This is a genomic window from Pseudomonas lurida (genome assembly GCF_002563895.1).
In the GTDB taxonomy this organism is placed as follows: Bacteria; Pseudomonadota; Gammaproteobacteria; order Pseudomonadales; family Pseudomonadaceae; genus Aquipseudomonas; species Aquipseudomonas lurida.
On the sequence record NZ_PDJB01000001.1, the window covers coordinates 3,594,034 to 3,650,722 of the forward strand.

Annotated in this window: 52 protein-coding genes (2 of these 52 running past the window's edge); 25 read left to right on the forward strand and 27 right to left on the reverse strand. The window is 62.6% G+C overall.

Translation table 11 applies throughout. The annotated features are described in order from the left end of the window. Both ATH90_RS16115 and ATH90_RS16120 read right to left on the reverse strand, forming a co-directional pair. Positions 1-1,633: the 5' portion of a polysaccharide biosynthesis tyrosine autokinase gene (locus ATH90_RS16115; RefSeq protein WP_098466769.1), read on the reverse strand. Its footprint begins 587 nt before the window's first position; 1,633 of the gene's 2,220 nt are visible here — the first part of the coding sequence; the start codon lies at positions 1,631-1,633; its stop codon lies beyond the left edge, outside the window. Positions 1,634-1,673: 40 nt separating this feature from the next. After that, the gene (locus tag ATH90_RS16120) at positions 1,674-2,114 is read right to left on the reverse strand and encodes a low molecular weight protein-tyrosine-phosphatase (protein WP_098466770.1); all 441 of its coding nucleotides are present in this window, start codon (positions 2,112-2,114) and stop codon (positions 1,674-1,676) included. Between the two features lie 229 nt (positions 2,115-2,343). On the opposite strand from ATH90_RS16120, the gene ATH90_RS16125 reads away from it, so the two are divergent. Together ATH90_RS16125 and ATH90_RS16130 are read left to right on the forward strand one after the other, a co-directional pair. Next, complete coding sequence (locus ATH90_RS16125; RefSeq protein WP_240036032.1) at positions 2,344-2,652, forward strand: phosphohexomutase domain-containing protein; 309 nt, start codon at positions 2,344-2,346, stop codon at positions 2,650-2,652. Continuing rightward, positions 2,649-2,981 carry a hypothetical protein gene (locus ATH90_RS16130; RefSeq protein ID WP_098466771.1) on the forward strand — a complete coding sequence of 111 codons (333 nt, stop codon included), beginning with the start codon at positions 2,649-2,651 and terminating at the stop codon, positions 2,979-2,981. Before ATH90_RS16125 ends, ATH90_RS16130 begins: the two co-directional genes overlap by 4 nt. On the opposite strand, the gene ATH90_RS16135 is transcribed toward ATH90_RS16130, so the two are convergent. Continuing rightward, positions 2,933-3,553: a hypothetical protein gene (locus tag ATH90_RS16135; RefSeq protein ID WP_244905986.1), complete on the reverse strand. Its 621-nt coding sequence runs from the start codon at positions 3,551-3,553 to the stop codon at positions 2,933-2,935. The two genes, ATH90_RS16130 and ATH90_RS16135, sit on opposite strands and share 49 nt — an antisense overlap. A 323-nt stretch (positions 3,554-3,876) precedes the next feature. Here ATH90_RS16135 and ATH90_RS16140 point away from each other — a divergent pair, with 323 nt between their 5' ends. Further along, on the forward strand, positions 3,877-4,959 hold the full coding sequence (locus ATH90_RS16140) for an LLM class flavin-dependent oxidoreductase (RefSeq protein WP_098466773.1): 1,083 nt from the start codon (positions 3,877-3,879) through the stop codon (positions 4,957-4,959). Positions 4,960-5,229: 270 nt separating this feature from the next. Here the strand turns inward: ATH90_RS16140 and ATH90_RS16145 are convergent, their stop codons facing one another. Beyond that, positions 5,230-6,024, reverse strand: a complete 795-nt coding sequence (locus ATH90_RS16145) for a class II aldolase/adducin family protein (RefSeq protein WP_098466774.1) — start codon at positions 6,022-6,024, stop codon at positions 5,230-5,232. A gap of 134 nt (positions 6,025-6,158) precedes the next feature. Further along, positions 6,159-7,064 (reverse strand): LysR family transcriptional regulator, encoded by a 906-nt coding sequence (locus tag ATH90_RS16150; RefSeq protein WP_069077580.1) that lies wholly within the window; start codon positions 7,062-7,064, stop codon positions 6,159-6,161. Positions 7,065-7,281: 217 nt separating this feature from the next. Here ATH90_RS16150 and ATH90_RS16155 point away from each other — a divergent pair, with 217 nt between their 5' ends. From ATH90_RS16155 to ATH90_RS16185, 7 genes are all read left to right on the forward strand, one after another. After that, a complete protein-coding gene (locus ATH90_RS16155) occupies positions 7,282-7,893 on the forward strand; it encodes a cysteine dioxygenase family protein (RefSeq protein WP_098466775.1) in 612 nt (203 codons plus the stop codon). Next, complete coding sequence (locus tag ATH90_RS16160; RefSeq protein WP_098466776.1) at positions 7,890-9,473, forward strand: rhodanese-related sulfurtransferase; 1,584 nt, start codon at positions 7,890-7,892, stop codon at positions 9,471-9,473. Before ATH90_RS16155 ends, ATH90_RS16160 begins: the two co-directional genes overlap by 4 nt. Before the next feature lie 421 nt (positions 9,474-9,894). Further along, a complete protein-coding gene (locus ATH90_RS16165; RefSeq protein ID WP_098466777.1) occupies positions 9,895-10,872 on the forward strand; it encodes an ABC transporter substrate-binding protein in 978 nt (325 codons plus the stop codon). Between the two features lie 12 nt (positions 10,873-10,884). Continuing rightward, a complete protein-coding gene (locus tag ATH90_RS16170) occupies positions 10,885-12,249 on the forward strand; it encodes an LLM class flavin-dependent oxidoreductase (protein ID WP_098466778.1) in 1,365 nt (454 codons plus the stop codon). Beyond that, on the forward strand, positions 12,246-12,929 hold the full coding sequence (locus tag ATH90_RS16175; protein WP_069077577.1) for a peroxiredoxin-like family protein: 684 nt from the start codon (positions 12,246-12,248) through the stop codon (positions 12,927-12,929). Before ATH90_RS16170 ends, ATH90_RS16175 begins: the two co-directional genes overlap by 4 nt. Positions 12,930-12,967: 38 nt before the next feature. Next, positions 12,968-14,137, forward strand: a complete 1,170-nt coding sequence (locus ATH90_RS16180; RefSeq protein WP_098466779.1) for an acyl-CoA dehydrogenase family protein — start codon at positions 12,968-12,970, stop codon at positions 14,135-14,137. Then, positions 14,134-15,078 (forward strand): D-isomer specific 2-hydroxyacid dehydrogenase family protein, encoded by a 945-nt coding sequence (locus ATH90_RS16185; RefSeq protein WP_098466780.1) that lies wholly within the window; start codon positions 14,134-14,136, stop codon positions 15,076-15,078. The genes ATH90_RS16180 and ATH90_RS16185 overlap by 4 nt, the downstream gene beginning before the upstream one ends. Before the next feature lie 45 nt (positions 15,079-15,123). On the opposite strand, the gene ATH90_RS16190 is transcribed toward ATH90_RS16185, so the two are convergent. From ATH90_RS16190 to ATH90_RS16210, 5 genes are all read right to left on the reverse strand, one after another. Then, the gene (locus tag ATH90_RS16190) at positions 15,124-15,909 is read right to left on the reverse strand and encodes an energy transducer TonB (protein ID WP_098466781.1); all 786 of its coding nucleotides are present in this window, start codon (positions 15,907-15,909) and stop codon (positions 15,124-15,126) included. Next, entirely contained in the window at positions 15,906-16,352 is a 447-nt protein-coding gene (gene tolR / locus ATH90_RS16195; RefSeq protein WP_034106461.1) for a protein TolR, read from the reverse strand. Before tolR ends, ATH90_RS16190 begins: the two co-directional genes overlap by 4 nt. 15 nt (positions 16,353-16,367) lie before the next feature. After that, positions 16,368-17,060 (reverse strand): protein TolQ, encoded by a 693-nt coding sequence (gene tolQ, locus ATH90_RS16200; protein ID WP_098466782.1) that lies wholly within the window; start codon positions 17,058-17,060, stop codon positions 16,368-16,370. Between the two features lie 47 nt (positions 17,061-17,107). Continuing rightward, positions 17,108-18,973: a phytase gene (locus ATH90_RS16205; protein WP_098466783.1), complete on the reverse strand. Its 1,866-nt coding sequence runs from the start codon at positions 18,971-18,973 to the stop codon at positions 17,108-17,110. Between the two features lie 82 nt (positions 18,974-19,055). Next, the gene (locus ATH90_RS16210) at positions 19,056-21,569 is read right to left on the reverse strand and encodes a TonB-dependent receptor (RefSeq protein WP_098466784.1); all 2,514 of its coding nucleotides are present in this window, start codon (positions 21,567-21,569) and stop codon (positions 19,056-19,058) included. 388 nt (positions 21,570-21,957) lie between these two features. On the opposite strand from ATH90_RS16210, the gene ATH90_RS16215 reads away from it, so the two are divergent. Then, a complete protein-coding gene (locus tag ATH90_RS16215) occupies positions 21,958-22,872 on the forward strand; it encodes a GGDEF domain-containing protein (protein ID WP_098466785.1) in 915 nt (304 codons plus the stop codon). 1 nt (position 22,873) lies between these two features. Beyond that, positions 22,874-23,911 carry an AraC family transcriptional regulator gene (locus ATH90_RS16220; RefSeq protein ID WP_034106472.1) on the forward strand — a complete coding sequence of 346 codons (1,038 nt, stop codon included), beginning with the start codon at positions 22,874-22,876 and terminating at the stop codon, positions 23,909-23,911. Here ATH90_RS16220 and ATH90_RS16225 read toward each other — a convergent pair. The 5 genes from ATH90_RS16225 to ATH90_RS16245 all read right to left on the reverse strand — a co-directional run bounded on the left by ATH90_RS16225 (position 23,898) and on the right by ATH90_RS16245 (position 29,754). Beyond that, positions 23,898-24,779 carry a LysR family transcriptional regulator gene (locus ATH90_RS16225; RefSeq protein WP_034106473.1) on the reverse strand — a complete coding sequence of 294 codons (882 nt, stop codon included), beginning with the start codon at positions 24,777-24,779 and terminating at the stop codon, positions 23,898-23,900. The two genes, ATH90_RS16220 and ATH90_RS16225, sit on opposite strands and share 14 nt — an antisense overlap. Positions 24,780-24,961: 182 nt before the next feature. Further along, positions 24,962-25,579 carry an isochorismate family cysteine hydrolase YcaC gene (ycaC, locus tag ATH90_RS16230; RefSeq protein ID WP_034106475.1) on the reverse strand — a complete coding sequence of 206 codons (618 nt, stop codon included), beginning with the start codon at positions 25,577-25,579 and terminating at the stop codon, positions 24,962-24,964. Between the two features lie 24 nt (positions 25,580-25,603). Further along, positions 25,604-27,442 (reverse strand): amidohydrolase, encoded by a 1,839-nt coding sequence (locus ATH90_RS16235; RefSeq protein ID WP_098466786.1) that lies wholly within the window; start codon positions 27,440-27,442, stop codon positions 25,604-25,606. Beyond that, positions 27,439-28,029, reverse strand: coding sequence for an antibiotic biosynthesis monooxygenase (locus ATH90_RS16240; protein ID WP_098466787.1), 591 nt, complete (start codon positions 28,027-28,029; stop codon positions 27,439-27,441). The genes ATH90_RS16235 and ATH90_RS16240 overlap by 4 nt, the downstream gene beginning before the upstream one ends. An 816-nt stretch (positions 28,030-28,845) precedes the next feature. Beyond that, positions 28,846-29,754 carry a LysR family transcriptional regulator gene (locus ATH90_RS16245; protein WP_034106552.1) on the reverse strand — a complete coding sequence of 303 codons (909 nt, stop codon included), beginning with the start codon at positions 29,752-29,754 and terminating at the stop codon, positions 28,846-28,848. A 204-nt stretch (positions 29,755-29,958) separates the two neighbouring features. On the opposite strand from ATH90_RS16245, the gene ATH90_RS16250 reads away from it, so the two are divergent. Both ATH90_RS16250 and ATH90_RS16255 read left to right on the forward strand, forming a co-directional pair. Beyond that, positions 29,959-30,357, forward strand: coding sequence for a helix-turn-helix domain-containing protein (locus ATH90_RS16250; RefSeq protein ID WP_034106482.1), 399 nt, complete (start codon positions 29,959-29,961; stop codon positions 30,355-30,357). A gap of 57 nt (positions 30,358-30,414) precedes the next feature. Further along, on the forward strand, positions 30,415-33,177 hold the full coding sequence (locus tag ATH90_RS16255; protein ID WP_098467689.1) for an ATP-binding protein: 2,763 nt from the start codon (positions 30,415-30,417) through the stop codon (positions 33,175-33,177). Here ATH90_RS16255 and ATH90_RS16260 read toward each other — a convergent pair. Both ATH90_RS16260 and ATH90_RS16265 read right to left on the reverse strand, forming a co-directional pair. Next, positions 33,124-34,647 (reverse strand): ATP-binding protein, encoded by a 1,524-nt coding sequence (locus tag ATH90_RS16260; protein WP_098466788.1) that lies wholly within the window; start codon positions 34,645-34,647, stop codon positions 33,124-33,126. The two genes, ATH90_RS16255 and ATH90_RS16260, sit on opposite strands and share 54 nt — an antisense overlap. A 95-nt stretch (positions 34,648-34,742) precedes the next feature. Further along, positions 34,743-35,693 (reverse strand): GlxA family transcriptional regulator, encoded by a 951-nt coding sequence (locus ATH90_RS16265; RefSeq protein ID WP_098466789.1) that lies wholly within the window; start codon positions 35,691-35,693, stop codon positions 34,743-34,745. Between the two features lie 180 nt (positions 35,694-35,873). Between ATH90_RS16265 and ATH90_RS16270 the strand changes: the two genes are divergently transcribed. After that, entirely contained in the window at positions 35,874-36,596 is a 723-nt protein-coding gene (locus ATH90_RS16270) for a pirin family protein (protein WP_098466790.1), read from the forward strand. Positions 36,597-36,717: 121 nt separating this feature from the next. On the opposite strand, the gene ATH90_RS29735 is transcribed toward ATH90_RS16270, so the two are convergent. After that, positions 36,718-36,957 (reverse strand): hypothetical protein, encoded by a 240-nt coding sequence (locus tag ATH90_RS29735; RefSeq protein ID WP_211290117.1) that lies wholly within the window; start codon positions 36,955-36,957, stop codon positions 36,718-36,720. Positions 36,958-36,961: 4 nt separating this feature from the next. On the opposite strand from ATH90_RS29735, the gene ATH90_RS29740 reads away from it, so the two are divergent. Continuing rightward, the gene (locus tag ATH90_RS29740) at positions 36,962-37,432 is read left to right on the forward strand and encodes a hypothetical protein (RefSeq protein WP_211290118.1); all 471 of its coding nucleotides are present in this window, start codon (positions 36,962-36,964) and stop codon (positions 37,430-37,432) included. A gap of 24 nt (positions 37,433-37,456) precedes the next feature. Here ATH90_RS29740 and ATH90_RS16280 read toward each other — a convergent pair whose 3' ends face one another. Further along, positions 37,457-38,416: a GlxA family transcriptional regulator gene (locus tag ATH90_RS16280; RefSeq protein ID WP_098466792.1), complete on the reverse strand. Its 960-nt coding sequence runs from the start codon at positions 38,414-38,416 to the stop codon at positions 37,457-37,459. Positions 38,417-38,524: 108 nt separating this feature from the next. Here ATH90_RS16280 and ATH90_RS16285 point away from each other — a divergent pair, with 108 nt between their 5' ends. Then, complete coding sequence (locus tag ATH90_RS16285; RefSeq protein ID WP_098466793.1) at positions 38,525-39,067, forward strand: thioesterase family protein; 543 nt, start codon at positions 38,525-38,527, stop codon at positions 39,065-39,067. 50 nt (positions 39,068-39,117) lie between these two features. On the opposite strand, the gene ATH90_RS16290 is transcribed toward ATH90_RS16285, so the two are convergent. Together ATH90_RS16290 and ATH90_RS16295 are read right to left on the reverse strand one after the other, a co-directional pair. Beyond that, on the reverse strand, positions 39,118-40,443 hold the full coding sequence (locus ATH90_RS16290) for an LLM class flavin-dependent oxidoreductase (RefSeq protein WP_098467690.1): 1,326 nt from the start codon (positions 40,441-40,443) through the stop codon (positions 39,118-39,120). Beyond that, on the reverse strand, positions 40,440-41,378 hold the full coding sequence (locus ATH90_RS16295) for an aliphatic sulfonate ABC transporter substrate-binding protein (protein ID WP_098466794.1): 939 nt from the start codon (positions 41,376-41,378) through the stop codon (positions 40,440-40,442). The genes ATH90_RS16290 and ATH90_RS16295 overlap by 4 nt, the downstream gene beginning before the upstream one ends. A 245-nt stretch (positions 41,379-41,623) precedes the next feature. Between ATH90_RS16295 and ATH90_RS16300 the strand changes: the two genes are divergently transcribed. Then, positions 41,624-42,568: an aliphatic sulfonate ABC transporter substrate-binding protein gene (locus tag ATH90_RS16300; protein WP_034106499.1), complete on the forward strand. Its 945-nt coding sequence runs from the start codon at positions 41,624-41,626 to the stop codon at positions 42,566-42,568. 648 nt (positions 42,569-43,216) lie between these two features. On the opposite strand, the gene ATH90_RS16305 is transcribed toward ATH90_RS16300, so the two are convergent. The 3 genes from ATH90_RS16305 to ATH90_RS16315 are packed head-to-tail and all read right to left on the reverse strand — an operon-like array spanning position 43,217 to position 46,456. Then, complete coding sequence (locus tag ATH90_RS16305; protein WP_098466795.1) at positions 43,217-44,692, reverse strand: FGGY family carbohydrate kinase; 1,476 nt, start codon at positions 44,690-44,692, stop codon at positions 43,217-43,219. Positions 44,693-44,697: 5 nt separating this feature from the next. Then, on the reverse strand, positions 44,698-45,630 hold the full coding sequence (locus ATH90_RS16310; RefSeq protein WP_034106567.1) for a transketolase family protein: 933 nt from the start codon (positions 45,628-45,630) through the stop codon (positions 44,698-44,700). After that, on the reverse strand, positions 45,620-46,456 hold the full coding sequence (locus ATH90_RS16315; protein WP_098466796.1) for a transketolase: 837 nt from the start codon (positions 46,454-46,456) through the stop codon (positions 45,620-45,622). The genes ATH90_RS16310 and ATH90_RS16315 overlap by 11 nt, the downstream gene beginning before the upstream one ends. Before the next feature lie 362 nt (positions 46,457-46,818). Between ATH90_RS16315 and ATH90_RS16320 the strand changes: the two genes are divergently transcribed. From ATH90_RS16320 to tal, 7 genes are all read left to right on the forward strand, one after another. Next, complete coding sequence (locus ATH90_RS16320; protein ID WP_052211122.1) at positions 46,819-47,826, forward strand: ABC transporter permease; 1,008 nt, start codon at positions 46,819-46,821, stop codon at positions 47,824-47,826. A gap of 50 nt (positions 47,827-47,876) precedes the next feature. Next, entirely contained in the window at positions 47,877-48,809 is a 933-nt protein-coding gene (locus ATH90_RS16325) for a sugar ABC transporter substrate-binding protein (RefSeq protein WP_034106571.1), read from the forward strand. A gap of 15 nt (positions 48,810-48,824) precedes the next feature. Then, positions 48,825-50,336: a sugar ABC transporter ATP-binding protein gene (locus ATH90_RS16330; protein WP_098466797.1), complete on the forward strand. Its 1,512-nt coding sequence runs from the start codon at positions 48,825-48,827 to the stop codon at positions 50,334-50,336. 85 nt (positions 50,337-50,421) lie between these two features. Next, positions 50,422-51,186: an SDR family oxidoreductase gene (locus tag ATH90_RS16335; RefSeq protein ID WP_034106575.1), complete on the forward strand. Its 765-nt coding sequence runs from the start codon at positions 50,422-50,424 to the stop codon at positions 51,184-51,186. A gap of 17 nt (positions 51,187-51,203) precedes the next feature. After that, positions 51,204-52,004: a glucose 1-dehydrogenase gene (locus ATH90_RS16340; protein ID WP_098466798.1), complete on the forward strand. Its 801-nt coding sequence runs from the start codon at positions 51,204-51,206 to the stop codon at positions 52,002-52,004. A gap of 45 nt (positions 52,005-52,049) precedes the next feature. After that, entirely contained in the window at positions 52,050-53,003 is a 954-nt protein-coding gene (locus ATH90_RS16345; RefSeq protein ID WP_034106579.1) for a sugar-binding transcriptional regulator, read from the forward strand. Between the two features lie 23 nt (positions 53,004-53,026). Next, complete coding sequence (gene tal / locus ATH90_RS16350; RefSeq protein ID WP_034106581.1) at positions 53,027-53,950, forward strand: transaldolase; 924 nt, start codon at positions 53,027-53,029, stop codon at positions 53,948-53,950. A 155-nt stretch (positions 53,951-54,105) separates the two neighbouring features. On the opposite strand, the gene ATH90_RS16355 is transcribed toward tal, so the two are convergent. From ATH90_RS16355 to ATH90_RS16365, 3 genes are all read right to left on the reverse strand, one after another. Further along, positions 54,106-55,290, reverse strand: a complete 1,185-nt coding sequence (locus ATH90_RS16355) for a sugar transporter (protein ID WP_034106583.1) — start codon at positions 55,288-55,290, stop codon at positions 54,106-54,108. A 112-nt stretch (positions 55,291-55,402) separates the two neighbouring features. Beyond that, positions 55,403-55,765 (reverse strand): type 1 fimbrial protein, encoded by a 363-nt coding sequence (locus ATH90_RS16360; protein WP_034106585.1) that lies wholly within the window; start codon positions 55,763-55,765, stop codon positions 55,403-55,405. An 86-nt stretch (positions 55,766-55,851) separates the two neighbouring features. Further along, on the reverse strand, positions 55,852-56,689 hold the 3' portion of the coding sequence (locus ATH90_RS16365; RefSeq protein ID WP_098466799.1) for a bile acid:sodium symporter family protein. 161 nt of this gene lie beyond the right edge of the window; the window shows 838 of its 999 coding nt (coding positions 162-999); its start codon lies beyond the right edge, outside the window — the gene reads right to left on this strand; it ends in the stop codon at positions 55,852-55,854.

Genomic DNA, 56,689 nt, shown 5'->3' on the forward strand with positions numbered 1-56,689 from the left:
ACCGATTGTTCTTGGCCTCAAGCATGGCGAAGTGCAGGCTGGTGCGCAGGCTGCGCATGGCCTCCATGACCAGGTCATGGGGGTGATTGAGAGCCAGTAACGACGGCGCAGCCGTGCGGCCCTTGGCGGCGTTGGTTTCTTCGGCCTTCTGCAACAGGCTGAAGGGAATCGACGCATACACCGGCAGGCCGAGTTTTTCGATGCCATCCGGGCTTTCCAGGCCACGGTTGAGCAGGCTGCGCACCAGCACCAGGCCCACCGACAGCATGCCGCCGAGCAGCATTGCCAGCAGCACCACGATGACCTTGCGCGGCGCCACAGGCTTGGCCAGGTTGACGTCGGCGCTGTCGATCAGCCGCACGTTGCCCACGGTGCCGGCACGCATCACGTCAAGTTCTTGGGAGCGGTTGAGCAATTGGGTGTAGATCTCGGTCCCCACCTGCACATCACGGGTCAGGCTGAGCAATTCCTGTTGGGTGCTGGGCAAGCCTTCGACACGCTTGGTCATCTGCGCCTGCTTGGCGTTGAGCTCGGCCAGTTTGGCGATCAATGCACGGTAGGCCGGGTGCTGGGGGGTGAACTTGCGGTCCATCTCCGCCTGTTGCAGCTTGAGTTCGGAGATGCCCGTGTCCAGCGCCACCACCTGGTCGAGCACCGCCTTGGCTTCGAGACTGATATCGATGGATTTGCTGCGCGTCTGGAAGCGGTTCAAGGCGTTTTCAGCCTTCTCCAGGTCACGACGCACCTGGGGCAACTGGTCATTGAGGAACGACAGGCTTTGTGCCGCTTCGGCCGAGGTACGGTCGACGTTCTGCTTCACATAGAGGTTGGAGATTTCATTCAGCGTCCGCACCGCCAGGGCCGGGCGCGTGCTTTCCAGGGACAGGCTGATGATGCCCGACTCCTTGCCGCGCTCGATGACCGTCAGCAGGTCCTGGTAGTCGGCCACTGCGTCCAGGCGTGGCTTGCGCACGATCTTGAAATGCGCACCGGAATTGGCGCGCAATACCTTGACCAACACCTCGACGCCGTCGCAAGCAAACGCCTCGCCGACGCGGCCCGAAGCGATCTGCCCCCCCTCTTCATCAAACAGGCTATACGTCTGGGCCTCGCCGGCTACCAGTACCAGCGTAGTGCCGAGCAACGCGGTGGGCAGCGTCAAGGTGTCCAGGACCAACTGCTCCCCCCCCGTCGAGTAACGACTGAACCCAAACAGCGGCGGCGCGATATCGCCTTTGTGCTCCGGCGCATAACGCCGCGCCAGGAAGCCCCCGACTAACGGAAAATGCAGGGGGGTGATGGTGATATCGAGCCCCAGGGTGTCGACGGTCTTGCCGATGATGGTGCGCGACTTGATCAGTTCGATCTCGGTCACCGCTGGCGACTCCTTGCCCAGCAGGCTGCTGACATCGGAGAAACCGAGCATGTCGTTCTTCTTCGGCTCCACCTGGATCAACGCATTCGCCTGATACACCGGGGCCGCCAGAATGGCGTAGGCCGCGCCGATCAGCATGCAGGAGCCGGTGATGCCCGCAATCAGCCATTTGTGATCGATGAGGGTGCCGAGCATGCCGAGCACATCGATCTCGTCGCGGTGGGGGCTATCCGGGGAAGCGTTCTGGGGTGAATACATAAATCGTGTCTTCGTCCTTGCAATCATTTAAAGAGGACCATCAGCGCGCCAGGTGCTGGGCCCAGGCCTGGGCGGCTTGTTCGATCAATGCATAGGCCTGCACGAAGGCAGGCTTGCCCTGGCGATAGGGGTCGGTGATCTCGCGGTCGTGCTGCCACTTGCCGAGCAGGAACACCTTGCCCCGCGCCTCGGGGGCCAGGTTGAGTACACCGTCGATGTGCCGCTGCTCCATCACCAGGATCAGGTCGGCCTCGCTCACCGCTTGTGCGCTGAGTTGCCGCGCCTTGTGCGCCAGGGGCACATGCCCGTGTTCCTGCAACACTTGCCCCGCCAGGGGCTCAAGTGGATGGTCACGCAATGCCGCCAGGCCGGCGGAACTCACCGTGATCCCGGCGGGAGCCAGCGCGACACCCAGTAACTGTTGCGCCGTGGGGCTGCGGCAGATATTGCCGATGCACACAATCAATATGTTTTTGAACAAGGCAACCTCCCACGCACCGCACACTTATTCTTCGGCAAAAGGGACGACCTTATTAAATAACAAGCAACTAACGACCGAGTAATTATGACCACAGCTGACAAACTTAGACCATCTATCGCGCAAGACAAAAAATAACAACTACGGCATTAACTGACTAAAAATAACATTCCAGTACTTTTCCACTTCCGCATAATAAAGTCCCGCCTGACAGGAACAATGAGGGACGATCATGAACACATCAAAGTTATTGGTAGAGCGTATTGGCCTATTTCCTTCTTCGGGCAATATTCATGTTGAAGTGAATAACTCGACCCGCGTCGTCGAGCGCATGCAGGTGTTGTATGGCGATAACTCCCTGGACAGCGACGAGTCCTGCTCCGGGTTGTCGATGGTGTTTGCCGATTGGCGCTTCAAGTTGCAGGTCAGTGATGCACTGTCGGTGTGCCTGTGCGTGGAAAGTCGCGGTGACCGCCAGTTCATGCAGGTCAAGACCGCCGAACTGCTGGCGAATATCTCCAGCACCGAGGAACGGCCATGAGCCTGTTGGACGACGTGATACGCAGCTATGCGCTGAGGAAGCTCACAGGAATGTTCGAAAGCTTCGGCGAGCCGGTGGGGCGCGCGCAGTACCGGCGCAATACCCAGGCGATCAGCCGGTGGCTGGAGCAGTTGCAGGGCAGTTCGCCGCAGCAAATCACGCATACGCTGTTCAAGCAGATGAAGGAAGCGCGGCGTCGGGGCGATGTGCGGCGCCTCAACGCGCAGACGGTGCTGCTGGAACTGATGGTGGACAGCAACCGGGCGCTGGACCTGGTGACTTACTCCGCCTTTCCATGCGCCGCGTCCAGCCGCCAGGAAGGCTCTTGATGCGCTTGATCGGCACCTGAAAAGGTGATTGCGACGCGGTTGAGCAGCAACTCGGCGTTGTACTTGGGCACCAGCGCGCAGGCCAGCAAGACCACCAGGCCACCGCCGATAAACGAAGGTGAAACCTTGATGTCGGCGCTTTCAATACGCCAGAGAAACGTAATCGCCGCCACCGCACCCAGCGTTGCACCGGCCAGGGCTTCATTGAGCGGATGGATGTAGGGTGCCACGCAATAAGCACTGAACCAGGCGCTGGCCAATAACCCCGCCCCCGCTGCCGGCCAGCGTAATACCGGATTGAACTGGCGCGCCAAAAGGCTCAGTGCCACCGTCAGCATCAGGCACGTATTCATGGCATGGCCACTGAGTACGGCAATATCCAAGGGTTCGAACGATAAGCCCCAGCCTTTGAACAGCAACTTGCTGAGCGCAACGATCGAATACGTCACGCCGACGGTGATGACCCAGGCGCGAAGTGCCCAAGGGTTGGAATACCTCAGCCATACCGCAATGATGAGGGCGGCCGGAATCATGACGGTAATACCGCCATAGTGCGCTAGTTCTGCCCGCATAACTCCCCAAACCTGACGTCCCCGTTTCGGCGCTCATCAGACCTCAGCGCAGGGGAAAACACAACGTTATCTCCGGTCAGCCTTGGGCAACCCGACGCAAACTGGCGGCCGTGACAGTTCTTCCAGGAATAACTGAACACATTCAAAATGCAAATCCCTGATACACCATCAGAATCATGATTCAATATTTTAATAATTAGGTTAGAACCAATCGGCATTTTACAGCCCTGGCCGCTGCCCCTACTTTGGACGCGAAGAACCGACCCCCTACCCGGTGGAGGTGCCCATCCCTCACAAGACTACGCCCAAGAGAAGGACACACCATGAGCATCGAATTCATCGGCTACATTGGCGGCCACCACGCTTCCGAGATCCATCCACGCAGCGGCCCTACCCTGCAACCCGACTACGTCGAGGCCGTGGCCCGCGCCCACGAGGAAGCCGGCTTCGACCGCGCGCTGGTGGCCTTCCACTCCAACAGCCCGGACAGCACGCTGATCGCCTCCCACGCCGCCAGCGTGACCCGCAAACTGCAATTCCTCATCGCCCACCGCCCCGGTTTCGCCCAGCCCACCCTGGCCGCACGTCAATTCGCCACACTCGACGTGTTCAACGGCGGGCGCACGGCCGTGCACATCATCACCGGCGGCGATGACCGCGAACTGCGTGCCGATGGCAGCCATATCGGCAAGGACGAGCGTTACGCCCGTACCGATGAATACTTGAGCGTGGTGCGCCAGGAATGGACCAGCGAACAACCCTTCGACTTCAAGGGCACCTACTATCAGGTCGAAGGTGCGCACTCCACGGTGAAATCATCACAACAGCCACACATCCCGCTGTATTTTGGCGGCGCCTCCAACGCTGCGATTGAAGTAGCGGGCAAGCACGCCGACGTATATGCACTGTGGGGCGAAACCTACGAGCAGGTGCGCGAGATCGTGACTCAGGTACGCGCCGAAGCGGCCAAGCATGGGCGCGAGATTCGCTTCAGCCTGTCATTGCGGCCGATCCTCGCCGAGACCGAAGAACTGGCGTGGGCGCGGGCCGACAAGATCCTTGAGCAGGCCACCGAGCTGGCGGAGAAGAATGGTTTTGTGCGACGTGAACCGCCGAATGAAGGCTCGCGCCGGTTGCTGGCGGCCGCAGCGCAAGGGTCACGGTTGGATAAGCGTTTGTGGACGGGGATTGCGGGCCTGCTCGGTGCGCAGGGCAACTCCACCTCGCTGGTGGGTACAGCCGAGCAAGTCGCGCAAGCGTTGCTGGACTACTACGACCTGGGCATTACCACGTTCCTGATCCGTGGCTTTGACCCCCTGAATGATGCGATCGACTACGGCAAGCGTTTGATCCCTCTCACCCGCCAACTGGTTGCCGAGCGTGAACACGCCCAACAGGTCGCTTAAGCACACCTCAAAACCAATGTGGGAGCTGGCTTGCCAGGGATGGCCTCAACCGGTGTGCCTGATGCGCCGAGTGGCCTGCATCGCAGGCAAGCCAGCCCCCACAGTTGGATCGTGGGGTGACAGGCAGATAGCGGTCGGTTGTCAGGCCGCTTTCGCGGGCAAGCCCGCTCCCACTTTTTTGGACCGTGGGATTACAGGCAGATAGTAGTTGGCTGTCAGGCCGCCAGCAGGAGCTGGCTCCCCTATGATTAAACCCGTTTGTGTCGACGATCAGTTCTTGTACTCGGTATCACTGCGCTCCAACTGCCGAATCAACGCATTCCAATGCCGCGCCACACCAGGCCCCTCGCCACTGGCAAACACCTTCGCCTGCTGCTCAACTTTCTCCACCACCTCCCTCGGCGGAAAGATCAACTCCGCATTCCCCGCCGCCTGCGCCGCGACCTGGATATTGCACGCACGCTCCAACTGCTGCAGCTGCTGAAACGCATGCTCAACACTCACCCCCGCCGTCAACAACCCATGGTTGCGCAGGATCATCACACTCTTGTCGCCCAAGTCCGCGACCAGCCGCTCACGCTCGTCCAGGTCCAGGGCCACGCCTTCATAACCGTGGTACGCCACGCGCCCGGAGAAACCGATCGAATGCTGGGAGATCGGCAGCAGGCCGTCTTTCTGCGCCGACACCGCAATGCCGTCACGGGTGTGGGTGTGCAGCACCGCTTGCAGGTCGTGGCGCGCGCCGTGGATGGCGCTGTGGATCACGTAGCCGGCGTAGTTGATGCCAAGGCCGGTGGGGTCGTCGACAATGGTGCCGTCAAGGTCGACCTTGACCAGGTTGGAAGCACTGATTTCATCGAACAACAACCCAAAGGCATTGATCAGGAAATGCTCCTCCGGGCCCGGTACGCGGGCGGAGAAGTGGGTGTAGATGTGGTCGGTCCACTTGTAAAGGGCCGCCAGGCGATAAGCGGCGGCCAATTTGACGCGCACTTCCCACTCTTCCGGAGTGACGCGTTGGCGAACGTTGCTGGAAACGCTGGAAATCGAGGTGACGCTGCTCATGGCAAAACTTCCTGGATGGCCTTAAGGACTTCCAGGCAAGCCTATGGGATGCATTTAAATAATAAAAAGCACATTTTAATCTAAGCTAATTATTATTTTTTTTCATAAACACACCCGCCATGACACAGGTGGGATTACGCGGCGTTGCGGATTTTATGCAGGGAATTCGCCACCAGCTTGCCAAAGGCGTCCACCGGCCCTTGCAGGTTGCCCAGGAAGTGCGGGTAGATCAGCCACAGGTCCATCACCGGCTTGAAATCCTTGAGCGGCATCACCGCCAGTTGCTCACGGTGGGCGCTGCGTTCCAGCAACGGCCGTGGTACCAGCCCCAGGCCCAGGCCGTCCGCCACCAGGCCCAATTGCAGCTCGGTGCCGAAGGTTTCCAGGTTCACCCGTAGCGCCAGGCCCTGATCCGACAAGGTCCGCTGCAAACCCGCGCGGAAGCCGCAACCATCCGGGTTGAGAATCCAGCCGTTCTGGTACACGTCCGCCAGCTTGCAGGGTTTCTTCGGCAATTGCGCCTTGGCGCACACCACCACCAGCTCCATCTTGCCGATGGATTCGCCGACGATGTTGTCCGGGAAGATCTTGCCCGCCGGGAATAACGCCGCTGCGGCATCCAGCTCGCCGCGCTCGATCTTGCCGACCAGTTGGCTGCCCCAGCCGGTGGCGACCTGGGCACGCAACTCAGGGTATTCAGTGCGCAGGTGCTTGAGCGCATCCAGCAGCACCACATCGCCGATAGTCTGGGGCACGCCCAGGCGCAACAGGCCGGTGGGCGGCGCGTCGGTAGCCACCAGCTCACGCAGGGCGTCCATCTCGCGCAGGATCAGCCGGCACTGTTCGTAGACACGGGTGCCGATCAGCGTAGGCTTGAGGGGCTTGGTATTGCGGTCGAACAGCTCCACGCCCAGCGCCTGCTCGAAGTTCTGCACGCGGCGGGTGATGGCCGGCTGGGTCAGTTGCAATGACTCGGCGGCATGGCTGATGGACTGGCAACGAATCACTTCGACAAAGGCATCGATATCGTCAATTTTCATTTGGGCCGCACATAGAGAACAGTCATTAAGATGTGTACGAAGCATAGTTGCAGGAACGCTGCCTGGATAGTCCGCGCTGTGATCGATAACGTCTAACGCTATTCAGAGCGGTTCTAAATTACCTTCGGCTATAAGCTAATCATTAAAAAATAGCATATTAACTATAAACATTATGCTTAGATAAAACCATCACCACCGACCACACGATGGAATTGTCATGACCCAGGCCCGACACCCCGAGAGACTCAGAGCCTTCATAGGCGCCCTGGCGGAATTGATCGACGGTAATCCACGCGAAGGCGACTTGCTGCACCGTGGCGGCAAGCTGTTGGCGCAACTGGTCAGCCATGATGACTGGCTGCCTGATGAATTCGCCCAACCCGACCCCGAGCGCTATCAGCAGTTCTTGCTGCATGCCGATTCGCGCCAGCGCTTCAGCATCGTCAGTTTTGTCTGGGGGCCGGGGCAACGTACGCCGATCCATGACCACCGGGTGTGGGGACTGATCGGGATGCTACGCGGGGCAGAGTTCTCCCAAGGGTTCGAACGCGCCCCCGATGGCAGCCTGGTTGCCGAAGGCAAGCCCATCCAGTTGGTGCCGGGCCAGGTCGAGGTCGTGTCGCCCAAGGTCGGTGACATCCACCAGGTCAGCAATGCCCACAGCGACCAGGTGTCCATCAGCATCCATGTGTACGGCGCCAATATCGGTGCGGTACGCCGAGCGGTGTACCAGCCCGACGGCAGCGAGAAGCTGTTTATCTCCGGTTATTCCAATGCCTTCCTCCCGAATATCTGGGACTTGTCCAAAGAAAAGAGCCCTGCCCTATGACCACCGTATCGACCCGCAGCTTTGCCCAGATTCGCCAGGCCCTGTTGGACCAAGAAGAAGTCGCCCTCGTCGACGTGCGCGAAGAAGCGCCGTTCGCCGAATCCCATCCACTGTTTGCCGCGAACATCCCGTTGTCCAAACTGGAACTGGAGGTGTATGCGCGCATTCCACGGCGCGATACCCAGGTCACCGTCTACGATAACGGCGAAGGCCTGGCCAGCCGCGCGGCCGAGCGCCTGATCGCATTGGGCTACACCCGGGTGAGCCTGCTGGAAGGTGGGTTGGAGGGTTGGCGCAAGGCGGGTGGCGAGCTGTTTATCGACGTGAACGTGCCGAGCAAAGCGTTTGGCGAACTGGTCGAGAGCGAGCGGCACACGCCGTCCCTCGCCGCCGAAGAGGTGCAGGCGCTGCTCGACAGCCAGGCCGATGTGGTAGTGCTCGACGCGCGGCGTTTCGACGAATACCAGACCATGAGTATTCCTACCGGCATCAGCGTGCCAGGCGCCGAACTGGTGTTGCGCGTCCGCGAACTGGCGCCAGACCCGGCCACGCGTATCATCGTCAATTGCGCCGGACGCACCCGCAGCATTATCGGCACCCAGTCGCTGATCAATGCCGGTGTGGCCAACCCGGTCTCGGCCTTGCGTAACGGCACCATCGGCTGGACCCTCGCCGGGCAGACACTTGCCCATGGCCAATCGCGGCGCTTTGCACCGACCTCGGAAGAACACCGACAGGTCGCCGCCGTGGATGCGCGCCGCGTCGCCGACAAGGCCCGCGTTGGCCGTGCCACCCTGGCCGACCTGCACGCCTGGCAGCAGGAGCAAACGCGCACCACCTACCTGTTCGATGTGCGCACCCCGGAAGAATTCGAGGCCGGTCACCTGCCTGGCGCTCGCTCCACGCCAGGCGGGCAGTTGGTGCAGGAAACCGACCACGTCGCCAGCGTACGCGGTGCACGGCTGGTGCTGGCGGACGATGACGGCGTGCGTGCGAACATGTCTGCGTCCTGGCTGGCCCAGCTGGGCTGGGAAGTGCATGTGCTGGATGATCTGCAACCGGCGCACTTCAGCGAGCAAGGCGCCTGGGTCGCCCCGGTCCCAGCACCGCCCCAGGCCGAACTGATCAGCCCCCACACCCTGGCCGACTGGCTGGCCCATGGCGACACCGTGGTGCTGGATTTCACCGCCAGCGCCAACTACGTAAAGCGCCATATCCCCGGGGCCTGGTGGGTGCTGCGTGCGCAACTGCCACACGCCCTGGCCAAGGTGCCCGCCGCCCAACGGTATGTGCTGACTTGCGGCAGCAGCCAACTGGCGCGGCTGGCGGTGGCCGAAGTCGAAGCGATCACCGGCAAGCAGGTGTTCCTCCTGCAGGACGGCACCGCCGGCTGGATCAACGCACAGTTGCCGGTGGAAGAAGGTGAAACCCACCTGGCCTCGCCGCGGATCGACCGCTACCGTCGCCCGTACGAAGGCACCGACAACCCCAAGGAAGCCATGCAAGCCTACCTCGACTGGGAGTTTGGCCTGGTCGACCAACTGGCTCGCGACGGCACCCACGGTTTCCATGTGATCTGATTCACCCAAGCGTCCTGCACCCGCACCGGGTGCAGGCCCTAGGCCCGCCCCTCTCCAGGCGTCGGCTGAGCCACCCACGAGAGAACACCCGCACGCCCCTGCACATCACTCGCCTGAAACCTGGCATCGGCGCCGAAATCGCCCGCATCGACCTGCGCCAACCGCTGACCACCGCCTTGCCCGATGAACTGCCCACCGCATGGGCGCATGGATGGCCTTTTCACCTCGGACCGCAGCGCCTCGCCAAATGCAATTAGAGAATAATCAGATCACACATAATCAAATATTTTCATAATTAACATATAACCAAAAAGAACTTCACAGCCAGTTTTTATAGGAATAACGTTAACCCACTGACCGACCCCTTCCCCAGGCGGAGGTAAACCGAACCTCATTTTGATCTGCCTGGAGCCTGCATCCCATGGTCTTAACCTCCCCTTTCAAACGCCTGCTCCTGGGCACCGCCCTAGCCCTCGGCCTGGCCAGTGCAGCCCACGCCGCCGATCTGCAACCGCTGCGGGTGGCCAACCAGAAATCCACGATCAAGGCGCTGCTGGAAGTGTCCGGCGAAACCAAAAACGTGCCCTATGAAATCCAGTGGTCGGAGTTCCCGTCCGCCTCGCCCCTGGGCGAAGCGCTGAATGCCGGCGCCGTGGACATCGGTGCCCTGGGTGATGCGCCCTACGTGTTCGCACTCGGTGCAGGCGCAGCGCTCAAGGTGGTCAGCATCATCCACGCCGAAGGGCGCAACACCACCGCACTGCTGGTGCCCAAGGACTCGCCGATCAAGACCGTCGCCGACCTCAAGGGCAAGAAAATCGTCACCGGCCGCGGCTCTATCGGCCATTACCTGGCAATCAAGGCCCTGGCCACGGCCGGCCTGACCACCAAGGACGTGCAGTTCATTTTCCTGCTGCCGAGCGAGTCGCGCCTGGTACTGGATAACGGCACCGCCGACGCCTGGGCCACCTGGGACCCCTACACCACCGTGGTCACTTCGCAAAGCCAGGCCCGCGTGTTGATCAGTGGTAACCAGTTGCTGAGCAACCACCTGTACCTCGCCGCCACCAGCCAGGCCATCGCCGACAAGCGCCCGCAACTGGACGACTTTGTCGCCCGCGTCGACCGAGCCTACGCCTGGGCCAACACCCACCCCAATGAGTACGCGGCCGCCCAGGCCAAGATCACCAGCCTGCCGCTGGAAGTGCATGTGGAAGTGGCCAAGGACACCCACCTCACACCGGTCGCCATTGACGACACCGTCATCAGCGGCCTGCAAGCGACCGCCGACACCTATCAACAAGAAGGCCTGCTGACCAAGCACATCGACGTGTCACAGGGCTTCGACAAGAGCTTCAACGCCAAGCGTGTCCAACTTTCCCAGCAAGCCTCGCGCTAACAGGAGCAGAACATGAGCAAGCCACATCACGCACAACCACGCCATTTGAAACTCGGCGCCATGGTCCACGGCGTCGGCCACGGCTGGGGCGAATGGCGCCACCCGGACGCCCAACCGAATGCCAGCACCAGCTTCGGTTTCTACAAACAGCAGACTGAACTGGCCGAAGCCGCCAAGTTCGACTTCGTATTCATCGCCGACAGCCTGCACATCCACGCCAAGTCCAGCCCGCACTACCTCAACCGTTTCGAGCCACTGACCATCCTCTCGGCACTGGCGGCGATCACGACGAATATTGGCCTGGTCGCCACCGTGACCGTCAGCTACACCGAGCCCTACCAGGTCGCACGCCAGTTCTCGTCCCTGGACCATATCAGCGGCGGCCGCGCCGGTTGGAACGTGGTCACTTCGTGGCTGAGTGGCACCGCCGACAACTTCAGCAAGGCCGAGCATCCACCCCACGCCGTGCGTTACCGCATCGCCAAGGAACACGTGAACACCGTCCAAGGCCTGTGGGATTCGTGGGAAGACGACGCCTTTACCTACGACAAACAGACCGGCGAGTTTTTTGCCCCGAACAAGCTGCATGCACTCAACCACAAGGGCGATTTCTTCTCGGTGAAAGGTCCGCTGAACATTGCGCGTTCACGACAGGGCCAACCGGTGATTTTCCAGGCTGGAACCTCGGAGGACGGGCGCAACTTTGCCGCGCAAAACGCCGATGCGATTTTTGTGCACGTGGACAGCATCGAAGAAGGGCTGGCCTACTCACAGGACCTCAAACGCCGCGCCAAAGGTTTTGGCCGTGACCCGCAAAACCTGTCGATCCTGCCGGGCATCCGCCCGATTGTCGGCCGCGACCCGGCCGAAGTGGAAAGCCGCTATCAGCAGGCCGTGGACCTGGTCACCGTGGAAGATGCGATCGTCGCCCTCGGGCGCCCGTTCAACGATCACGACTTCAGCCAATACCCGCTGGACGAGCCCTTCCCGGAACTTGGTGACCTCGGCTCCAACAGCCAAAAAGGCGGCTCCGACCGCATCAAGCAACTGGCCAGGGACGAAGGCCTGACCCTGCGCGAAGTGGCGCTGCATTTCTCGCGGCCAAAACGGGATTTTGTCGGCACCCCGGAGCAAGTTGCCGATGCGATCCAGGCCTGGTTCGAGACCGGCGCCAGCGATGGTTTCATCATCAACTCGGTGCTGCCGGATGGCCTGCAGTATTTTACCGAATGGGTGGTGCCGGTGCTGCAGCAACGCGGTCTGTTCCGCACCGAATACAGCGGCCATACCCTGCGCGACAACCTTGGCCTGGAGGTTCCGGCCAACCGCCACAGCGTCGCCGCCGAGGTTGAAGAAAAACAGGAGGCGCTGGCATGAGTGAGTCCCTCAACCGGCAGTTGGCCGAGCTGCACGCCGAGCGTGTTGCCACCTGGGCGCCGGCAGCGTTGCAGGTCAATATCGATCAGCGCCAGCGCCTGGTGGATGAAGCGCGGCCGGACGACTACGTACAGGTCGGCGATGAACTCGACCCGTTCACCCTGCTGAATGTGGAAGGCGGTGAACTCAACCGCGACCTGCTGCTGGCGGACGGTCCGGCCGTGCTGGTGTTCTTCCGCTTTGCCGGGTGCCCGGCGTGCAACATCGCCCTGCCCTATTACGAACGCCAACTCTACCCACGCCTGCGCGAACTCGGGGTGCCGCTGGTGGCCGTGAGCCCGCAAGTGCCCGAGCGCTTGGTGGAAATCAAGACCCGTCACAACCTGCAACTGTTGGTGGCCAGTGACCCTGACAACAACCTCGGACGACGCCTGGGCATTCTCTACAGCTTCGATGAAGCGTCACGCAATGCCGCGTTGGCGAAGGGCAACCACATCGGTGAAACGACCGGCACCGGCACCTGGGAATTACCGCAACCGACGGTGGTCGTGATTGCCAGGGACGGTACGGTGGCGTTGGTGGAGGTCAGCCCGGATTGGTTGGTGCGCACTGAAGCAGACCCGGTGTTGCGGGCAGTGGAGCAACTGCTGGGCCAACAGCCTGTACGCATTGCTATCTAAATCACGCCAATCCCACATTTTTGACCGAGTGCGTTCCCATGACCCAACCGTCTCTACGCTCCGTGGACGTCGCCAACTTCGAAGCCTTGCTCGAACGCCTCAGCGCCGAGCTGGCCAGCACCGCGCACGTCTATGACGAGAGCGGCGCCTTCCCCCACGCCAATTTCAAGTTGCTGCACGCACACGGCCTGGTTGCCCTCACCGTGCCCAAGGCCCTGGGCGGTGGCGGCGCCAGCCTGCCCCTGGCGCGCAAGGCCATCAGCGCGATAGCCAAGGGCGAGCCTTCCACCGCGCTGATACTGGTGATGCAGTACCTGCAACACACCCGCCTGCAAGACAGCAAGACCTGGCCGGCGCACCTGCGCACGCAAGTGGCCCAGGATGCCGTGCGCGACGGCGCGCTGATCAACGCCCTGCGCGTCGAACCCGACCTGGGTACGCCGGCCCGTGGCGGGCTGCCGGCGACCACCGCCGTGCGCACGGCCGAAGGCTGGCGCATCAGCGGGCGCAAGATCTATTCCACTGGCAGCCGCGGCCTGAGCTGGTTCAGCGTGTGGGCCCGCAGTGATGACGCCGACCCCTTGGTGGGTGCCTGGCTGGTGCCCAAAGGCAGCCCCGGCGTGACCATCATCGACACCTGGGATCACCTGGGCATGCGCGCCACCTGCAGCCACGAAGTGGTGTTCGACAACGTGCTGGTACCCCTCGACCATGCTGTCAGTGTCAGCCCGTGGAGCGCGCCGTCGCCGGAGCTGGATGGCGAAGGGTTCCTGTGGATGTCGGTGTTGCTGTCCTCGGTGTATGACGCCGTGGCCCAGGCCGCGCGGGACTGGCTGGTGAACTGGCTGGAAGAGCGCAAGCCGTCCAACCTCGGTGCAGCGTTGTCGACGCTGCCGCGCTTCCAGGAAACCGTCGGCCATATCGACACCCTGCTGTTTGCCAACCGCAGCCTGCTCGACGCTGCCGCCCAAGGCCATACCCCGCCAGCCAATGCCGCGCAACTGAAGTACCTGGTAACCCATAACGCCATCCGCGCCGTGGAGCTGGCCATCGAGGCCTCGGGTAACCCGGGCCTGTCGCGCCATAGCCCGTTGCAACGCCACTACCGCGACGTACTCTGCAGTCGCGTGCATACCCCGCAGAACGACGCCGTGTTGCAAGGCGTCGGCAAGACGGTCTTCGCCCAACGCCAGAAGGAACGCCCATGAGTCAGGTGATTATTGCCAGCCAGCTGGACGAAGATTACAACGACGTGATCCGCCAGCGCCTCGCCTCGATCCACCCCGCCGCCCAGGTGATCGGTGTGCCCGCTGGTGTACCCAGCGACCTGCCGCCCCAGGCCAATATCCTCTTGCTGCGCCCGATCAACGTGCGTGGCTACACCGCCCCGGACACGCCACCGCCGGGCTGGCCCTACGGCGCACAGTGGGTGCACCTGGTGTCGTCGGGCATCGACTTCTACCCCAGTTGGCTGTTCGACGGCCCACCGGTCACTACCTCGCGCGGCAGTGCGGCCGACAACCTGGCCGAGTTTGCCCTGGCGGCAATCTTTGCCGCCTCCAAGCAGTTGCCGGCTATCTGGGTGAAGGATGCCCAGTGGCATTTCACCGCGTTGAGCCCGCTCAAGGGCACGACGCTGGGCCTCCTGGGATTTGGTGCAATCGGCGAAAGCCTGGCGCAAAAGGCCCTGGCGCTGGGCATCAAGGTGGTGGCGCTGCGCCAAAGCCAGGCGCCGTTCAACACGGGCGTGGAAGCCGCCAAGGATATCCACGACCTGTTCGCCCGCGCCGACCACCTGGTGGTGGCTGCACCACTGACCGAGTCCACGCGGCATATCATCAACCGTGATGTGCTGGGCAGCGCCAAACCAGGGCTGCACCTGATCAACCTTGCACGCGGTGGGTTGCTGGATCAGGAAGCGCTGTTGGAAGCCCTGGACAATGGGCAGGTCGGGCTGGCATCGCTGGACGTGACCGAGCCGGAGCCATTGCCGGATGGGCATCCGCTGTATACCCATCCGAGGGTGAGGTTGTCGCCGCACACGTCGGCGATTTCCACGAATAGCCGCAATGAGATTGCCGATACGTTTTTGGCGAACCTGGAAAAGTACGTCGCGGGCTCCAAGCTCGCCAACGTGGCCAACGCCTGACGCCGTTCAAAAAGGTAGCAGCGGGCGTGCATCGGCTGGCAAATCTCATTTGATGCGGAAGTGGAAGGTGTTACGCACCGCCGGTACAGCGACAGCCTTACCCTCTACGATCCTCGGCTGGTAGCGAAAGGTATTGGCCGCCGCCAGTGAAGGTCGCATGAACAACGGGTGACAACCGTCCAATACCCTGGGGTTCTCCACGCGTCCCTGGGTGTTGACGGTGTATTCCACCGAACAATCGCCTTCGATGTTCTTGTCCAGGGCACGCTCGGGATAGTCGGGTGCTTCCTTGCTCAAGGGCTGGTATTGGCGGCTGTCGAAGGCTGGCGCGGGCGCCGGTGCGGCGGGACGTGGGCGTTCAGCGGCAAGGCGTTCCTGGGCCAAACGTTGTTGTTGCGCACGTTGTTGCTCAAGCTCACGGTTGCGCTGTTCAGTGGCCAAGCGTTGTTGTTGCTCGACGTTCTTTTCTTCGATGCGCTTGCGTGCCAAGGCGGCTTTCTCGAGCTTCTGCGCCTGAATCTTCGGATCGACTGTGGGCTTGACCGGCAGGGGAATGGCGACCGGCTCCGGAGGCGGCAGGGCCACCGGCTCAGGCTCAGGTGCCGGAGCTGGGACCGGAACTGGCGCAGCCGGCATCATCACCAACTGGGTATGCATCACCCTGGGCACCTCCACCGGCGTTTGTCCCGTCGACCAGCCGAGCATCAGCGCAGCCAGCACGCCTACATGCAGCGCCACGGCCAGGCTCGCCGCAAGGCTGTTTCTCCAGAACCCGGACGGCGCCTGGGGCGCCATCGTCAATGTTGGACTGTGCATGATCATCGCCGTCATTGCGGGGCCTCGGTCACCAGCCCCAGGTTGCTCACACCACCCTTCTGCAACACCGCCATGGCCGCTACCACACGGCCATAGCCGGCGTTGTCGTCCGCGCGGATGTACACCTGGGTATCACTGCGCGCCGCCACCACCTGCATGACCTTGGCGCCCATTTCATCGAGGGACACGGCGCTGTCGGTCTGGTGCCGGGTGTCGAGTTCGCCGCCAAGGTTCCAGTAGTAACCACCGTCGGCCTTCACCGACAGCGTGAGGATCTGCTGGCGGGTGTCGGTGGCCAGTGCCTCGGCGGCGACCTTGGGCAGTTCGATCTTTACGCCCTGGGTCAGCATCGGCGCGGTGACCATGAAGATCACCAGCAGCACCAGCATCACGTCGATGTAGGGCACCACGTTCATCTCCGCCTTGGGCCCATGCTTGCGTTGCGGCCTGGTCAACATCGGTATGCTCCTTGTTCAGGCGGCTACGGCCAGGTTGATCGGGGTGCCGCGCAAGGTGCGATGCAGGCGCACCTGCAATTCGTTGCCGAAGGCGTAGTAGCGGGTGAGCAACGTCTGGCCGCGCGCCGCGAAACGGTTGTAGGCGATCACTGCCGGGATGGCGGCAAACAGGCCGATGGCCGTGGCGATCAATGCTTCAGCAATGCCCGGCGCCACCGTGGACAAAGTCGCTTGCTGTACCTGGGACAAGCCGATAAAGGAATTCATGATTCCCCACACCGTGCCGAACAAGCCGATGTAGGGGCTCACCGACCCCACGGTGGCGAGGAATTGCAGGCCCTTTTCCAACTCGATCTCCTGTTCGGTGATCGCCACCTGCAATGCGCGCTCGACACCCTCCAGCACAGCCGGATCATGGTGGTGCAGGTGCTGGTATTCCTGCACGCCGGCGATAAAGATCGGCGCAATCCCACCCTCGCCTGCCTGCACGGTTTCACGGTACAGCGGCTGCAAGTCGGTAGCAGCGCGAAAGCGCTGCACAAAGCCGTTCAACTGGCGCTCCAGGCGCCGCAGCACACTGCCGCGCTGGATGATCAGGTACCAACTGAGCAAGGATGCCAGCAGCAAAGTGACCATCACCGCCTTGACCAACAGGCTGGCATCGCTGATCAACCCCCAGATCGTCATATGTTCCATCGTCGCGTGCATGGTTAAGCTCCTATTCGATTAAAAAGTGATGACCGGGTGATGACGGCTCACGGCAACTTCAGCGCGCGGGTGACGTCCGCCCACGGCACGAACTTGAAGTTCTGGGTTTGCTCGGGCATGCGCTTGCGCCCGTCCTGCACCACCAGCATGCCTTGGCTCCAGGGGCCGCCGAGGTGGATGGCGGTGACTTCCAGGCCATCGGTTTCCGAAGCTCCGTCGATACCGGCGGCCGCATTAAGGCCAACGCGGAAGGCCCCGCGCGTGGCAAAGGGTGGCTCGGCATCCACCACCAGGTAGCTGTCATTGCCCTGGCTGGAAATCACCAGGTAATCGCGCGCGTTGCTCTGGTACAACGCCAGGCCCTCGACATCCGCGTGCAACTGCGGCCCCACCTTGATCACACTGGTGAGCGTGGCCGGTTGGTCGGCACGCGCATCCACCGCCCAGACGCCGACGTCCTCCTCGCCAATGAACAAGCGCTGGCGTTGGTCGTCGGCCACGCAGCCTTCGGGTTGGCTGTCGACGTTGAACTGGCGCACCAGCTCGCCCTGTACACGGCCATCTGCTGCGCTGAGGCGGTATTGCAGGAAGGTGCCGTCCTTGTCGTTGGCAACCGCATAGATCTCGCCGCTGGCTGGCTGGAACAGGCAAATACCATAGATGTCCTTGAGCGGCGTAGGCACTTCGCCCGCTTCGCGCAGTTCACCGCTCTGACGGTCGATGCTGAACAGGCTCAGGCTGTTGTGATCGCGATTGCTCGCCACGGCGAGGTCGACGGTGCGCGAGCCGAGCTTGAAATTGGGGCGTACATCGACGTTGTTGAGGCGGCCGACCGCCAGCTCCTGCAACAGCTTGCCGTCGAGGTCATAGGCCAGCAGGCCTTGCTTCTTGTTCGTACCGAGGACGCGGCTTTTTTCCGGCTGCGTGGGGTGAATCCAGATGGCCGGGTCGTCCGCCGCATCGCCCTGGCGGCCGACCGGGTCGGTCTGGCGCACAGCGGCGACTTCCGGCAGCACCGGCTCGGCTGGCACCGGCTTGGCTTGCCAGTTGAGTGTGCCTTGGTACAACTTGCCGGTGTCGTCATCACGCACCAGCAGTTGCTGGCCATTGACGCTGAGTTGTTCCGGTTCCTTGAGTCCTGGCAGCGTCAGGCTCGGTTGCTCAACCCAGCGTTTGCCGGTGTGCTGGAACAGGTGCAGCTGGGCGGTCTTTGGATCAAGCGCCACCACTGCGCCCGGCACCAGCGCCATGGCCCCGGCTTCGCGCTTGGGGTCGTCGAACAGCGCCACAGGCGTGCGTTTGACCTCAGCCTCCGGGTGCGCCGGGTAAGCCCACCAGCCGACGTTTTCTTCGTTCACCACCAGTTGCTGGGTGGCATCATCCACCTGGCAGAACTGTGCCGACGGTGGCAGCGGCAGGCCGCGTACGCGCTGGGGTTCGCGGAGCAGGCTCGAGGCGTTGCCCACCAACCATTGCTCGCCCTTGCCCTCTTCGCCCACCAGGAACACAAACAGGTTGGCTGCCCCGTCGCGGTATAGGCACAGGCCGGTCACCGGGTAGTCGCGGGTAGGCAGGTACAGCGGTTGGCCCCAGGTTTTGCTGGCGGTATCCAGGTTGATCAGCAGCGCCTGCTGACGCTCGTTGTCGAGGCTGGCGACCAGCACTTGGGCACCGGTGACACGGGTGTCCAGGCTGCTGAAGTTGCCATTGAAACGCGCCAGCCCGACGCCTTTGTTGTCGAGCAGTTGCAGGCCATCGCGGGTGCTGGCAACCAGGCGGTGGGTGCCGTTGGGCAGCAGGTTGATGGCTTGGGCATTCACACTGGAGCCCCAGGCAGTCAGGGCCAGGTCGGCGGCCATTACCGGTGAACCCACGGCCAGCGCGATCAGCAGGTACAGCTTGGAAATTCTCATGAACGAACACATCCTTCGACAGCAATAGAGATCTACTGTGGGAGCTGGCTTGCCGGCTCCCACATCGGAAATGAGGGGGTGCTTAGAAATGGGTGAAGGTCAGGCCCAGCTTGTAGGTCGGGCCGTACTCCTCGTACTGGCCGTTGTAGCTACGATGGCCGGTGTAGACGAAGTACGACTCATCGGTGAGGTTCTGGGCCTCGAAGCTGACTTGCAGGTTCTTGGTGAGCGAGTAGCGTGCGCTGAAGTCGACGAAGGTCTGTGCGTCGACGTGCAGGTCATGGGCCTTGTCATTGATCGAGGCCAACTCGTAGAGGTAGGCCGATTTGTAGTTGGCCGACAGGCGCAGGCTGAGCTTGTCGTCTTCCCAACCGAGCATCAGGTTGCCGACGGTATCGGACTGGTTGGGCAGGCTGATAGTGCGCTTGCGGTTCGTCCCGCTGGCGCTGTCGAAACCTTCGATATCAGCACTGGAACGGCTGAACGTGGTGTTGGCACCGATCAGCAGACCGTTCCATGGCGCCGGCAGCCAGTCGAACTTCTGTGAGTACGCCAGTTCCAGGCCGTAGAGCTTGGCACTGTCGCCGTTCGCATAGGTGTGGGCCTCGGCAAAGTTGGTCCAGGCGCCAGTACCGGCCAGGTCGGTGTTGTAGACGAAGTTCTTGATGTCCTTGTAGAACACGAACGCCGAGATGGTACCGGCACGGCCCATGAAGTGCTCGATGCCCAGGTCGAGGTTGCTCGACGCCAGAGGCTTGAGGTCCGGGTTGCCGAAGGTGGCTTCGTCGTCGTCGATCACGAAGCCCGGTGCCAACTGACCGAACGTTGGGCGCACCACGGATTTGGTCCAGGCGGCGCGCACCTGGGTGTTCTTGTCGATCTGGTAGCGCGCATGCAGGCCCGGCAGCCAGTGGTGATAGCGGCGCTTGGTCTCGGTCGGCGTGAACACCCCATCGGTGGCGCCGGTGCCCTTGGCTTCGAACTCGGTGCCTTCGTAGCGCAAGCCGGCGATAAAACGCCAGTCGTCGATATCGATGGTGTTCATCAAGTAGCCGGCGTTGATGTCTTCGCGGATAGTGAAGTCGTTGACCCGGGATTCAGTCTCGTCATAGAAGTCCGCCGGGTTGAGGCTGCCGATCAGTTGCTTGATGGCGCTGGGGCTGATGCCCGGGCCGTAGTTGCCGAGGCGATAGTCGACACTGCCCTTCTGGAATTGGCTGAGGTTGAGCTGGTCGGCACTGAAGCCGAGGGTGTCGAAGTCTTCGTAGACCCAGGCTTCCAAGTCGTTGTCTTTGTTGCGACGGCTGACCTTGCCGCCGAACTTCACCTGGGAGGCATAGCCGCTCAGGTCATAGTCGCGGGCCAGGTCCAGGCGCAGGTTTTTCTCGGTGTCCTTGGTGTTCTGTTTTTCCCAGTCGACTTTATCGAGGCTGAAATTGCGCGCGTCGTAGAAGCCACTGCCGATGATCGGGCGTGGCTTGTCCTTGTCATAGAAGCCACTGTCGGCAAAGTCGCCGCCATCGAAAGTGGCGCCGGCGATGTGCGCCGGGCTGTCTTCGCTCGATTGGCTGTAGCCGGCCTGGCCGCTCAAGGTCCACAGGCCGAGCATGCGTTCACCGCCGAACACGTAGGACTGGATTTCCTGGGTTTCCTCGCGGTTTTTCAGCTTGCGCTTGGCTTCGGCATCCCCCAACTCGCCGGCGGCCAGCGGGTCGGCAAACTCGATGCTGGCGGCGTTGCGGGTCTCGGTGTCTTTGTAGCGGCTGTAGAGCGTGCGCAGGTAGTAGCTGCTGAAGTCGTCCGGCTTGTAGTCGAAGTTCAGGCCGCCACCGGCACGTTCGCGGCTGATGTCGTAGTCACGCTGTTCAAATTCGTTGAGCTTGGCACCGTTGGTGAAGTCCCAGGCACCGCCGGTCTCGACGTTGTCCGAGCCGAAATCGCGCTTCTGCCAGCTCAGCGCCGCGGCGACGCCGAAATTGTCGATGCCATCGCCGAGGCTGAATCGGTTGCTGGCCGCGCCAGAGAACTTCGGGCTGGTCTGGCGGGTATTCTTGTCGTAGCTGGCTTCGGTGCTACCGGTGTAGAACAGGCCCTTGTGGTCGAAGGCCGACAGGCTTTGCACGTCGACCGTGCCGCCGAGGGAGTTGGCGTCCATGTCGGGGGTCAGGGTCTTGATCACCGACAGCGACTGCACCAGCTCCGACGGCAGCACATCCAGCGCTACGGCACGCCGCGCGCTCTCCGGGGCGGGCACCAGGGTGCCGTTGATGGTCACGCTGTTGAGGTCCGGACCCAGGCCACGCACGCTGACAAAACGCCCTTCGCCCTGGTCGCGCTCCACGCTGATACCCGGCAGGCGCTGCACCGCTTCGGCGACGTTCTCATCCGGCAACTGGGCCACGCCATCGGCATGCACCACGCTCTTGATGCTGTCGGACGAGCGCTGCTCCTTCAACGCCTGGTCGATGGCAGCAGCCTGCCCGACCACTTCGACGTGCTCGGTGTTGGCCACTTCGGCCGCATTGAGCCGCTCACTGGCTATCGCCAGGGCCAAGGCAGTAAGCGTGAAGCTGACGAGCCCGGTGCGCTTGTACATGCAATCCTCCCCAAGAATCCGTTGGCGCCAGGCAAGAGACCCGGCAACTGGGAGGGCACGCTAGGGGCGAGGGATGACGGTTCTGTGACAGGGATGGGCGCGAAGGCCCGTAAACCCTGGTCTAGAGCCGTGTGAAGCGAACAAATGAGCTGAATTGACCCCAATCCGAAGTGGGCGTTGAGTTGCCTGCAACAGCGGTCTGTCTGCTAGCGCTGGATTAGCTGGCGCAGCGCTTTCGCCGGCAAGCCAACTGCCACATTGGCGCTGTGTTTGGCGAAAAAAAGTATCTATGCCATGAGCTGATTCGACCCCTCCCGACCGTCACGCGAATGTCACATCCATCTGCTGTGCTGGCGCCCATCGCTTATTTGCCCAAGGACTCGCGGCCATGTTTTCCGTGCTCAAGCTTCACCGCTGGAAACTCTCCCTGTTGCTGATCGCCGCCAACCTCGGGCTGATCCTGCACCTGGCCTGCGGCGAATTGAAAAGCTTCAGCGAGTGGGTGTGGCTGGATATCTTTGGCGAAGGCGGTTCCGCCCTCCTCGCCCTGGTCTGGCTAGGCCTGGTGCTGAAAAGCCGCCCCGCCGGACGCGTCACCCAATACCTGGCGCTGGGCCTGTCGTGCATCTTCTTCTCCTGGTGGATCGACAGCCTCGACGAATTTATCCGCCTGCCCGACAGCATCACCTGGGACCACTGGCTGGAGTCAGGGCCGATGCCGGTGGGCATGATCCTGCTGACGATCGGCATCTACCACTGGCACCGCGAACAACTGGCGATCAGCGCGCAGATGGAAAAACGCGAACGCTTGTTCCGCGAGCATCGGTTGTTCGACAAACTCACGCCATTGGCCGGCGCCGATTACCTCAAGCGCCAGTTGGCCGACAGCCTGCAAGACAGCCACGACCAGCAGCAACCGCTGTCATTGCTGGCCCTGGACCTGGACAACTTCGCCGCCATCAATCGGGCCTACGGGCATGCCGAAGGCGACGCGGTCTTGCAGGCCCTCAGCCATTTGTTGCTGCTCAACCTGCGCCGCCAGGACCTGCTGTGTCGCCTGGCGGGTGACCGTTTTGTGGTGCTGTTGCCCAACACCGGCGAGCGCCAGGCCAAGGAACTCGCGCTGGAGTTGAAACACGCGGTAGGCGGCCTCGCGCACAAAACCCGGCTGCACGGTGAACGCTTGCAACTGGCGGCGACGACTGCTGTGGTCATGGCCCTGGACGAGCCACCCCACGACTTGCTCAAGCGCCTCAACCTGGCCCTGGCCAGGGCCAAGCAACCCTTGGCGAAAAGTGCCTGAGATGGCCGTCAAGACCCGTTGGTATGAAGCCGACAGCCGCTTCATACCGGGGCACTACCAACCGGCCACGCTGATCGACCTGGCCTTGTCCCGGGATATCGACAGCCACCGCCTGCTGCGCGGCACCGGGCTGTTCCACGAGGATATCCTCGCCGGTACGGCACGCCTCAGCCCGCAGCAGTTCCTCGGATTGATCGGCAACAGCCGTAAATGGCTCGACGCCGACGACAGCAGTTTTCTCTTTGGTCAGCGACTGTTGCCGGGCTATTACGGCGCAGCCAGCCATGCCCTGGGCCATGCGCAGAACCTGCACCAGGCGCTGGAGATCCTGATCCAGCAACAAGTGTTGCTCAGCCCGTTGGTCACGCTGCAACTGGAGCTGGATGACCACCACGCCTACCTGTACTGGTTGGACAGTTGCGGCGCCGGTGAGCATTGGCGCTTTTTGCTCGAGGCCAGCATGACCTCGCTGGTTGCCATGAGCCAATGGCTCGGTGGGGAGCGGCTACCATGGGTGTGCAGTTTCAGCCATGCCGAACCGCGTTACGTCGAGCAATACTGGGTGCACCTCGGCGAAGAGACGCGCTTCGAGCGGCCGCTGGACATGATGAGTATCTCGCGTGAACACCTCACCCGCGCCTGGCCGGGTGCCTCCGCCACCGCCGGCCAGGTGGCGCGCCAGCAGGCCCGCGAGCAGATCGAACAGCTGGGCTTTGCGGGCAGTTTCCTCGACTGCCTCTACGACTATCTACGCGAGCACGTGCGCCAACCGCCAAGCCTGGAACAGGCCGCGCACGCCTTCGCCATGAGCCCGGCAACCCTCAAGCGCAAACTGCACAAGCACAACACCGGCTTTCAGCAACAGGTCGACCGTGTGCGCAAGCAGGTGGCGTTGCACCTGTATCAGGTCAAGGGCTACAGCAATGATGAAGTGGCGGCCTACCTCAACTTCAACGACGCGGCGAACTTCCGTCGCTCGTTCAAGCGCTGGACCGGCAGCACACCCAACCTGATCCGCCAGCTGTTCAACAGCCGCTAGCCAGGCGTTCGCGCAAAAACTCCACCAGCGCCTGGACCGGCCGCGAACCTTGCCGGTGCTGCGGGTACACCGCCGACAGCGTCAGGGCCTCGGGGGCGAAGTCATCCAGGACACTCACCAGGCGTCCCTCCTTCAAGGCGTCGCCGATGATAAAGGTCGGCAGGTACGTCACGCCCAAGCCGGCAATGGCGGTGTCGCGCAGCAGGTCGCCGTTGTTCACGCGCATGCGCCCAGTGACATTCAGCGCCTGCACCTTGCCCTTGAAGCGCCACTGCACCTGGCGGCCATGGCCGTAGGGCAGGCAATCGTGCTCGGCAAGGTCATCGGGCTTTTGCGGCGTACCGCGCCGGGCCAGGTAGTCGGGGCTGGCGCAATACACCCGCGGGATGCTGGCGATACGGCGGGCAATCAGGGTGGAATCTTCCAGGGTGCCAATGCGCAGCACCAGGTCATAGCCTTCGCCGATCAGATCCACGGGACGGTCGCTCAAGTCGACCTCCACCGACACTTGGGGATGGCGCTGCAAGAACAGCGGCAACAGGCAGCCCAGGTGCGCCATGGCAAACGACAACGGCGCACTGAGGCGAATGGTGCCGCGAGGCTCGCTGTTCTGGCCGGCGATGCCCTGCTCCACTTGCTCGACTTCACCGAGCAGGCGCAAGGCGGATTCGTAGTAGCTCTGGCCGAGTGGCGTGACATCCAGTCGGCGCGTGGAACGGTTGAGCAGGCGCACGCCCAGGCGGTCTTCCAGTTGGATCAGGCGGCGGCTGACGAACTGCTTGGACAGGCCCAACTGTTCGGCGGCGGCGGTGAAACTGCCGGATTCCATGACCTGGCAAAACAGGCGCATGTCTTCGAAGGGGTTCATTGTCGCTTCTCAGTAGACATTTGGCTGGTTTATAGCCTGTCAGTGGCCACACCACAAACCAAAATGTGAGAGCGGGCTTGCCCGCGAATGCGGTGGATCAGTCCATTAATCTGTCGACTGATACTCCGTACTCGCGAGCGAGCCCGCTCCCACACGTGAGCAGCGGCGTTATGCAGAACGGGTTACTTGGCCGTGAACGCCGAGTAGCTGTTCATCAGGTTGCGGTAGTTGGGGATGCGTGGCGACAGCAGGTTGGCCAGGCCTTCCATGTCGTTGCGCCAGTCCACTTGCAGCTCACAGGCTACGGCGAACCAGTTCACCAGTTGCGCACCGGCGGCGGTCATGCGCGCCCAGGCAGCTTGTTGCACGGTTTCGTTGAAAGTGCCGGAGGCGTCGGTGACCACGAACACTTCAAAGCCCTCATCGAGGGCGCACAGGGTCGGGAAGGCAACGCACACATCGGTCACCACGCCGGCAATGATGATCTGCTTGCGGCCGGTCGCCTTGACCGCCTTGACGAAATCCTCGTTATCCCAGGCGTTGATCTGGCCAGGGCGGGCGATGTAGGGCGCATCCGGGAACAACGCTTTGAGCTCTGGGACCAGGGGGCCATTAGGACCGCCTTCAAAACTGGTGGTCAGGATCGTCGGCAGGTTGAAGAACTTGGCAACGTCCGCCAGAGCCAGCACGTTGTTCTTGAATTCGTTCGGGGAGAAGTCCTGGACCAGCGAGATCAGGCCGGTCTGGTGATCGACCAACAGGACAACGGCATCATCTTTGTTCAAGCGCGAGTAAGTCATGGGGTAACTCCTTTGGGGGTTTGATTAGAAGGCAAAGCACGAGCAGCCAAACGCACCCCAGAAACCCTGGAAGTCGCTGACCGGCACGCTGGAAAGACGCGCTTTTTCATGGCTGTGGGCGTGCACGCCGCAGGGGCCACTGCACTGGTGCGCGTGAGCCTGCAACGGCGAACCCGGGCGCCAGTGCCCCGGTACCTTGACCACTGGCGACCAGTCCGGCAGCACCGGAACCCGTGGCGGCGCGTACTCGTCGAAATCGCCGGCGCCATAGACCACCTTGCCGCCGACCACGGTCATTACCGACTCAATCCACTTGATCGCTTCTTCATCGACACTGAAGAAGTCCGCCGACAGTGCCGCCACGTCCGCCAACTGCCCGACCTTGATCTGGCCTTTCTTGCCCTGCTCGGACGAGAACCAGGCGCTGCCATGGGTAAACAGTTCCAGCGCCGTGAGGCGTGGCAGGCCTTCGGCGTGCAGCTCCAGGCCACCCACGGTACGGCCACTGACCATCCAGTACAGCGAGGTCCACGGGTTATAACTCGACACCCGCGTGGCGTCCGTGCCCGCGCCGACGGGCACGCCTTCAGCGAGCATGCGCTTGATCGGCGGCGTGGCTTCGGCGGCCTTGGCGCCGTAACGCTCGACAAAGTACTCGCCCTGGAACGCCATGCGGTCCTGGATCGCAATACCGCCACCGAGGGCGCGTACACGCTCGATATTGTTCGGCGTGATGGTCTCGGCGTGGTCGAAGAACCACGGCAAGCCGTTGAACGGGATGTCGCGGTTGACCTTCTCGAACACATCGAGCATGCGCGAAATGGACTCGTCATAGGTGGCGTGCAGGCGGAAAGGCCAGCGCTGCTCGACCAGATGACGCACCACCGGCTCCAGCTCCTGCTCCATGGTCAGCGGCAGGTCTGGACGTGGCTCAAGGAAATCCTCGAAGTCGGCCGCCGAGAACACCAGCATCTCGCCGGCGCCGTTGTGGCGCAGGTAATCATCGCCCTGGTGCAAGGTGACGCTGCCGGTCCAATTCTTGAAGTCGCTGAGCTCTTCCTTGGGCTTTTGGGTGAACAGGTTGTAGGCGATGCGCACCGTCAGTTGCTCATCCTTGGCCAGTTGCTCGATCACTGCGTAGTCATCGGGGTAGTTCTGGAAACCACCGCCGGCATCGATGGCGCTGGTGAGCCCCAGGCGGTTGAGCTCACGCATGAACTGACGGGTCGAGTTGACCTGGTATTCCAACGGCAGTTTCGGGCCTTTGGCGAGGGTCGAATACAGGATCATCGCGTTGGGTCGTGCCACCAGCATGCCGGTGGGGTTGCCATTGCCGTCACGCACGATCTCGCCACCCGGCGGGTTCGGCGTGTCCTTGGTGTAGCCGGCCACGCGCAGCGCAGCGCGGTTGAGCAAGGCGCGGTCGTACAGGTGCAGCACGAACACCGGGGTGTCTGGCGCGGCCTGGTTCAACTCTTCCAGGGTCGGCATGCGTTTTTCGGCGAACTGGAATTCGTTCCAGCCCCCCACCACACGCACCCACTGCGGGGTTGGCGTGCGGTCGGCCTGGTCCTTGAGCATGCGCAGGGCGTCGGCGAGGGACGGCACGCCTTCCCAGCGCAGTTCGAGGTTGTAGTTCAGGCCACCACGGATCAGGTGCAGGTGCGAGTCATTGAGGCCGGGGATCACAGTGCGGCCCTTGAGGTCGATGACCTGGGTGCCGCTGCCTCGCAAGGCCATGGCTTCACCGTCGGTGCCCACGGCGACAAAACGCCCTTCGCGGATAGCAACGGCAGTGGCGCGCGGGTTTTCACGGTCCACGGTGTGGAATTGGCCATTGAACAGAATCAGATCGGCGTTCATAGGGTTTCCTTTACAGAGGCTTCAAGCCAGGGAGCGAACAGGCGGGTGGCCGCCGGCATCAGCAGGTAGACCACCAGCAACACGATGGTCAGGGTCACCAGGAACGTGGCGACCACGTAGTTGGAGAGAAACGGGTGCAGGCGCAGCACCGGGCCCCACACGATAGGCACCAGCAACGTCAGCGGCAGGATCACAAACAGGGTGACCACCGCCTGCTTCCAGCGCGGCGGCTTGGCGGCGCTTGGGGTTTCGGGGTTGAACCAGAATTCGTTGACCGCGCCGATTTCGGTGTTGTCGCCGTCGGCGAGCATGGGGGTGGCTTCGGCGATCAGGGCTTTGCGCTCGGGGGAGTCGAGCCAGGTTTCCAGGTCGTCGGTGGAGCGGTAGCGCAACACACAGGTGAACAGCGCCAGTTTGCCCTGCTTGACACGCACCACATCGACGCCGAGGTGGCCAGGGCGTGCGCCGGCGATACGCACGATGCGGCGTAGCCAGGCCTCGTAGTCGGCCTCCAGGCCGGGTTTGACGAGGTGTTTGACCACCAGGGTGACGACTTCGTCGGGGCCTGGTTTTGCTGCTGGGTCCATGGGGTGTCCCTCTGCCTTGAAGATTCAGCGATGAGGGAGTGTGCGGGGGGATGGGATGGGGAAAATTGGATGTACGTGCTGTTTGGAGGTGCGTGCGCCGCAGAATGGTTTTCTGTGGGAGCTGGCTTGACTGCGATGCGGGCAACTCGGTACATCAGGCACACCCGGTTGATGCTATCGCAGGCAAGCCAGCTCCCACCTTTCACCGAGTTCGACAGTCATAAACCGGTCGGCTCTTGGGGCCCTGTGCTTGGATGAGTAGGTCAATCACCTACCTGCTTTTGTGTGGGAGCTGGCTTGCCTGCGATGCGGGCAACTTGGTACATCAGGTACACCCGGTAGATGCCATCGCAGGCAAGCCAGCTCCCACCTTTGACCGAGTTCGACAGTCATAAACCGGTCGGCTCTTGGGGCCCTGTGCTTGGATGAGTAGGTCAATCACCTACCTGCTTTTGTGTGGGAGCTGGCTTGCCTGCGATGCGGGCAACTCGGTACATCAGGCACACCGGGTTGATGCTTTCGCAGGCAAGCCAGCTCCCACCTTTGACCGAGTTAGACAGTCATAAACCGGTCGGCTCTTGGGGCGCTGCGCTTGGCTGAGAGGTCAATCACCTACCTGCTTTTGTGTGGGAGCGGGCTTGCCTGCGATGCAGGCAACTCGGTACATCAGGTACACCGAGGCGGGGCGAGGTGCCGAGTGTTGGGGCGAAGCGTTTTTGGTTACGTTTGGCGCTCTTCCAACGGTGAGCCGCTGTAAGCGCGGAACCAAATAGCCGCCGTTACCTAAAAACGGGTATTCACCCCATCAAAAAACTATCAGACCACCCGAGCCATATGCTCCCCAATCCGCGCCCGCAACCACCGCTCCGCCGGGTCATTGTCATGCACCCCGCTCCACACCATCGACAACTCCGCCGCATCAATCGCAAACGGCGGATCCTCCGCACGCAAAGCAGTGCCCTCGGTCAAGGCACACGCCGCATAATCCGGCACCGTCGCAATGATCTGCGTCCCCGCCAGAAGCGCCCTTAGCCCGCTGAACTGCGGCACCGCCAATACCACCCTGCGCGAGCGGCCGATGCGCGCCAGGTCCAGGTCGATGTTGCCGCTCAAATCCCCGGAAAACGACACCATCGCATGCGGCCGCTCGCAGTAGTCATCCAGGGTCAGGGGTTCGGAACCGGTGTCCCCACGCAGCACCTTGCACGGAATATCCCGCAGCTTCTTGCGCTTGGCATTCGCTGGCAATTCCGTGGTGTAGCTGACGCCCACGGTGATTTCACCACTGGCCAGCAATGACGACATCAGCAGGTAATTGGCCCGGCGCACCACCACGATGATCCCCGGCGCTTCTTCACGCAGTTGGCTGAGCAACGGCGGGAACAAGCCGAACTCGGCATCGTCGGAGAGGCCGATACGGAACACCGCACAGCTGGTGGAAGGGTCGAAATCCTTGGCACGGCTGACCGCGCCGGAAATGGTGTCCATGGCCGGTTGCAACTCCTTGAGAATCGCCAAGGCGCGTGGCGTGGGCTCCATGCCCCGGCCGTTGCGCAGCAGTAATGGGTCGTCGAACAAGTCGCGCAATCGCCCCAGGGCCGCGCTGACCGCCGGTTGGCCCATGAAGAGCTTTTCGGCGACCCGGGTCAGGTTCTTTTCGAACATCAGCGCTTCGAAAATCACCAGCAGGTTCATGTCGACGCGGCGCAGGTCGTTGCGGTTCATGGTGGTACCCAAACGGTTGGCAAGCTCACAGATAAGCACGCAACCCGTTATCCGGATTGCATGCCTGTGCTGTCTTTTCCAAGCCTGCACCTGACGAAATTAACAACGATTAACTCGTCAGCCAAACGGTCCGGCAACAAGATTAGCCCGGTCTACACTGCATCCATTCACCGGGAACGCTCCCATCGACTGCGGAAAATTGTCATGGCCCGACTCGAGCAATATACCCCTCGCTTGTCCGCCACCGGTGGCTTGTGCCCCCGGCGCGAGCGTATCGCCAAGCAACTGATTCTGGCCAACCTCGGCGAAAGCCTGGCCATTGCCGACCTCGCCCAGGCGTGCGCTTTGTCGCGCAGTCATTTTTCCAGGGCGTTCAAGTGCACCACCGGTTTGTCGCCGCAGGAATGGATCCGCGAGCAGCGCATCCAGCGGGCCAAGGAATTGATCACCGGTTCGAGCCTGAGCCTGACCCAAATCAGCCTCGAATGCGGGTTTTGCGACCAGGCGCACTTCTGTCATATGTTCACTCGCAGCGAAGGCGTCAACCCAATGACCTGGCGAAATCACCAATTGCGCCACAAGCCCCAAGTGATTGCGGCCTAGTGGTGTGTAGCTGGCTGGAATATGCTGGCCGCTCCCCCATTCCCAAGCATGGCCCCCATGAGTGACCTCAGCGACCAGGCTGTGCAATTCGGCCCCTACCGCATCCACCCGCGTCAACGCCTGGTGCTGGAAGCTGGCCGCCCGCTGCGCCTGGGGCGACGCGCGGTGGATATCCTGCTGATCCTGCTGGAGCAGGCCGGCAATGTGGTGAGCAAGCAGGAATTGATCGCCCGTGTGTGGCCCAAGAGCGTGGTGGAAGACGGCAACCTGCGGGTGCACATGGCGGCGTTGCGCAAGGCCTTGGGCGATGGCCAGGCCGGGCAGCGCTATATCGTCACGGTGGCCCAGCGTGGCTACAGTTTTGTCGCACCACTGAGCATCGAGCCGATGACGCTACCCGCCGAGGGTGCCCCACAGCGCCCGTGCCACAATTTGCCCTTGCGCCGAACCCGCATGATCGGTCGCCAGGCCTTGATCGACAGCCTGGTGCAGCGACTGCCTGAACAACGTTTCATCACCCTGACCGGTACTGGTGGCATTGGCAAGACCACCGTCGCCTTGCGTGTCGCGGAGTTGCTGATCGGGCATTACCGCGACGGTATCCGCCTGCTTGACCTGGCGCCCCTCAGCACGCCATCGATGATCCTGCCCAACCTCGCCGCCCTCCTGGACCTCACCCACGCCGGGCAAGAACCCCTGGTCGCGTTTGCGCGCAGCCTGCAGGATCGCCAGTTGCTGCTGGTGATCGACAACTGTGAGCACCTGCTGGACGACATCGCCCTGATCAGCGAAACCCTGCTGCGCCACGCGCCCAAGTTGCACATCCTGGCGACCAGCCGCGAGGCATTGCGCGCCGAAGGCGAGTACGTGCAGCGCCTGGCCCCCCTGGCCTGCCCGCCTGCCACCGGCAATCGTGCCCAGGCACTGGGCTACCCGGCCCTGCAGTTGTTGATCGAGCGGGCCATGTCCCATCAGGACAACTTTGAGTTGAGCGAGGCCGAACTGCCGCTGGCGATTGATATCTGCCAGCGCCTGGACGGCATTCCCCTGGCCATCGAGCTGGTGGCGGCGCAGATCGAACACGTTGGCCTGCCCGGATTGCTGGTGCAGATGGAGGATAACTTCCGCCTGCTCACGCGCGGTCGGCGCAGCGCCCTGCCCCGTCATCAAACCCTGCGCGCCACGCTGGACTGGAGCTTCGAGCGGCTGACGGCCTGCGAGCAGATCTGCCTGCGGCGCCTGGCGGTGTTCCGGGGCGGGTTCAGCCTGGCCAGCGCGGCGGCGGTGATCGCCGGGGAGCAGGTCGCACCCACCGAGGTGCTGGGTTCGATCACGCAGTTGGTCGCCAAGTCCTTGCTCAATGTGGAGGCCGGTGATGACGAAATGGTCTATCGCCTGCTGGACATCACCCGCACCTATGCCCTGGAACAGCTCAGCGTCGCCAATGAGCTGGACGCCACCCGCGAGCGCCATGCCGGGCGCTGCCTGGCACTGATGGAGCAGGCGCGCGACGATTGGGAGCTGATTGCAACCCAAGCCTGGATCGACCGCTACGCCCCCCTGCGCGAAGACGTGCGTGCCGCCCTCGACTGGGGGCTGGCGGACGCGGGTGAACACCTGCTGGCGATCCGTCTGACAGTCAGTGCAATGCCGCTGTGGCAAGAGTTGTCGTTGCTCAGGGAGCACCGGTTGTATGTGGACAAGGCACTGGCGCTGATGGGCAAGGCCCGCTCGCCGTGCCCGCGGTTGACCATGCAACTGCAACTGGCGCTGGGCAGCCTGTCGTATCACGCCATGGGCGGTGCCCCGCAGACCATTGCCGCGTTTGCCAGTGCCCGGCGCCTGGCCGAGGAGCGCCAGGACGTAGCGGGACAACTGCGCGCGGTCTCGGGGCATATGGCGGTGAACCTGTGTGCGGGCCTGTATCGCCAGGCGCTGGCACAGAGCGTGCAGTTCGATCGACTCGACCCGCGCACCGACCCGCAACTGGACATCAGCGCCCAACGCCTGCGCGTTCTGGCCCAGCATTACAACGGCAACCAGGCCCTCGCCCGGCACAACGCCGAGCAGGTGATCCAGCGCATGGCGCACAGCGGCCACCTCAACCGGTTTGCCCACGGTATCGGTGTGCAATACGACCAGAGCGTGGCGTCACTGACGGTGTTGGCGCGGATCCTGTGGCTGCAAGGTTTGCCCGAGCAAGCCTGGCGCACCGCCAGCCAGGCGTTGACGCTGGCGCAGCAAATCAATCATGGCACCTCCATCTGCTACACCCTGGCCCTGGCGACCGTGGTCATCGCCCGCTACAACGGGGACGTACACACCGCCCAATCCTTGCAGGCATTGCTGCTGGAGCATGCCCACAAGCATTCGGTGCAGTTGTTCCAGACCTGGTCGGGGCACTACGCCGGCACCCTCGGTCACAAGGACCTGCAAGGCCTGGGGCTGGTCCAGGACATCCTGGTCACCCTGGGTTCCCACGCAGTGGACGACCCGTGCGTCGAACGCGCCCGCACGGGCGAAGCGGGCTGGTGCGCCCCGGAGATCTTGCGGGTCCGCGCCGACAGCATGACCGACGCCCGCGCAGCAGAGACATTGCTGTTGGAGGCCCTGGGCCTGGCCCACCAGCAAGGCGCGCTGGCCTGGGAGCTGCGTTGCGCAACGTCATTGGCGCGACGGTGGCAGGCCCAAGGTCGTGTGCAGGCCGCCAGCGATCTGCTGAACTCGATCTACGGGCGTTTCACCGAGGGCTTTGCCACCCCGGATCTAGTGCGCGTACGCCGCCTGCTCGACGAGTTGCAAGACAAACGGCCGGCCTGAATACGGTCCCAGGTAATGCCCATACCCCTGCTGCAAACGCGCCACCTGCACCGGGTCGCGCAAGTGCGCCAGTGCATAGCTGCGCACGCAATTGAGCAAGCGGTAGCGCGCATGGCCGGGGCCGGGTTCAAGGGTCAGCAGTGACGCGTCCACCAGCCGCCCCAGCAGGTAGGACAGGTCGGCGTGTTCCAGCTCGGTGCCGGCCACCAGTTCACTCAGGGTTGGCAGCGTCACCGCCATCTTGAACAACCCCAATTGCAGGAACAGCCAGCGCTCCGGCAGGCTCAGACGCTGGAAGGTCCAGTCCAGCGCCGCCGCCAGGGACTGATGACGTTCCACCGCCGTGCGCCGGCCCCGGGTCAGCACTTGCAGGCCCTTGCTCAACTGCTCCTGCAAGCCGCGCACGCCAAGGGCCTCGACTTGGGCGGCGGCCAGTTCCAAGGCCAAGGGGATGCCATCGAGGCGCCGGCAGATATCGCGCAGTGGCGCCAGGTCCTGGGGCCGCAACACAAACCCCTGCTGACCGGCACGAACGCGTGCCACGAACAGTTGCACCGCCGGGTAACTCATCGCCTGTTCGACGCTGCCCAGCGCCGCTGGTGCAGGCACCGCCAACCGAGGCACGCGTTGCACCCATTCGCCGGGAACGTGCAGGGCTTCTCGGCTGGTGACCAGCACGCTGACCAGAGGGGCTGTTTCCCGTAGTACGCGCACCAGGTGCCGGCAGGCGCCGAGCAGCAGGTCGGCGCCATCAAGCACCAGTAGGAGCTGGCGCGAAGCCAATTGGCGGCCCAGTTCGACAGCACTGGCACTGGGCTCAAGGTGCAGCACCGCGGCCAGGTGGCGCAGCAGGGTCACCGGCGCTTGGACGGTGGCCAGGTCGACCCACCACACGCCGTCGCGGTAGCGCGGCAACACATGTTCGGCCAACGCCAGGGCGAGGGTGCTTTTGCCAACGCCGGCGCAGCCGGTAAGGGTCATCAGGTTTTGCCCCGACAGGCGTCGCACCAGCACACCCAACAATGCCTCGCAGCCCATCACCGCGCTGAGTCGTGCCACCAGGTTGTGCCGGGGCAGTGTGGCTAGCAGGCCACCCTGCACCTTGGCTGCGAAACAATAGCCCCGCTGGGGGTCGTTGAGGATATAGCGCTGTCCGTCAAGGGCGCGGCGCAAAGCCGCGATGTGCACGCGCAGGTTGTTCTCTTCCACCACGCTGTGCGGCCAGACCCGCTCGATCAGTGTCGCCTTGCTGAAAAATTGCCCAGGCGCTTCGAGCAGTACCGCGAGGATATCCAGCGCGCGTCCGCCCAACGGCACCGGCCAGCCAGCCTTGCTGACCAACCGTTGTTGCCGGTGAAAGACATAATCGCCGAAGCGAACCGTGCCATCCGCGTCAATCGCCTGGGAATTGTTCATCTGTGTCATAGCGCTGAAACACCCGGCCTTGGGCATCTGCGCATCCTTTTCCATGGGCTTGACGCTATCTTGCCAGTTGGCGTTGACAGGACAATGCTGGCACGGGGAGCGACACGGACAATCGGGTGCGCTAAACGGACATTCTGTCGTTAACTGAACTGCTGTCGGTATTGGGTCGGGTTGAGACCCAGTTTCTCGCTGAACAGAAAGCGCATATGCCGCACGCTGCCGAAACCTGCATGGAAAGCCACGGTCTTGAGCGGCAGGTCGGTGGTCTCCAGCAACTGCCGGGCACGGTCGATGCGCGCGCCTTGCAGGAAGGCCATGGGGGTCATCTGCACGTCCTTGGCGAACAGCCGCGCAAAGTGGCGCGCGCTCATGCCGGCCATCGCGGCCATGGACTCGATGGTGAAAGGTTGGTCCAGATGCTCCAGCACATGGTTCTGCACGCGAGTAATCGCGGTTTCCTGGGGCGCTACCGCCGCCGTCATCGGGCTGAACTGGGCCTGCCCACCCTGGCGTTTCATCACCACCAGCAGCACCTTGGCCACTTCCACCGCAACCTGCTTGCCATGGTCCTGAGCCACCACCGACAGCGCCAGGTCGATACCCGCGGTGACCCCACCCGAAGTGATCAGCCGCCCGTCCTGCAGATAGATACGATCAGTTTCGACCCTCGCCTGGGGGAATGCCTTGATCAGCCGTTCGGTGTAGTGCCAGTGGGTGGTCACGCGATGACCGTCCAGCAGGCCGGCATGCCCCAGTACAAAGGCCCCGGTGCAGATAGAACCAAAGCGCCGCGCCCTTGGGGTGGCCACCTGGAGCCAGGACAACAAGGTAGGGTGGCATTCGTTATAGGCACCGGGACCACCGGGTACCAGCAGCAAGTCGTAGCTGTCCTGAGCCTGGTCCAGCAACAGGTCGGCCTGCACCACCACGCCATTGGAGGCGCGCAACGGCCCGGGCTCGGTACCGATGGTGAGGATCTGGTAGTGCTGCGCCACCGGCAGGTAGCGATTGGCGATGGAGAACACTTCGAGCGGCCCGGCCATGTCGAGCAGCAGGAAGTCCGGAAACAGCGCCATGGCCACGGTTTTCATATCAGGTCAGGTCCATCGGAGAGGAAGGCGGCGGGCATTATGCCACGCTTGCAACTGTCAACCTAAAGGAGACAGTTATTCAGTTTTTAGCTTCTTAATGAATTTCACAGTAACCATTAACCTTCTTCTCAACGCCGGAGCCCTGCATATCGCAGCCCGCTCCCACTTGAGGACAAGACCATGCTGACCCTTCGCAAAGCTTCCGAACGCGGCGCCGCCAATCACGGTTGGTTGAAGTCGTTCCACACCTTCTCGTTCGCCAACTACTGGAACCCGAATGAACAGGGTTTTTCCGACCTGCTGGTGATCAACGATGACCGCGTGGCGGCCGGCAAAGGCTTCGGCCAGCACCCGCACCGCGACATGGAGATCTTCTCCTATGTGCTGGAAGGCGCCCTGGAACACAAGGACACCCTGGGCACCGGTTCGGTGATCCGCCCTGGCGATGTGCAACTGATGAGCGCCGGCAGCGGCGTGGCCCACAGCGAGTTCAACCACAGCCAGACCCGTGGCGTGCACTTCCTGCAGATCTGGATCGTGCCCGCCGTGGCGGGTGCCGAGCCACGTTATCAGCAGGAGCACTTCAGCGACGCGCAGAAACGTGGGCGCTTGCAGTTGATCATTTCGCCAGACGGCAACGACGGCTCCCTCAGCGTGCGCCAGGACGCACGGGTGTATGCCGGGCTCTTCGACGGTGACGAGGCCGCGACCCTGGACCTGCAACCGGAGCGCCATGTGTACATCCATGTGGCCCGGGGCAGTGTTGAAGTCAATGGCCAGCGCTTGCAGGAAGGCGACGGCGCCCGGGTCCGTGAGGAGCGGCAGATCCGCTTGAGCCACGGCGACGACGCCGAGGTGCTGGTGTTCGACCTGCGCCCGCAGGAACTGCCGCAGATGCCATGACCGGCCCTGTGATGGCTCGCGACGACGAGCCATCGCTGGCGTCGATAGTCACCATCATTCCAATGAAGTTCTCTTAAAAAATGCAACGCGTAACATCAAACCCATACCCGGCAACACCCAACTAAAACACTCGGAGCACACTCTCATGAAACGCCAAATCTTGCTTAGCCTCGCTTTCTCGGTACTCGCTGTAAACGCATTCGCTCATCCTGTCGTGGCTGAAGGCGGTTCGGATCGCCTGATCGAAAGTCGTGTTGCCGAGGGCGGTTCCGACCGGCTGCAAGGTAACCGTGTTGCCGAAAATGGCTCGGACCGCCTGCTGGAACGTCGTGTAGCCGAAGGCGGTGCCGATCGTTTGCAAGAACGTGGCCTGGCTGAAGGTGGTGCTGATCGCCTGCAAGAACGCGGCCTGGCTGAAGGCGGTGCTGATCGCCTGCAAGAACGCGGCCTGGCTGAAGGTGGTGCTGATCGCCTGCAAGAACGCGGCCTGGCTGAAGGTGGTGCTGATCGCCTGCAAGAACGTGGCCTGGCTGAAGGCGGTGCTGATCGCCTGCAAGAACGTGGCCTGGCTGAAGGTGGTGCTGATCGCCTGCAAGAACGCGGCCTGGCTGAAGGTGGTGCTGATCGCCTGCAAGAACGTGGCCTGGCTGAAGGCGGTGCTGATCGCCTGCAAGAACGTGGCCTGGCTGAAGGCGGTGCTGATCGCCTGCAAGGCAACAACGCATAATCCCGCGCTGCTGGCGGGAACCCCAAACCGGCCTGATCAGCCGGTTTTTTTTCGCCTGTGGTTTGGGGTTAATGCAGGTCGCGGTTCGCCCCAAGCACCGCCTTGCTGATCTGTTGCCGGTGACATCGCTGGATCAGGCCGGACGGACGAGGAATTTCTTGCGATACGCCGCCGGCAACAGGCCCACCCGTTGCTGGAACAGCCGGCGAAACGAGTTGCTGTCTTCATAGCCGACCGCGTAGGTGATGCTTTCCAGGGTCATGCGGGTCGACTCCAGCATTTGCTTGGCCCGCTCCAGGCGCAGGGTCTGCAGGTAGGCAATCGGTGTGTAACCAGTGGCCTCCTTGAAACGCCGCTTGAAATTGCGCACGCCAAAACCGAAGCGTCGAGCCACGTCGTCGATGACCAACGGCTCAGCAAAATGCTGCTCCAGCCAGTACTGCACGCGCAAGATCTCGCTGTCACCATGGCTTTTGGGCAGCGACCACATGGCATACACCGATTGCTCGCTGCGCACATTATCGATCAGCAAGTATTTACCGCAGGTGTGGGCCAGCTCCGGCGAGCCGAAACGGCGGATCAAGTGCAGCATCAAGTCCATCGCTGCACTGGCGCCGCCGCTGGTGATCACGCGGTTCTCTTCGCAGAGGATCTGCGTGTCATCCAGGTTCACGTCCGCGTAGCGTCGACGAAACAGCTCCGCCAGCGCCCAGTGGGTCGTGGCGCGCAGGCCCAGCAACACACCCGACTCAGCCAACAGAAAGGCCGCCGTGCACATCGACGCCAATACCGCACCGCTTGCGTGTTGGTCGCGCAACCAGGCGGCATAGGCCGGAAACGTCGGCAGCGCTTCCTTCAAGGTGAACAGAAACCCTGGAACCAGTACCAGGTCGGTACGCGCGATCTGCGCTATCGAGCAGTCCACCTGCAAACGCTGGCCGCCCCAGGTATCCACGGCCTGGCCATCCAGGGAGGCAACCGCTACGTCGAAGGGCGGGCTGTCGGCAAACAGGTTGGCGGCGCTGAGCATCTCCAGGGCCATGGTGGCACTGGCGGCGGAGCAGCGATCGGCCAGGAGCAAAGTGATGTGCATGACGGGAACCTGGTTGCGCTTTTCGCATGTAATAAGTCATTTGTGCACCTACCTTAGCCGATTCCACGCCTTTACAGTGCTGCCACCGATCAACTGTCTGGCGTCTTTATGAATCTCTGGTTTCGCTTGCTCTTCATGCTGTCCCGACGCCCCTGGCGCAAACCCGTGCACGGCCTGGCCACCACCGTGGTGCGCATGCGCGTCTGGCCGCTGGACCTGGATATCAACCGGCATGTCACCAATGGCCGCTATTTTTCCCTGGCGGACGTTGCACGCATGGATTTTGTGTTGCGCACCGGCGCCTTTCGCGTGGCACTGCGCAACAAGGCGCTGCCGATCGTGGGCGACACCTGGGGCAAGTTCCGCCGGGAGTTGAAGCTGTTTGAAGTCTTCGAGGTGCACACCCGCATGCTCGGCTGGGACCCTAAGTGGAGCCTGATGGAGCACCGCTTTGTCAGCAACGGCCGGGTGGTCGGCGTGGTGGTGATGCGCGGACTGTTCCGCTCGGCCAAGGGCACCCTGCCGCCGAGCGATTTTGTGCGCGAGCTGGGCCTGGATGAAACATCGCCACCGCTGCCGCAGTGGCTCAGCGATTGGGCGCACAGCTGTGATGAAATGAGTGTTCAGTTACGCGGGGAGGAGCAGGCTTGAGTGCGTTTAGATCGCCTTCGCAGGCAAGCCGGTGCCCACATCGACCGCGTTCAGCCCAAGAGTTCGGACAGGCCCAGGTGCTCGCGCAGCGTCGACCCTTCGTACGCCCTGCGGAACAACCCCTTGCGCTGCAAATGCGGAATCACGCTCTCGACAAACGCCGTGAATGAGCCCGGCAAGTACCCCGGAGAAATCACAAACCCATCGCAACCACCCTGTTCGAACAGCTCGGCCAACTGGTCGGCCACCTGCGCCCCGGTGCCGACCAATTGCGGCACTCGCACGCTGCTGGCGAAGATCCGCCCGAGTGCTTCCAGGGTGGTTTCGGGGCCCTGCATCAAGAGCTTTTCAGCCGCAGCCGGGTGGATCAATGGCGACTGGGCGATCTCGGCCAATGTCGCGCTTAGCGGGAATGGCGACAGGTCCACATTCAACTGCGAGGCCAATGTCACCAGCCCCAACTCTGGGCGTGCCAGCGCGTTGTGCTGATCGCGCTTGGCCCGGGCCTCGGCTTCGCTGCCGCCAATGAACGGCATCACCGCCGTCAGCACTTTGCAGCTATCGGCCTCGCGACCTTGCTGCACCACCTGGGCGCGCACGTCGTCACGGAACGCGCGCATGGCCGCCAAATGCGGGTGAATGGTGAAGATCGCCTCGGCCCAACGCGCGCCAAAGCGCCGGCCACGTCCGGAAGATCCGGCCTGGATCAGCACCGGCCGGCCCTGGGGCGTGCGCGGAATATTCAACGGGCCTTCAACCTTGAACCACTCACCCTGATGCTGCACCGAACGGATCAGCTCGGGGTCGGCCAGCACACCGCTTTGCCGATCCAGCTTCAGCGCGTCCTTGCCCCAGCTGTTCCAGAGCTTCAACGCGACTTCGACAAACTCATCGGCACGGTCGTAGCGCAGATCGTGTTCCAAGTGTTTGTCCTTGCCAAACAGGCGCCCTTCGCTGTCGTTCATCGAGGTGACGATATTCCACGCCGCGCGGCCCTTGGACAGGTGATCGAGGGTGGCGAATTCACGGGCGATGTGCGCCGGTTCGTAGTAGGTGGTGGAACGTGTCGCGCCCAGGCCCAGCTTGCTGGTTTTACCGACCAGGTAAGACAGGATCGGCAACGGGTCCAGGCGCGTAGCGTCCTGAGCGCCGTAGCGCAAGGCGAACTCGCGGGAGCCGCCCATTTGATCGCCCACGGCCAGGCGGTCGGCGAAGAACAGGAAGTCGAACAACCCCTCCTCCACCACCTTGGCCACGCGTGCGTAGTACTCGGGGTCGAGGTAATTGCCGACGGTTTCCGGGTGGCGCCACACTGCATGGCTGTGCACCACTGGCCCACTCAACAAGAACGCGGATAAATGGATTTGGCGGCTCATGGCTTGGGTGTCCATACGGTGATGTCGTTGATCTTCAGCGCCTTGGGGATCAGCTTGGCGGCGTGGTAGGTGTCGGCGATGCGCTGTTGCTCGGCGAGGTTTTCCAGCTTGACCGGGATGATGTCGTAGCTGCGGCGGCTATTGGCGCGCTCCACCGTGGCCGGAGCAATATTGCCACACAGCGGGCCGAGGATGTCGGCGGCCTCCTTGGGATGGGCCTTCACCCATTGACCGGTTTCGCGCAGGGTGTCAAAGGTCACCTGCAACACGTCTGGGTGGGCCTTGGCGAACTTCGTCGTTGCCAGGTAGAAACGGTTGTAGTCGGCCAGGCCGTCCTTGCCGTCGGCGATCACCCGTACGTGGTGATCCAGTTCTTGGCTGGCGAGGAACGGGTCCCAGATCACCCAGGCATCGACACTGCCATTGGCGAAGGCCGCACCGCCGTCCGGTGCTTCCAGGTAACGCGGGGTGATATCCGCCAGGGTCAACCCAGCCTTTTTCAGCGCGCGGATCAGCAGGTAGTTGCTGCCCGAGCCCTTGGACACGGCGACGGTCTTGCCCTTGAGGTCGGCGATGCTGTGGATCGGTGATGGGTCCTGGACGATGATTGCCTGGGCGCCCGGCGATGAGTTTTCCTGGGCGTAATAGGTCAACGGTGCATCGGCGGCCTGGGTGAACAGCGCGAACGCGTCCGCCACATCCGCATGCAGGTCGACGCTACCGGCGTTCAACGAGCTGAGCAGGCCGGTGCTGAATTCGTGCCAGTTCACTGTGAAACCGAGGGGCTTGAGGCGCTGCTCCAACTGGCCATTTTGCTTGAGCAGGATCCAGAGGGTCGAAGAACGCTGATAGCTGATATCCAGGGTTTGCTCGGCATGGGCCGCCGCTGCGGCGAACAATAGACTGGCGGCGACGATAAGTGTCTTGAACGTCATGAAGCGCCTTGGCGTGGGTGTGGGAAAGACGGCTGCCTATGCCAAAAAACCGCGTAAGGCCGCTCAGTAGCGTCAATTCGATTATATTAATGACGGCAAAATATGAAAGAACCCTATAATTCTATCGTTATGCCCAATTCATCGGATCCGCGAAAAAGCGCCCTAAGCTAAGACCGAAAGAGTATTTAACGAATATTTTTTAGAACTTTAAGCTCGGGATTATTTCGTTAGAGATCGAGCACGCCATGTCCATTCGTCGTCCCCTCGCCGCCGTACTCGGGTTGCTGGCCTTTTCTGTCGCCGTCAGCGCCGACGCCCAAGAAACCGTGCGCATCGGTTACCAGAAATCCTCGACCCTGATCACCCTGCTGAAAACCCAGGGCACCCTGGAAAAAGCCCTCAAGGCCGACAACATCGACGTGAGCTGGCACGAGTTCCCCAGCGGCCTGCCGCTGCTGGAGGCGTTGAACGTGGGCAACGTCGACATCAGCGCCGACGTGGCCGACACCGTGCCGATCTTCGCCCAGGCGGCCCAGGCCAAACTCACCTACTTCGCCCAGGAGGCGCCCTCGCCTTCAGCCCAGGCCATCGTGGTGCGCAAGGACTCGCCAATCCAGCAATTGGCGGACCTCAAGGGCAAGAAGATCGCAGTCACCAAGGCGGCCGGCACGCACTACTTGCTGATTGCCGCACTGGCCAAGGCGGGCCTGGCCTTTTCGGATATCGAGCCCGCCTACCTGTCGCCCGCCGATGGCCGCGCAGCGTTCGAGAACAACAAGGTGGATGCTTGGGTCACCTGGGAACCCTTCCTCACCAGCGTGCAACGCCAACTGCCCACGCGCACCCTGGCGGATGGCGCCGGGCTGGCCAGCTACAAGCGCTACTACCTCACCGGCACGCCCTACGCCAAGGCGCACCCGGAGGTGTTGAAGGTGGTGTATGAGCAGTTGGAAAAGGCCGGCCGATGGGTAAAAACCCACCCACAGGACGCAGCAAGCGTGCTCGGCCCGCTGTGGGGCAACCTCGATGTGGCGACCGTTGAAGCGGCCAATGCGCACCGCAGTTATCAGGTGCAGCCGGTAACGATCGATCAATTGGGCGAACAGCAAAAGATTGCCGATGCCTTCTTCAAGGCAGGGTTGTTACCCAAGGCCGTGGACGCCCAGGATGTGCAGACCTGGAAGCCTTGAGGACACAACAGGAACCACTCGCCACCTGCGAAAGGAGACATACCGGCCCCTCCCCCCATCCACGATGCGAAGCGAGCCGCTGTTGCTCTTGATCCTGCTTTTGATCTCAGACGCCCCATCAAACACGCTGGCCGGAATTCGACAGGGATTTGGGGGGTAAACCGGCAGGGATGCCGGTTTAGCCGCCCCGCGCCATGGAAGGCGCGTGGCGGCGGCCCCCCAAATCCCTGTCGGATTACGGGTACACCGAGCGTGAGCGAGGTGCCGAGTGTTGGGGCAAGAGCGCTTTGCTTACTTTTGCGCTGTTCAAAAGTGAGCCGCTGTAAGAGCGGAACCCATGGTGGCCGTTACCTAAATAACGGATATGTACCCGGTCTGATCCAACATCCAGGTCGGCTGTCAGGCCGCCTTCGCGGGCAAGCCCGCTCCCACAGTTGGAACGCGGGGTGACAGGCAGAGAGTGGTTGGCTGTCAGGGCGCCTTCGCGAGCAAGCCCGCTCCCACAGTTGGGTCGTGGGGTGACAGGCAGATAGTGGTTGGCTGTCAGGCCGTCTTCGCGAGCAAGCCCGCTCCCACATGTTTGGATCGCGGGGGATCCGTTACATCTCGCCACAAGCCCAGCGCCTTACCAGCACCTGTGCATCCCGGTCACAAGAGTGCCCGGGCCAAAGCCTTTTTCCACGCCGAATATCGCCAAGCCATCGCAGGGTCATCCTGCGGCTCGAACCGCTCCCGCTGACGCTCCAACTGCCCCAGCGCGTCATCACTGGACCACACCCCCAACGCCCGCCCCGCAAGGTGCGCCGCGCCAAGCGCCGAGACTTCCGGCGACAGGCTGCGCACCACCGGGCGTTGCAGCAGGTTGGCCAGGAACTGCATCAGCCAACGGTTGCGCGTCGCGCCGCCGTCCACCCATAGCTCTTTTAATGGGCTGCCGATGTCCTGCTGCATGGCTTCGAATACATCCCGGATCTGATAACCGATGGACTCCAGCGAGGCCCGCAGGATATGGGCGCCGGAGGTGGCTTCGGTCAGCCCGCAGATCAAGCCACGTGCATCGGCCTGCCAGTGCGGCGCGCCCAGCCCGGACAGCGCGGGCACAAAATATACGCCGCCGTTGTCCGGCAGTTGCGCGGCTTGCTCGGTGAGGGCATCCAGGGATTCACCCGCCACCAGGCGCGAGGCCCACTGCACGGCGGCGCCGGTGTGGACGATATTGCCTTCCATACCGAAAGTGGGTTGGCCGCCGTCATGCCAGGCCAGTGTGGTGGACAGCCCGTGGGTCGACGCAATCGGCCCGCTCATGGGCGTCATCAAGGACGAACCGGTGCCAAGCGTCGCCTTCACCAGCCCCGGCGCAAACCCGCCCTGCCCATACAGCGCAGCGTGGGAGTCGCCGATCATCGACATCACCGGGATACCCGCGGGCAACCCACCCACCGCGACGGTTTCAGCAAAAAAGCCGGCGCTCGGCTGGATCGGGGCCAATGCGACCAACGGAATCTTGAACAGCGCCAACAGCGCTGGGTCCCAGGCACAGGTGTGCAGGTTGAACAATTGAGTACGCGCCGCGTTGGAGAAATCAGTGGCGAACACTTGGCCGCCGCTGAGTTTCCACAGCAGCCAGCTGTCCACCGTGCCCAGGCAGATATCGCCGGCGGCAGCCCGCGCGTGGCCGTCCTCAAGGTGGTCGAGAATCCAGCGGAACTTGCCTGCCGAAAACATCGGGTCCAACGCCAACCCGGTCTTTTCCAGAATCAATGCCTCATGACCCTGCTCATGCAATTGGGCACATAGCGCGGTGGAGCGCCGGCATTGCCAACTGATGCACGGCGACAGGGCTTCGCCGGTACGACGGTCCCAGGCCACGACCGATTCACGCTGGTTGCTGATAGCCAGGGCGGTGACAGGCCGATCGACCTGGGCCAGGCATTCCTCAATGGCGGCCAGGGTGCTGTGCCAGATCAGCAGCGGGTCCTGTTCGGAAAACCCAGGCTGCGGATGATGGATGCTCAGCGCCCGCGAGCCCCGGGCAATCACCTGCCCGCGTTCGTTGACCAGCACCGCCTTGGCGTTGCTGGTGCCTTCATCTATCGCCAGTATCAGCGGAGTGTCGTTGGTCATCGCATTCACCGCAACCGAGTGGCAGCCGCCACAATCCCAGCCGCGTCGATGTTATGCAAGGCGCGGGTCGGTTCGCGGGCGCCGGCGGCGGCATATTCGCCATCGCCGATACCCAGGCGGACCAAGGCAATCCCCAGCCCGGCTTCGGCGAGTACTTCGGCCACCAGGCTACCGACCCCGCCGTTGATGTTGTGCTCCTCCACGGTGATGACCGCGCGCGTGCCACTCAGGGCGCTGAGCAACGCGTCACGCTGTAACGGCCGGATTGACGACAGGTTGATCACCTGCGCCTGGATCCCCTGTTCCGCCAGCACCCGTGCCGCGTCCACCGCTTCGTGCACCACCGAGCCCAGGGCGACGATACTCACATCCGCGCCCTGGCGCAGGATATCCACCTGCCCCGGTACGAATTGGTAGTCGCCCGCGTGCACATCCGGCAACGCCTTGCCGTCGAGACGGATGTACACCGGGCCCTGGTAGCGCAGCGCGTAATCAACGATCTGCCGGCACTCAAGCGCGTCGGCCGGGGCAAAAATCTGCACGTTGCCAAAACCGCGCATCACCGAAATATCGTCAAGGCTGTGGTGCGTGCTGGCCAACGGTCCATAACTGGCGCCCGCATTCAGGCCGAACATTTTGACGTTGGCCTGGTTGTAGCAAACGTCGACTTTGATCTGCTCATTGGCCCGCGAAATCAGGAACGGTGCCGCGTTGCAGGTCGCAGCGATCTTACCGCCGAGGGCCAGGCCCGCCGCGACGCTGACCAGCGACTGTTCGGCAATGCCGACATTGATAAGCCGCTCGGGAAAGCGCTGCACAAACGGCCCGATCTTGGCCGTGGAAGTGGAGTCACTGACCACCGGCACCACGTCCAGGCCGGCATCGACTGCGGCAATAAAGGCCTCCACCATGACGCTCGCCAGATGTTCACTCGCCATGACTCAACTCCTCCAGTGCCGCGTTGATTTCATCACCCTTGGGCACGCGGTGGTGCCATTCGGGACGGGCTTCGATAAACGACACGCCCTTGCCTTTGATGGTGTGGGCGATCAGCACTTGTGGCGCGCCGGTCTTGGCCTGCATGCTTTCCAATGCTTGGATCAACTGGCCCGCGTCGTTGCCGTCGCACTCGCTGACGCGAAAGCCGAAAGCCGCCCATTTTTCGTCCAGCGGGTCTAGCGGCATGATCTCGGCCGTCAACCCCGCCAGCTGCAGCTTGTTCTTGTCGACGATCACAAACAGGTTATCCAGGCCGTACTTGGCGGCAGCCATGGCCGCTTCCCAGTTGGAACCTTCAGCCAGTTCACCGTCGCCGGTCAGCACGTAGATGCGTTTTTTGCTGCCGGACATCTTCGCCGCCAGCGCCAGCCCCACCGCCACCGGCAAGCCGTGGCCGAGGGCGCCGGTGTTCAGTTCGATGCCGGGAGTTTTCTGCCGCACCGGGTGGCCCGGCAAGTGAGAGTTGAAGTGCTGATAGGTGGGCAGCCAGTCGAGGGGAATGTAGCCCGCCTGCGCCAAGCAGCAATACAAGCCGCCGACACCGTGGCCCTTGCTCTGGATATAGATATCGCGTTCAGGGTCTTCGGTGCGTTCCGGCCCGGTATCGAGAATGCGGAAATACAGGGTCGCGAGAATATCGGTTTCCGAGAGATCGGCCCCCGTGTGGCCGCCGGCCGGTGAGTCGGCATTCAGGCGGATGACGTGGCGTCGGATCAGGCGGGCCTGTTCTTTGATCTGGTGGGCGTCGTACTGGAAGGCATTCATGCAGCGGCTCCTTTGAGGCTGACCACGCGGGGTAAAAGTGTGCAAAGCTGTATTTGAATATTTATTCAGCAGTGACAATATATTTCTATTTAGACGCCGAACGCTCGACAGGTCAAGGGAGTGACCGACGGAAAAGTGAAATAAAACCTGGAGACACCCCTCGGACAAACGGCCGAAATCCTACTCGCGCCTATCTATTCCACGGCTTCTCGACGAGCGAACGCGGCGACCTGGAGGCATACTGGAAAAATTAAGCGCTTGACTTTGCCACGGTGTCACTGGAATCTGAATTAACAGTCAAGCACGCATAAATATTCAAAGCGCTTGAAGGCACTCCAAAAAAAATAAATCAGGAGAACACTGTGGACGCCAAAGCTATTGTCCAGCACCCGGCCGAACTCAAGCCGCCCCACCGCCCGCGGTTAGTGAAACTGCTCCCCAGCAACATCGGCGGCCCGCTGATCGGCCTGGTCCTGCTGGTGCTGGTCTTCTCCTTCAGTTCCGAATTCTTCTTCTCGTTGCGCAATGGCCTGAACATTCTTGATCAGGTCACGGTGCTGGGCATCCTGGCGATTGGCATGACAGCGGTGATCGTGATCGGCGGCATCGACCTGTCGGTGGGGTCGGTACTGGCCTTCTCGATGATGATGCTCGGCTGGCTTTACCAGGACCAGGCGGTGCCACTGGGCTTGGCGATTCCGATCTCGATTGCCAGCGGCATGCTTGCCGGGCTGGTGTCGGGCGGGTTGATCACCTATGCCAAGCTACCGCCCTTCATTGCCACGCTGACCATGATGTCGGTGGCCCGTGGCCTCGCGAACATCCTCACCGAAGGCCGGCAGATCGTCGGTTACCCGGACTGGTTCACCAGCCTGGCCACGGTGCGTCACTTCGGCTTCCTCTCGGCAACGGTCGGGCTGTTCCTGGTGATGCTCGTGGTGGCCTGGGTGTTCCTGCGCTTTCGGGCCGGCGGCCGTAACCTGTATGCCATGGGCGGCAGCCCCGAAGTGGCGCGCCTGTCCGGCATCAAGGTGCGCGCAATCACGCTGTGGGTGTACGCCATCAGTGGTGCGCTGGCCGGCATTGCCGCCGTGACCCTGGCGGCACGCCTGGACTCTTCCCAACCCAGCGCCGGGCTGAGCCTGGAACTGGACGCCATCGCCGCCGTGGTGATTGGCGGCGCCAGCCTCAGCGGCGGCGTCGGCAGCATCGGCGGCACCCTGGTGGGTGTGCTGATCATTGGCGTACTGCGCAATGGCCTGAACCTGCTGGGTGTTTCGCCCTTCATTCAACAAGTGGTGATCGGCGTGGTCATCGCCCTCGCCGTGACCATCGACACCCTGCGACGCCGTTCCAGCACTGCCCGTTAAACCTGTTCGACAGTTGACACCCTCCAACAATAAAACCAGGAGTCACCGACATGTTCAGCCCCAAGAAACTGCTATTGGCCACCGCCCTCGCGGCCGCTACCCTTACCGCTGCCGGCACCACCTGGGCCAAGGATTTGACCATCGGCCTGGCCGTGGCCAACCTGCAGGCCGACTTCTTCAACCAGATCAAGCAATCGGTGGAAGCCGAGGGCAAGGCCAAGGGCATCAAGGTGATCACCGTGGATGCGCAGGGCAACTCCTCCACCCAGGTCAGCCAGATTGAAGACCTGATTACCCGCCAGATCGATGTGCTGATCTACATCCCGGCCGGTGCCACCGCAGCCGGGGTGCCGGTCAAGGCAGCGAAAGCCGCCGGTATCCCGGTGATCGCCGTCGACCGCAACGCACCCGACGCGCCGGGCGATACCTTTATCGCCAGCGACAGCGTGGCCGGGGCCAAGACCCTCGCCGAGTACGTGGGCAAGCTCACCGACGGCAAGGGCCGCATCGCGATCCTGCAAGGCCAGCTCGGCACCACTCCCGAAAATGATCGCGCCAAGGGGTTCGAGGAAGGCTTGAAAGCCTTCCCGGACCTTAAGGTCGTCGCCCAGCAACCCGCCGAATGGGCCCAGGACAAAGGCTTCGCCGTAGCCCAGGACCTGCTCCAGCGTGACCCGAACATCACCGTGTTCTTCGGCCGTGCCGATGCCATGGCCTTGGGGGCCGCCCAGGCGGTGAAGGTCGGCAACCTCGATCACAAGGTCGTGGTGGTGGGTTTTGACGGTGACGTCGCCGGGCTCAAGGCCGTGGAAAGTGGCGTGTTGAATGCGACCATGACCCAGCAGACCCAAAAGATGGGCCGCCTGGCCGTGGCGTCCGCCATCGACCTGAAAGCCGGCAAGGCCGTGCCCAAGGAGCAACTGTTGCCCACCGTGCTGACCACCAAAGAAAACGTCGCGCCGTTCCTGCAGCAGCACCCGTAAACCTTGGAGGTCGTCATGCAAGCAGCAGCCCTGGACACCGCCCAAGCCGACGCGGTGCTGTGCCTGCGCAATATCAGCAAGGCCTATGGGCCGGTGCAGGTACTGTCGCAGGTCAACGTGGATATTCGCCCTGGTGAAGTGTTGGCCCTGCTCGGCGAGAACGGTGCGGGCAAGTCGACCCTGTCGTCGATCATCGCCGGGCTGGTGCAACCTGAAGCCGGGGGCAGCATGACCTGGCTCGGCGCGCCTTACGCACCGGCTTCACCCGGTGCTGCGCTGGGCGCCGGGATCGGCCTGATCCACCAGGAAATCCGCCTGCTGCCGCAATTGTCGATCGCCGAGAATATCTTCGTCGGCCGCCTGCCCATGCGTCACGGGCGGGTGGACCGCGAGTACATGGAGGCCCAGGCGCAGATCCAGTTGGAACGCCTGGGGCTCAAGGTGCCGGCGTCGCGCAAGGTCGAAGGCCTGAGCGTGGCGGCCCAGCAACTGGTTGAAATCGCCAAGGCGCTGACCCTCAAGGCCAGCCTGTTGATCCTCGACGAACCCACCGCTGCATTGGGCGGGGAAGAAACCGAACTGCTATTCAAGCAGGTCGAACGACTCAAGGCCGAAGGCGTGTCGTTTATCTACATCAGCCATCGCCTGGAGGAAATCGCGCGCATCGCCGACCGCGTGCTGGTATTGCGCGATGGACGCCAGATCGCCCTGCACGCCACCGCCCAGGTGCCAGTGCGCGAACTGGTGGAGCAGATGGTCGGGCGCAGCCTGGAGCGGATTTTCCCCGCCCTGCAAGCGCCACAAGACCGCGTGATGTTGCAGGTCAAGGACCTGGCCTGCCGCGAGTTTGCCTTGCACGGCATCGACTTCAGCGTACGCGCCGGCGAGGTGTTCGGCATTGCGGGTGTGGTCGGTGCCGGGCGGACCGAGTTGGTACGCACCATTGCCGGTGCGGCGCGTGACATTCAAGGCCATATGGTGCTGGACGGTGAAGTTCGCCACCTGCGCTCGCCCTTCGAGGCGATCCAGGCCGGGGTGGTGCTGGTGCCAGAGGACCGCAAGCAGCAAGGCGTGGTGGTGGAACACCGTATCGAAGACAACCTGATCTACGGCAACACCGACCTGTTGGATCAGCGCGGGTGGGTGTTGCCTGCCGCACTGCGCGAATTCGCGCGCACGGCGGTGGCGCGGCTGGGCGTGAAGGGTGCGCCGCAGTCACGGATTTCGAGTCTGTCTGGCGGTAACCAGCAGAAAGTGATCATTGCCAAATGGCTGGCGCGCAATCCCAAGGTGTTCATTCTGGACGAGCCCACGCGCGGCATCGACGTGGGTGCGCGGGCGGCGATTTACGAAGTGATCGCCGACCTGGCGGCCAAAGGCATGGCGGTGATCGTAGTGAGTTCGGACCTGGATGAAGTACTCGGGCTGTCCCATCGGGTGATGGTGATGAGTCGCGGGCGGCAGATGGGGATTCTGGAGCGCGGCGAAGCCACACCGGTTTCGGTGATGGAAATGGCCACCGCCTAACTCACAAACAATACAGATCAAATGTAGGCGCTGGCTTGCCTGCGCCCACAGGGGATCGACCGTGATTTCAAGAAGGGAGAAATTCATGCAGCTTTTTAGTCTTCAGGGCCAAGTAGCCTTCGTCACCGGCGCCGGCAGCGGCATCGGCCAGGCCATCGCCGTCGGGCTCGCCGAAGCCGGCGCGGATGTAGCATGTTTTGACCTGCCCGGCAGCCCGGGTATCAGCAGCACTGTAGAACGCATCCAGGCCCTGGGCCGTCGCGCCCTGGCCTTGAGCGGCACCGTCACCGAACGCGGCGCCCTCGACGCCGCCGTTGCGCGTACCGAAGCGGAACTCGGCGAATTGAGCGTCGCCGTCAACTGCGCCGGCATCGCCAATGCCCAGGCGGCCGAGGACCTGGAACTGCAACGCTGGCAGACCACCCTGGACATCAACCTCACGGGCATCTTCCTCAGTTGCCAGGCCCAGGCGGCAGTGATGTTGCCCCGGGGCAAAGGCGCCATCGTCAATATCGCCTCGATGTCCGGCAGCATCGTCAACCGTGGCTTGCTTCAAGCGCACTACAACACCTCCAAGGCCGGTGTGATACACCTGAGCAAAAGCCTGGCGATGGAATGGGCCGACAAGGGCTTGCGGGTCAATTGCATCAGCCCCGGCTACACCGCCACGCCGATGAATTCGCGCCCGGAAGTCGCCGACCAGGTGAAAATCTTTGAACAGACCACGCCCATGGGTCGTATGGCCAGCGTGGAAGAAATGGTCGGCCCGGCGATTTTCCTGGTCAGCCAGGCCTCGTCCTTCTGCACCGGTGTCGACCTGCTGGTCGATGGCGGCTTTGTCTGCTGGTAACCATGGGAACCCTTGTCATGTCGCAACGATTCGGCGGTAAAACTGTAGTGATCACCGGCGCCTGCCGTGGTATCGGCGCCGGCATTGCCGAGCGCTTCGCCCAGGAAGGCGCCAACCTGGTCCTGGCGTCCAATGACCTTGAACGCGTGACCTTCACCGCCGACCAACTGGCCCAGGAATACAGCGTCGACGCCCTGGCCCTGGCCATTGACGTCACCCGTGAAGACGACATCGAAAAGCTCTACCGCGAGGGCCACGCGCGCTTTGGCAGTATCGACGTGTCGGTGCAGAACGCCGGCATCATCACCATCGACCACTACGACAAGATGCCCCGCGCCGATTTCGACAAGGTGCTGCAGGTCAACACCACCGGCGTGTGGCTCGGCTGCCGGGAGGCGGCCAAGTACATGGTCAAGCAAGGCAGCGGGCGGCTGATCAACACGTCCTCCGGCCAGGGCCGCCAAGGCTTTATCTACACGCCGCACTACGCCGCGAGCAAAATGGGCGTGATCGGCATTACCCAGAGCCTGGCGCTGGAGTTGGCGCGGCATAACATCACGGTGAATGCGTTTTGCCCGGGCATCATCGAAAGCGAGATGTGGGACTACAACGACCGGGTCTGGGGCGAGATCCTCAGCACCGACGAGAAACGCTACAGCAAGGGTGAGTTGATGGCCGAATGGGTCAAGAACATCCCCCTGCGGCGTGCCGGCAAACCCTCGGATGTCGCGGGCCTGGTGGCCTTTCTGGCCTCGGACGATGCGGCCTACCTGACCGGCCAGGCGATCAATATCGACGGCGGCCTGATCATGTCGTAAGGGTTTGGTATCCTCACGGCCATTGTGTCAACAACTGAGGCTTTCATGAGCCAGATCGAAGAACAGCGCCTGATCACCAAGATCGCGAGCCTCTATTACGAAGAAGGGCTCAAGCAGTCCGAGATTTCCGCGCAACTGGACCTGTCCCAGTCCTTTATCAGCCGCGCCCTGCGCCGGGCGCTGCAGGAAGGCGTGGTGAAGATCACGGTGATGCGCCTGCAGGGCCTGCACCTGGAACTGGAAAACCAGCTGCAACGTCGCTACGGCGTGCGCCGGGTGATCGTGGTGGAAGCCACCGAGCCGGGCAATGACGAAAGCATCAAGCAGGCCATCGGTTCGGCCGCCGCCCATTACCTGGAAACCAGCCTGTCGCCCCAGGACCATATCGGGATTTCATCGTGGAGCAGCACCATCCGCGCCATGGTTGGCCATTTGCATGCGCAACCCGGCAAGCAGGCGGCCCAGGAAGTGGTACAACTGTTGGGCGGCGTCGGCCACAAGGGTGCGTTTGAAGCCACCTTGCTGACCCAGCGCCTGGCGACCCTGCTCAATTGCCCGGCGTTTCTGCTGCCGTCGCAAAGCATCGAGCAATCGGTGGAGAGCAAGCAACGCATCGTGCAGATGGAAGAGGTCAAGGAGGTGCTGCAGCGCTTTGACAGCATCACCTTGGCGATTGTCGGCATCGGCGACCTTGAGCCTTCGCAACTGCTGCGCAACAGCGGTAACTACTACACCGAAGACATGTTGCGCCTGCTGGCCGAACGCGGCGCGGTAGGCGATATCTGCCTGCGTTACTTCGATGCCCAGGGCAAGCCGGTGCTCGAGGAGGATGAAGAATTCGTCGTGTCGGTGGCGCTGCCCAAGCTGCGCGCCATCCACCGTGTGCTCGGCCTGGCCGGTGGGTTGAACAAGGTCCAGGCCATTCGTGGCGCGCTGAAGGGCGGCTACCTGGACATCCTGATCACCGATCTGGATACCGCACAGGCCCTCAACCGATAACCTTTTTCTGGAGACCGCCGCTCATGACGTCCAAGCTCGAACAACTCAAGCAATTCACCACCGTGGTCTGCGACACCGGCGACCTGGAAGCTATCAGCCGCTTGCGCCCGGTGGATGCCACCACCAACCCTTCCCTGCTGCTCAAGGCCGCTGCCATCCCGGAGTATGCCGAGTTGCTGCGCGGTGCGGTGAGCCTGTCCAAGGGCGATGTGGACCTGGCCTGTGATCGCTTTGCGGTGTCAGTGGGCTGCGGCATTCTCAAGGCGATTCCGGGGCGCATTTCCACCGAAGTCGATGCGCGCCTGTCTTTCGACGAAGAGGCGCTGTGGGCCAAGGCCAACCAGTTGATTGCGTTGTATGACCAGGCCGGCGTCGGCCGCGACCGCGTGCTGATCAAACTGGCCTCCACCTGGGAAGGCATCCGCACCGCCGAGCGCTTGGAAAAGGCCGGGATCCAGACCAACCTGACCCTGCTGTTTTCGTTCGTCCAGGCCGCCGCCTGCGCCGATGCCGGGGTGTTCCTGATTTCGCCGTTCGTAGGCCGCATCTATGACTGGTACCGCAAGAACACCGGCCTGGACTACACCGGTGGGGATGACCCGGGCGTGCAGTCCGTGACGCGGATCTACAACTACTACAAGGCCAACGCCATCAAGACCGTGGTCATGGGTGCCAGCTTCCGCACCCTCAGCCAGATCGAACAACTGGCGGGCTGCGATCGCCTGACCATCAGCCCGGAGTTGCTGCAAAAGCTTGATGAAGACCAGGGCGTGCTGGAGCGCAAATTGAATCCGGGGGCTGCCGGCGAGTCGCGCCAGACCCTCAACGAAGCGCAGTTTCGCTGGGGCTCCAACGAGGACGCGATGGCCACCGAGAAACTGGCCGAAGGCATTCGCCAGTTTGCCCGCGACCAGGAAAAACTCGAGGCAGTCCTCGCTGCGCTATAGCCCTGCCCAGCCGTTCAGCCAGCCGTGCGCCCTGGTGTACCCACCAAGGCCATGGCTGAACGTGGCGTGCCGGGCTACGTGAGGCACGCACCACTCACCGGCACGCAACAACGGATGACGCTGTTGCCCGTCAGTAAACAGCGATCGATCGCAGCTCAGTCACGCGCGACGCCCTGCCCAAATTTGCGAATCGCCAGGCAATACCCGATCAACGCCACCGCCGCCAACAACCCGCCCGCCGCGCCGATCCAGGCGAAGCCGAACTGGCTGCCGACCCAACTACCCATCAACGCACCGCCGCCGATGCCGATGTTGTAGATGCCGGAGAACATCGCCATCGCCACGTCGGTGGCATCCGGTGCCAACACCAGCACCTTGGATTGCATCGCCAGGCCGAAGCCCATGATCGCCATGCCCCAGAAGATGCTCAGTCCCACCAGGTAGGATTCGGCGCCACTCAACGGCAACAGCAAGGCCAGGCACGCGGCCAGCATGAACACCGCGCCGACCACGAACAGGTGCGGATTGAAACGGTGCACCACGCTGAACAGCAGTGAGCCGATGATGCCCGCGCCGCCGAACACCAGCAGGATCAGGGTCACCGCGCTGCCGCTCATGCCGGCGACGCCTTCGACGAAGGGTTCGATGTAGCTGTAGGCGGTGAACTGCGCCGTCACGGTCATGGCGGTGAGCACATACAGCGCCACCAGCGCCGGGCGCTTGAACAGCAGTGGCAGGCTGCGCAGCGAGCCGGAGTTCTGGCTCGGCAGCAAGGGCAAGGTCCGCGCGAGCCAGAACACCAGCGCGGCGGCGAAGGCGCCGATGACCAGGAAGGTGGTGCGCCACCCCATGGCTTCGCCGAGCAGGCGGCCCAAGGGGATGCCCAGGACCATCGCCAGGGAGGTACCGGTGGCCAGCAGGCCGAGGGCTTGCACCTGTTTGCCGGCCGGCGCCAGCCGCACGGCAAGGGAGGCAGTAATCGACCAGAACAGCGCGTGGGACAAGGCAATGCCGATGCGACTGAGCATCAGGATGCCAAAACTGGTGGCGACGCTGGACAGGATATGGCTGACGATAAACATGCAGAACAACACGATCAGCAGCTTGCGCCGTTCGATGTTGCGGGTCAGCAGCATCACTGGCAACGAAGTCAGGGACACGATCCAGGCATAGATGGTGAGCATCAGCCCGACGCTGGACACCGGCATGTCGAAGCTGGCACCGATGGCGCTGAGCAGGCCGACGGGCACGAATTCGGTGGTATTAAACACAAAGGCGGCCAACGCGAGGGCGATGACCGGTTGCCAATTGGCTTGGGGCGTTGCGGCTGAAATACTCATTGAACGGCGCGGTACTCTGACGGTGATCGAGCGGCCACCCGGGACAAGCGCCGCCGCCGAGCATTCTATAGGTTTCTGGCCCCGCTGTTGATGCGGATCGTCGCCCCAGGGTTCACGGCGCCGTCAGGGTGATCACGTAGTTACCCGACCGAATCCGCTTGCCGGCGCTGTCCACCAGCACATACTGCTGGTCGTAGTAACGTCCGCTGCCGCTGTCTGCCACCAGTTGCACATGGGCGGCGTTGGCACTGGCCTGCGGCGCCATGCTGCGTACATCCAGGCGGCTGCCGCGGTTGGCCTGGGCGCAGCCTTTGAGTTCCATGACCGAGCCACTGCGCGCATTTGTCGCACACCCCGGCTCAACGATGCTGCCCCTGAACTCGATCGTGCCCTGCCCGACGGTTTGCGCCGCACTGCACGCCCCCGCCCATAGGCACAGCAGGCTGGTAAACACCGAAATACCTTTAATGCTCATGGCGACACTCCTTACTGGGCTCTTACCCACTAAGTCGTCCCGCCGGGCGTTTACTTGAGGCTATTCGGCAAAGGCTGTGACGTAGATCAAGGATCCACCTGCCCCATCATCTGGGCAATGCTTTCGGGCCGCTTGGCATAGCGCTGTGCCAATGCCGCACACACCATCAACTGGATCTGGTGAAACAGCATCAGCGGCAGGATCAGCACGCCCATGCTTGCGCCTGCGAACAGCACCTGGGCCATCGGTACACCGGTCGCCAGGCTCTTCTTCGAGCCGCAGAACAGAATGGTGATACGGTCTTCCTGGTTAAAACCACACGCCTTGCCCAGCACCGTGGACGCGACCAGCACCAGCGCAAGCAATACGCAGCAGGCCACCACCAGCCCGCCGAGTTCCCACACTGGGATCTGGTGCCAGATGCCTTCGTTGACCGCTTCGCTGAATGCGCCGTAGACCACCAGCAGGATCGAGCCCTGGTCGACGAATTTCAGCCAGGATTTATTGCGCCCCACCCACTCGCCGATCCAACGACGGGCGATCTGCCCGGCGATGAACGGCAGCAGCAGTTGCACGCTGATTTTCAGGATCGCGTCGACGGTCGAGCCGCCCTCGCCGTGCACGTTGAGCAGCAAGGTCACCAGCAGTGGCGTGAGGAAGATGCCGAACAGGCTGGACGCCGCCGCACTGCAAATCGCCGCCGGGATATTGCCCCGCGCCAGGGAGGTGAAGGCAATCGCCGATTGCACCGTGGCCGGCAAGGCGCAGAGGTACAGCATGCCCATATACAGATCTTTGCCGATCAGCGGCGACAGCACCGGCTTGAGCGCCAGGCCCAGCAATGGGAACAGCACAAAGGTCAGGCTGAACACCAACAGGTGCAGGCGCCAGTGACCGGCGCCGGCGACGATGGCCTGGCGCGAC

Coding starts and splice junctions, on each gene's coding strand:
- ATH90_RS16125 (WP_240036032.1), top strand. CDS start 2,344: ATGAACACATCAAAGTTATTGGTAGAGCGTATTGGCCTATTTCCTTCT.
- ATH90_RS16130 (WP_098466771.1), top strand. CDS start 2,649: ATGAGCCTGTTGGACGACGTGATACGCAGCTATGCGCTGAGGAAGCTC.
- ATH90_RS16135 (WP_244905986.1), bottom strand. CDS start 3,553: ATGCGGGCAGAACTAGCGCACTATGGCGGTATTACCGTCATGATTCCG.
- ATH90_RS16140 (WP_098466773.1), top strand. CDS start 3,877: ATGAGCATCGAATTCATCGGCTACATTGGCGGCCACCACGCTTCCGAG.
- ATH90_RS16145 (WP_098466774.1), bottom strand. CDS start 6,024: ATGAGCAGCGTCACCTCGATTTCCAGCGTTTCCAGCAACGTTCGCCAA.
- ATH90_RS16150 (WP_069077580.1), bottom strand. CDS start 7,064: ATGAAAATTGACGATATCGATGCCTTTGTCGAAGTGATTCGTTGCCAG.
- ATH90_RS16155 (WP_098466775.1), top strand. CDS start 7,282: ATGACCCAGGCCCGACACCCCGAGAGACTCAGAGCCTTCATAGGCGCC.
- ATH90_RS16160 (WP_098466776.1), top strand. CDS start 7,890: ATGACCACCGTATCGACCCGCAGCTTTGCCCAGATTCGCCAGGCCCTG.
- ATH90_RS16165 (WP_098466777.1), top strand. CDS start 9,895: ATGGTCTTAACCTCCCCTTTCAAACGCCTGCTCCTGGGCACCGCCCTA.
- ATH90_RS16170 (WP_098466778.1), top strand. CDS start 10,885: ATGAGCAAGCCACATCACGCACAACCACGCCATTTGAAACTCGGCGCC.
- ATH90_RS16175 (WP_069077577.1), top strand. CDS start 12,246: ATGAGTGAGTCCCTCAACCGGCAGTTGGCCGAGCTGCACGCCGAGCGT.
- ATH90_RS16180 (WP_098466779.1), top strand. CDS start 12,968: ATGACCCAACCGTCTCTACGCTCCGTGGACGTCGCCAACTTCGAAGCC.
- ATH90_RS16185 (WP_098466780.1), top strand. CDS start 14,134: ATGAGTCAGGTGATTATTGCCAGCCAGCTGGACGAAGATTACAACGAC.
- ATH90_RS16190 (WP_098466781.1), bottom strand. CDS start 15,909: ATGACGGCGATGATCATGCACAGTCCAACATTGACGATGGCGCCCCAG.
- tolR (WP_034106461.1), bottom strand. CDS start 16,352: ATGTTGACCAGGCCGCAACGCAAGCATGGGCCCAAGGCGGAGATGAAC.
- tolQ (WP_098466782.1), bottom strand. CDS start 17,060: ATGCACGCGACGATGGAACATATGACGATCTGGGGGTTGATCAGCGAT.
- ATH90_RS16205 (WP_098466783.1), bottom strand. CDS start 18,973: ATGAGAATTTCCAAGCTGTACCTGCTGATCGCGCTGGCCGTGGGTTCA.
- ATH90_RS16210 (WP_098466784.1), bottom strand. CDS start 21,569: ATGTACAAGCGCACCGGGCTCGTCAGCTTCACGCTTACTGCCTTGGCC.
- ATH90_RS16215 (WP_098466785.1), top strand. CDS start 21,958: ATGTTTTCCGTGCTCAAGCTTCACCGCTGGAAACTCTCCCTGTTGCTG.
- ATH90_RS16220 (WP_034106472.1), top strand. CDS start 22,874: ATGGCCGTCAAGACCCGTTGGTATGAAGCCGACAGCCGCTTCATACCG.
- ATH90_RS16225 (WP_034106473.1), bottom strand. CDS start 24,779: ATGAACCCCTTCGAAGACATGCGCCTGTTTTGCCAGGTCATGGAATCC.
- ycaC (WP_034106475.1), bottom strand. CDS start 25,579: ATGACTTACTCGCGCTTGAACAAAGATGATGCCGTTGTCCTGTTGGTC.
- ATH90_RS16235 (WP_098466786.1), bottom strand. CDS start 27,442: ATGAACGCCGATCTGATTCTGTTCAATGGCCAATTCCACACCGTGGAC.
- ATH90_RS16240 (WP_098466787.1), bottom strand. CDS start 28,029: ATGGACCCAGCAGCAAAACCAGGCCCCGACGAAGTCGTCACCCTGGTG.
- ATH90_RS16245 (WP_034106552.1), bottom strand. CDS start 29,754: ATGAACCGCAACGACCTGCGCCGCGTCGACATGAACCTGCTGGTGATT.
- ATH90_RS16250 (WP_034106482.1), top strand. CDS start 29,959: ATGGCCCGACTCGAGCAATATACCCCTCGCTTGTCCGCCACCGGTGGC.
- ATH90_RS16255 (WP_098467689.1), top strand. CDS start 30,415: ATGAGTGACCTCAGCGACCAGGCTGTGCAATTCGGCCCCTACCGCATC.
- ATH90_RS16260 (WP_098466788.1), bottom strand. CDS start 34,647: ATGGAAAAGGATGCGCAGATGCCCAAGGCCGGGTGTTTCAGCGCTATG.
- ATH90_RS16265 (WP_098466789.1), bottom strand. CDS start 35,693: ATGAAAACCGTGGCCATGGCGCTGTTTCCGGACTTCCTGCTGCTCGAC.
- ATH90_RS16270 (WP_098466790.1), top strand. CDS start 35,874: ATGCTGACCCTTCGCAAAGCTTCCGAACGCGGCGCCGCCAATCACGGT.
- ATH90_RS16280 (WP_098466792.1), bottom strand. CDS start 38,416: ATGCACATCACTTTGCTCCTGGCCGATCGCTGCTCCGCCGCCAGTGCC.
- ATH90_RS16285 (WP_098466793.1), top strand. CDS start 38,525: ATGAATCTCTGGTTTCGCTTGCTCTTCATGCTGTCCCGACGCCCCTGG.
- ATH90_RS16290 (WP_098467690.1), bottom strand. CDS start 40,443: ATGAGCCGCCAAATCCATTTATCCGCGTTCTTGTTGAGTGGGCCAGTG.
- ATH90_RS16295 (WP_098466794.1), bottom strand. CDS start 41,378: ATGACGTTCAAGACACTTATCGTCGCCGCCAGTCTATTGTTCGCCGCA.
- ATH90_RS16300 (WP_034106499.1), top strand. CDS start 41,624: ATGTCCATTCGTCGTCCCCTCGCCGCCGTACTCGGGTTGCTGGCCTTT.
- ATH90_RS16305 (WP_098466795.1), bottom strand. CDS start 44,692: ATGACCAACGACACTCCGCTGATACTGGCGATAGATGAAGGCACCAGC.
- ATH90_RS16310 (WP_034106567.1), bottom strand. CDS start 45,630: ATGGCGAGTGAACATCTGGCGAGCGTCATGGTGGAGGCCTTTATTGCC.
- ATH90_RS16315 (WP_098466796.1), bottom strand. CDS start 46,456: ATGAATGCCTTCCAGTACGACGCCCACCAGATCAAAGAACAGGCCCGC.
- ATH90_RS16325 (WP_034106571.1), top strand. CDS start 47,877: ATGTTCAGCCCCAAGAAACTGCTATTGGCCACCGCCCTCGCGGCCGCT.
- ATH90_RS16330 (WP_098466797.1), top strand. CDS start 48,825: ATGCAAGCAGCAGCCCTGGACACCGCCCAAGCCGACGCGGTGCTGTGC.
- ATH90_RS16335 (WP_034106575.1), top strand. CDS start 50,422: ATGCAGCTTTTTAGTCTTCAGGGCCAAGTAGCCTTCGTCACCGGCGCC.
- ATH90_RS16340 (WP_098466798.1), top strand. CDS start 51,204: ATGTCGCAACGATTCGGCGGTAAAACTGTAGTGATCACCGGCGCCTGC.
- ATH90_RS16345 (WP_034106579.1), top strand. CDS start 52,050: ATGAGCCAGATCGAAGAACAGCGCCTGATCACCAAGATCGCGAGCCTC.
- tal (WP_034106581.1), top strand. CDS start 53,027: ATGACGTCCAAGCTCGAACAACTCAAGCAATTCACCACCGTGGTCTGC.
- ATH90_RS16355 (WP_034106583.1), bottom strand. CDS start 55,290: ATGAGTATTTCAGCCGCAACGCCCCAAGCCAATTGGCAACCGGTCATC.
- ATH90_RS16360 (WP_034106585.1), bottom strand. CDS start 55,765: ATGAGCATTAAAGGTATTTCGGTGTTTACCAGCCTGCTGTGCCTATGG.